We start from the raw sequence: 53,017 nt of genomic DNA, 5'->3' as shown, positions 1-53,017 counted from the left end.
GCCAGCTTTGCCGGGGCGTTGGAAACGCAGCGCGGCACGATTGACTGAAACCGTGATCACCTCGCGCATGGGCCTGTACCTGGCTGCAGGCGTGCCGCAGGACTCTACGGTCAAGGCCGCGCAGTTTGGGATACGCAAGGTGTGAAGGGTGGCATCTGCTCTGCCTGATACGCACTACAGTTATCAAAACGTATTTCAGCTCGTGCTGTCGTGCCATCGTTGAATAGGATCAAGGCTTTATCTTGCGTCCAGCCATATGGTGCAAATACGCTATCAGCATCTGCAAGTCAGCATCCGGCAATACCGCTTCCGAAAACGCGGGCATCTTCGCCTGAGGCCACTGACGCAAATCCTGAGGGTTTCGAATGTAGAGCTTGAGTAAATCCATTCCCAAATATTCGGTCGGGTTGTAGGGAATGTTTAGATCCGGCCCAAACTGCGCATCGCCCGCCCCGTTCAATCGATGACAAGCCAAACAGTTTTTCTGAAATAGCGCGAACCCTTTATTGACCGGGTCATCAGTCTTGAGCACAGGGTCTGGTAACAGAGCGGGGAAACGCTGGGCAACCGAAGTCATGCTCTTAATGCTGGCCACTTTAAACGGCCATTGCTCTGGGCTGATATTTCCAACCTGAGGGTCTGTCCATACTAGGTAGAAAGGCCCTGCACTGGGTTTGCCAGCGGCCAGCGGTGGCCATGGATGGGCAGGATCTTCAATCGCCAACCAAGCCCGTGCGCCTTTGTCGTTGAGTAACGGCGCCGCGGCCAGCTCTGCGGCAAACCCGTCCAGAGCGACTGCCTGCAGGTGGTCACTGGGTTTGATGCCTGTCAGTAGCGCACTCAAGGGCACGGCGTAATAAGTCATGTCCTTCTTGTAGGCCACATCACTTTTAACTGTAATGACTTGCAGTTGAGGATGGGTTAGTAAATCTTCTGTTTGCCAAGTGCGACTGATCTGCCCCAACTGCATGTCCAGTTGAGCCGCGGAAAGCTGCCCGCTCAGCAATAGAGCACCGAATAGAATAAGTGCTTTCAAAGGATCTCTCCCTTACCATCAACTACGGTAAGTCTGGCACAGCCAAACGGACGTGAATAGCTGGCTGACTCAGGATGGCTATTTTTTATGAGTTCAATAGACATCCGCTGTCGGCTTCCTGAACCGTGATCGCCTGTCCGAGGGGGGGCGCTCTACTATTTTTTCGGCGCGCTTCGCTGGCTGTTGAGCGACTGTGGCAGCTTATTCGCGCACTGCGGGTCTTCGGTAAAGCCTCATCCATCGCAGTGTGTGCAATCTTCACGCACTGCGAATCCATCCAGGCAGTGAAGGCATCTGATAAATATCGAGTCGCTATGACGCTTCCATAGCGAAACGTAAGCCTTGAAGTCGCCTTGGTCGAGAGCTATCGCTGAGGCGTCGACGAGCGCTCGATATTGATCCTCATCGCTCAGGCGTTGATAGCTCACGCCGTTCATCTGCCTGGGTTGCTCAACCAGCGTCAGCGTCTGCCCGGTTTCGGTATAGGTGTAGCGACCCTCGAGCACGCCGTACTTCTTGTAGTCCCTCATGATGAGGTCGTTTTTCTCATCGAGAAAAGCGAAGTGGGCGGCGTGATAGGGCGACTGGTCGGCCTCATGAAGCACGTATCGGGAGTTCAGCAGGCTGCCAACTACAATGCCGCCCTTGTTGTAGGCCAGATAGTCAGAGGCCTGATGCCTCCATTCGTGGTTGCCTTCTTCGGTGAAGTGGCAGAAGGCAGCGCTGGCCAGTTCGAATAGCTCAAAGCGCTCCAATGGATCGACCAGCCCGCCAGCCCGCATGTCTTCGGCCATGCGTGCCAGAAACCGGTAGGTGCCTGCAGGGTTCGTCCATTGCCTCCTGTCGTTGAGCCTTTTGTGCCATTCGGCCAAGGCTTCTGAGCTGTTGCTCTCGTTCATGGGGGTGATTCTCAATTGCTGTATGGACATACAATGGTTGAGTGTTTCAGATTTGGGGAGTGGTGTTCGTCGGCAGGACGCCGGGAGGGTAGGGTTTACGACGAGTTGCGGTGCAGCATTAATTATTGCGGAGCATGAAACTCAAGGGGTATGTGACTAAAGCCATGTAACCCCTTGATTTTAAATGGTGCCCCGAGCCGGGGTCGAACCGGCACGTCCAAAGGACGAGGGATTTTAAGTCCCCATAAAATCCTAATATATACAAAAGGTTACAGGAGCATTGATGCCTCAAAAAGTGCAATAACGCTCCGCTGTAAGCAAGACTCTGCGCGGGGCCTGCTTTTTTTGCGGCACGATTTTGCGGCGGGATTTACTTGGTAGAAGTGACCTTTTTGCCGATCCTGTTTCTGATGTATTGCTCCGTCATGGTCACAGTGGTGTGGCCGAGTTGATCCCTGGCTTTCAAGATATCGCCGCTGTCCTCGGCTTTGTCGGTGCCAGCCTTGGCGCGCAGATCCCGCATCTGGAAATCCTTCTTTGCAACACCCGCTTTCTCGCGTGCGTCATCAAAGCCATACCGAAGCATGCCGTAAGTGAACGCCTGGCCGTCCGCCGATACGATCAATTTTGTGGACCGAACGACGAGGGCGGCTTTGCGAGCCGCTATGCGTTCCAGTACGGTAAGCAACTCGGGGCCCATTTCGATCCGACGCTTGGCATCGGTCTTGTTCTGCCGAACATGGATCACCCCATCACGAATGTCGCGCTCGTCGATCTTCAGAGTGTCGGCAACGCGCTGGCCAGTGAGATAAGCGATGTCCATGGCATCCTGAACCGGTTCAGAGGCGTGTGCATAGACGTTCGCAAATACGTCATTTTCTATGTACACCTCACGACCTGATTCCTTGTTGCCCTTGATCCCCGCGCACGGATTAGCAAGGCTGGTGTAGCCGGACTCGCGAGCAAAATTCCAGATATGGCTCAGCAGTGCCTTTTCTCTGTTCGCCCGAACCTTGGCTTTCATACCCCGGATGCGTAGGTATTGGCGGACGTGTTGCGGCTGGATTTCTTCCAGCGGTGCTGGCGGATCGTTGAAGAACAGCATCAACTGTTTCAGTTCGCGGATGTTGTCCTTTTGCGTGGCCGGCCCTTTTGTTGGCACCACCTCAACCAGGTAGCGCTGCGCGACGTAGGCGAAAGTGACGACTGATTTAACGCGCTCGGTGGCGGCCCGGTCTTTCTCCAGCTTGGCGTATTCGATTATGGCCAGGCCATAATCCTTGCCCAGGTATATCTCCTTTCGCGGCTTGCCTCCGAGGTCGTAGGTGTAATAAATGAGACTGCCTCGCTTCCGCTTGCGAAGCCGGGTAATAGCACCCGGCTCGGATGGTCTTCGTCCCATTTATCCCGCCTTACGCGGCTGCCAGCCGGTGCTTTCTTTGCCAGCTTCTTTCCCGCCAACCAACGCCGCAGCCACCACGCAGGGCCAGCCTGTGCGCTTGATGGTGTGGCGTATTCCGTTGCGTGCCAAAACGGCTATTTGTCCTGCTTTAGTGCGCGCGCCGGTAAGCTCGCACACCTCTTGGTGACTCAAAAACTCGATAGTGTTCATTTATGCTCCGGGCCGCGCTCGGCGGGGAAGTAGTTGTAAGGCGGGTTGTGCGGATCACTGCTATGGTCCACGCAGCCAGCAGGAGCTGGGATGGCACCAAGGAGAGGTCATGGAATGCACCACAACGGCGGATGAGGTTTACGGTCCGCGCAATGCCAGGCTCGGCAGGCGGGCGGTGGACGGCAATATATGGTCGGAAACAACGATGATTTTCAGAATCATCGATGACCGGGTCTACTCAATGCACGAGCAGTACCTGGGCCGGCTCAAGTACGGCATGGCGATGACTGACAGGGGAGAGCTGATCTTCATGGTGCGGTAGGGTTGAGGCTATCGTTGGGCCAGGCGAGCGGCATCCCGTCAGCACGCATCAAGTGAGGCGGGAGGTCTTCGCGCAAACACATCGGCACTGTCCTAGGCACGCCGCAGGCGTGGCATCCGCTCGGCATGCCACGACATATCGAATGCAGCACAGGGAAGCCGCTTTTGCAGCGATCATTCGTTGCGTCGTACTCCGAGCAAGGAATTATTTCGGGCATGACTTCGTCCTTGCCGCACACGCGGCTGATAGATCAATAGGGAGTTGATACCGAGTTAAAAAAAGGATGTTATACAGATCAAAATACTGACGAAAGGATGCCGAAATGACCCTGTACACCTTTAAAAAACATATGGACACTGGTGAACACCATATCTTTAAGGGCGAATGGCTCCCCAGTACCGACCCTCGGCAATGTTCTGTAGCTCAGTGGTCCATCTGTCAAAAGGTCACGCAGTCCGCTGGCGAATACATTGGTAAAGGCTGTATGGAGGAGCTTCAGGCACGACGTGCTGCGGCGGAACTTGGGCGATCCCTATGTGGCGTGTGTATAAGCAGTCTATACGCAACCCCTTAGAACCCGACTACGCAGCTTTTACGTTAGCCTTATATCTGAAGGGGTCATTAGCGCGGGCAAGCGCAGCCATCGGCGGCGGGCTGACGCTGTTGCCACACATGTGAACCTGCTGAGTTTTGGTGAAGGGCTTGCCGTCGGCGCCGTGGCTGATGACGTAGTCGGCCGGGAAGCCCTGAGCCTTGTACAGCTCAGACGGCTTGAGCATCCGCAGGCAGATGTCGACGATTACGTAGGGCGTGCCCTTGACCATGACGGTGACCAGCGCCAAGCGATCCTTGGTCGTGATGGTTGGTGCTGGCTCACCTGCACCGCTCACGTTCTCGGTGCCGTAATAGCTGATCATGAACGCGGCGACACGCAGTGCGCCTTCCTCATGCTCTGGCGATAGCCTGAGAGATACGAGAGAGCTTTTACCGCCGCCACCGGCCGTAACGGTAGGCGCTGGCTCATTTAGAGGCTGGCCGACGCTGGCGCCGAACTGCCGCTCCATGAACGCTGTGACCAGCCCGTGGTGCTGGCCGCCGGCGCTGATCGTGTGCAGCGGATCAGTCACGTCCCGTGCATCACAGTTGCCGCGCAGGTGCACCAGGTTTGCGGCTACAATTGCGTGATGCTGCCCCGTAGTCAATGTGGGCACTGGATTGGCCAGGTCCGTCGGTCCGTGGCCGGTGGTGTTGGTTATCAGCGTCGCGGTCACCAACTGCTGCTGGCTTCCAGTATTGGTGATTGTCGTCATAGGCTCGTCAGCGCCTTTGGCGTGGGTGGTGTTGAAGCCGCCATTCATCTGGGCCATGAAGGCGGTGGCAACCGCGCGGTGGCTGCGAGTCATGAGCGTGCCGACCGGCTGATCTACGGTAACTGGGTTGCCCGCATAAACCGGCCCGCCAGCACCCACCAGAATCGAACTTGTCAGCGCGTGTTTAACTCCACCGGCAACGACCGTCCCTAATGGCTGTTCAATCTTCGGCACGCGGGGCTGCTGGCCTTCTCGCTCGCCGTAACCAGACTGGATCAGGGTAGGGCTGATCAGAGTCAGCTCGCCGCGGTTGGCGCACGTCACCGTTGGCAGCGGCTCAAGTGGATCGTTGATGCGATCGCTGCCTTGGTGAGTCGCCGGCGCGATGATTGGGCTGACGACCGAGAAAGCGCCGCCCTTTGGATATGACGTCACCGTGCGCAGCGGCTCGTTGGCCGATTGCACCGTCTCGCCCGACCAGTTCGCGATCGGGACGATGAAGGGGGTCGGGTTGTCGATGACGAACTTCTTCATGCCCTTGGCGACCCGGCGCAGGGTGGCCGGCGCCAGGTCTTTCTTGCGTCCGAATATGCTTTTGCCCAGGTCGGTGAAGTCGATGCACTCGGCGGCTGTCCTCCAAGGCTTCTGGCCTTTGGCGGGGCGCTTGGCGTGGGTCGGCTCTGGCCACACGATCGGCTGTCCGTCGCAGCGGGCAATCATGAACAGGCGTTCCCGGCTGGTCGGTGCGCCGAAGTCGCACGCTCGGATCACACGCCACTCGACGGCATAGCCCAGGCGCTCTAGCTCGGCCACGAACACGGCCCATGTCTTGCCACGCTTGTCCGGGTTTGGGACCAGAAACTGCTGATCGACCGGCACAACCTCACCAGGTGCGGCTATGCCGCCGCCCAGCTTTACGACCCGCCCGGTCGACTTGCAACGCTTTGCCACCAGCGGCCCCCATTGCAGGATTTGCTTTACGTTCTCCAGGCTGATGACGCGGGGTTTCTTCTTGCCTGCCCACTTCAAACCGATCCAAGAAAGGTTGCGGATCTCGCGCTTGCGCGGCTGCCCGCCAGCGGCCTGGCTGTGATGGGTACAATCAGGACTCATGTGGAACCAGCCCACGGCCTTGCCACCGCATTCGGTATCCGGATCGCCGTCGAATACATCGGTCGTGAAGTGCTTCGCGCCCGGGTGATTCACGGTGTGCATGCTGATCGCTGCCGGGCTGTGATTCTTGGCCACGCTGACGGTGCGCCCAAGGCCCATTTCCAGCCCGGTACCGGCGCCGCCGCCACCGCAGAAGAAGTCCACAACGATCTCATCGTCTTGCGGATTGAAGCCAAGGCCGTACTGGGTTTTGAAATCGAAGGGGTGTTTCTTCTGGTGAGCGGACATAGGTCATCCTTGCCGGGGTGGCGTGAGTCGTTGAAGTGGCGTATTGATAGCAGGGCCCGGCATTAGGCCGGGTGACACTGACTAGGATGGGAACGTGATGCGTGGGATGTTTAATGATTTCGCAAAGGACAGCATTTCGGTCCTAAAAACAAATGGCCAACGATTTGACGGATTGAAGGCCAGCGTGCAAAAGGGAAAAGTCTTTCTTTGGGACTCATCAATTTTCATTGAGCCCAAAGACCTTATAATCCGGCACATGTCCAACGGCGGAACTGAAACGCTCGAAGTCACAGAGCCAGGATTCCATGAGGCCGTGATGGATTTCGAGGCCCATTATCAAATGTCCGTGAGACGCATGGGAGAAGCAGAAGCCGAGCTAGTTAGCCATAGCACCATTTATAACTTCCATGGCGACAACGCCCGCGTCAACAACCAAAGCGTAGATAACTCCACAAACACAGTGAATTCAAATAGTGAAATCTCTGATCTAGTTGCGGCTCTGAGGGCCCAAGTTGAAACGCTTGACCTTGAGGGGCCTGAAAGACTTGAAGCGCTTGAGGTCGTTGACGAGATCAAGTCTCAGCTTGATTCACCCGCTCCCAAGAAGACCATAGTCAAGCGTCTTATAGCCTCACTGCCAAAAGTTGAGTCGCTTACTACGATTGGAGCTTCAATCATGACCATGTTGGGTGGTTGAGGGTTTATCTCAAACCCCCGGGCAGGCTAACCACCCGGGGCGTTTTTAACTCTATTTACTTCGGATCAAAGGCACCCAGCGCCAGCTGAGCTGCATCACCTACCTTCGCTTCAAGCACAGACTTGAACTCTTGCGCTATCTCTTCGCGCTGCACGTCCTCGCCCACCCAGCGCAGTTTCAGCACCGGTTGTGCGCCGCTGGTGATGACGGAGATTCTCAGGATGATTTCGCGCATCTGCAGGCCTTCAAACGGCACGGCCGAGAAGATCAGCGACGTGGGCAAGGTTTCCTTGCTGGTCGCCTCGATGGCATCCATTGCGCTGCGGCTGGCGCGTGTCTCGCTGACGGTGTGATCGCTTTCCGACGATGCCTTGACCGTGATCGTTCGCACGGCGGCGATGGCTTTGGCCAGTGGGATGTTCTGCAGCTCATCACCGACCGCCGACAGGGTGCTGTGCCAGTCTTCAATCCAGTCGCTCATATCCTTCTGCGACATGGCCCGGCCACTGATGGCCTGCACGGCCTGATAGGCAGCGGTGGGCTTGAGCTTCAGCACAGCGCGATCATCTGCGTGGCCTGGCACTTCTTCGTTGCCCAGGTTGAACAGAACCGAACAGGTCATTTCGTCCTGATTGATGAAGCCTTTTGCGTCGGCCACCTTGCGGTCGGACACGTATTTAGCGAAGTCCGCCAGGGAGTTGGTGGAGAACGTGCCACGGAAGCGGCTGCGACCTGCGCCGAATTGCTCAAGGTTCACGATCTTCGCGCCTTCGGGCAGCACGATGGTAGGCGTGACGGTGTTCAGCTCTTTGCCGTCTGCGATCAGCGCGGTATCGGTGATCAGTTGAATTGCTTCTTTCGTGAGGGACATATTTCAGGTCTCGCTTGGTGGGAGGATGATCAGTCGCGGCGTGGGATAGGTGCATCGTCACGCGTGAACAGCTGGTCGTGCTTTTCGGCGAACAGCGTGATATTGCCGCCGGAGCCAACGTGCATTGGCGTGTCGAGGCTGGTGTTCTCGCTGCGGGTGCCTCGCTTGGTCGGCACCTTGTAGTCGAGCTTGTGTTTGATCTTCACCTGGCTGGACTCGCCGATCTGGGAGAAGTCCAGGGTGATGACCACTTTCCCGGCTTTGCCGTGGTCGACGACACCGGCGGCAACTTCGGACAGAGCGTGGCCGATCTGGCTGGCGAAAGCCCCGCCATTCAGTTCGTTGAGGAATTCACTGGTGTCTGTCGGTTTCGACATGGTTGTTTCTCCGGGGGGGGATTCCATTGGATGGGATTTCGAGTTGAAGAGGACGACGGTGAACAGTGCGCGATCGCAAGCGCAATTGTTCGTGCCGGTAGTGGCAAATTGGTTAGGTGTGAGCTATAGATGATGACCGGCATGGAGCCGGATGGAGATTTCTATGCAGTCGGGATATAGATACTCAGGAAAGAAACACAACGACTCGTTATTGGCTCTAGGTGGCGTAAGAGTGGGCACTCTTCACGACTTTCGAAAAAATGAGCACAAATCTGGGATATCTGATCGAAACGAAGGAAGAAAAACAGTAAGTCATCATATCGATTATGCAAGAGATAGGGTGCAGCATGCTGAGCATTTTGAAGCTTTGAAGCATTTCAATGCAATAAGCTTTGATGAAAGCGTGGATATCCAAATTTCTGATTTTTCCATGATTCAAGAGCATGATCATCCCGATTGTTTTGTGCACTGCATTTCATCTGAATATTCTCAGCAAGTTCTAGAGCAGTTCGAGGGGGCAGATTCTTGCGTTGAGATTTTCGACGTATTGGGGTTTTATAAAAGGCTCACGTCTACGCTGAATATGCATGTTTCTGCACGACTCCTGACCATTGAAGAAGTGGTTTATAAGCCGCGTCATGAAGTATGGAACGGGAAGAACTGGGGTATACATCCGGCACTGATTAAAGAGTCAGACTTTGCCAGGCAGCATGAAATACGAGCGATCTGGATCAATAATTCTGGCAAGCCGATCAGTCCGGTACTTTTGAATGATGTAGGCCTTATCCCATTTTGTAGGTCAATCCAAACTCCCAGATAGAATTTGAGGATAATTTCTCTTCTGGTTGGTTTCAGCTAAAGATTAGATAAGTATTATTCGTAACTTTTACTCTGGGTAGAAATTTTATTAACTTTTGGCTTGAGTTTTAGCCGGTATGAAGCCGGATCAAAGGAGCAGTAATGGCTATCGATTTCAGCAGTGGTCGCTACAACGTTTTTCAAGGGCGCGTACCGGGCCAGCTTCCCATTGGCCGGATAGACCAGGACGAGTTTGTTCGCTCACCATCAAACGTGCTTATCTACCGTTTCGACGGCGACGAAATGTACGATATGAAAGGTCGCTATCTGGGGACCGCTAATGATTCGGGCGACGGTCGGTTCATGGTTACTGACGGGCAGCACAACTGCTTGTTCGTGGTCGCACCAGAGTAGCTAGTCCTCCCGGCTAATCCGCATTGCCCCCTCTGATATGCGAGTTCCAACTTCCGCGCCAAAACTGGCGACACTTTGATTTCGTGGCGCGCAACCCGAAGAAACCGCAGCGCTTCGACCGGGCCAAGCGCGTGAAGGTGGTGAATCATCAAGGTCATGGCCTCGGCCTGCTCTTCGATGCCAGCCCAGTCCATCAGCTCACTCAGCGCCTGCTTCGTGCCAGGCCGCACTCTGAGTCGCAATTCCTCTTCCCCGGCCTTCTGCCGCTTAAGCGCTGTCCTCTCGTCCCGCTGTTTCTGGGTCAGGGCCAGTTATCAGCTCCGTGTAGCCGCTGGGCGGCAAGTGAATGTGTTGCTGGCGTCTGCCGTGGCCGACGCGCATTTGCAGGCGCTTCATTTCGCCCGGCTGCTGCTGGGGTAGTCCAGGCTGTACTTCTGAACGATTCGCCTGATGACGGTGCGGTTGATGCCGGTCTGCTTCTCGGCTTGGAAGTGGCTGACGCCCAGGTCGCGCATCGCCTTGATTCGCTCAAGCAGTTTCAGGTCTTCCTCTTCCTCGACATATTTCCGGTGATCCGCGCCGTTGTAACGTGGCTGCCGGGGCTGCGGCTCTTTACGAGGTGGGCGGGGCGCAATCCTGCATGAGCCAAGATCGCATACCGTGCCACCGCTGCGCTGGAATTCTCTGACCGCGGCGGCCAGCTCGGATGATTTGGCACTGTTGCGCTGGATGGCGCTCAGTTCGGTAGTCATCATGCTGCCACCTGCGTGATGGTTACTCCGTCCATTTGGAAGTCAGCGCCTTGAATGTGGACAAGGTCGTCCAGCGCGCCCCAGTTCACTGTGAGGACCGATATCGGCGCACGACCTTCGTAGACGGCTTTTACCAGCGCATGAAGGTCGGTGACATTGGCTTCAAGCTTTGTCGGCTTGGGCGGTACCTTCGCGGATGGTGCGACGGCCGACATTCTCGGAGCTGGTTGTTCGACTGGTTTGGGTGCCTCAGCGGCTTGCGGCGCAGGCGCGTTGGCTTTCGCTTTTTCAGCTTCAGCGACTCGCTCTGCTTCTGCCGCAGCCGCAGCCGCAAGCTTCGCTGATTCTTCAGCACGAATACGTTCACGCTGCGCAAGCTCTTTCGCTTCCTCGGCCTGCTTGTGCTCGTTGATCCGCACCTTGATGAGGGCCACCAGGTCATCATTGTTCTTGAGCACGATCTGCTGAGCATCGTTGAACAGAAACGCATGATCCACGGCGAGCGAGCGCAAGCTTTCCAGGTTGGCGCGGATACCGTCGCCGATCTGGCTGGCCTCGATCTTGGCCCGGGCGAGTTCAGAGTCGGCGGCGTCACGCAGACTGGCGATATTTTTTTTGCCTTTGATCGCGCCGGCGAAGTCCGCGGGGATCTCCGGCAGCCGCACCTTGCCGCCGAACGAGGTGTTGATCTTGTCCAGATGATCACGCAGCGCTGCTTTCGCTTTCAGCACGATCTCTTCGCGAATGGCCACCTTGCGAGCTTTCACCAGCTTGTCCAACTCAAGGCGTTTGCGTCTGGCCTGCTCCGATATCTCGTCGATGGTGCGGAAGAGGGCGTCGATTGTCTCTGTCTGGCTCAGCGCGTGCTGCTTGGCCGCTTCCAGGCGCTCCTCGACCTCGCCGCACCACTTCACTGTTTTCTCTGCATCAGCGAAGTGCTGGTCGGTCTGTAGGTCAGTATTGATCGCCGAAAACACGGCCAGCGAATGCGCCTTGAACTGCTCCAGGTTGCTCGCAGTGACCATGCCGGTTACTTCGATGCGCAGCGCTGGCAGCGCGTCCGGAGTCTTCCCAACTGCCTCCACCACGGCCTCAGTTGGCTCATACGCTTCAAGATCGACTTCGAACTGTTTCCAGCCGGCGACCAGCTTCGCCGCCCGACCTTTCACCGGGAAGTACTCCATCGAGACGAAGTTGTCTTCGGTCCCGTCCGAGCAAACGAAAATCACTTTCTCGGCACCGGACACCAGCAGTTGCTGCTCCAGCTGCCAGTAGTAATGCGCATCCAGATCACCTGCGCGCACGTCGGCGGCGAGCTGCTCGTTCCACATTTTGTGCTCGAAAACGATCTCGCCCATCATTGTGCAGCCGTCGAGGGAGGCCAGCAGGTCGCCTTCGGTGCCCACAACCGGGAACAGGTCTTCGCCGATTCGACCTTCAAGAATCGGGCGGGCCAGCGCTTCGGCTTCGTGACCCTTGTCGAACAAGTACTTCTGGACCCACCACGAAATGTCCCGGTCGAGCCCGGTCTTCTTGGCATGAAGCAGCTCGGTGCGCTTCATCTGCTTGGACGCGCCCATCATCACCGGAGCTTCAGAGGCGGTGCGATAGTTGGCGCGGAGTGCGTGCCATTCGGCACTGCCTTGGGTGACTTTATGCGTCTTCATGCGGTTTCTCCGGCGATAGGAGCCATCTTGTTGATTCGGTCGATCTGATCGGCGCTGAGGGTGTACTTCGATTCCAAGAAGGCGATCAGGCTTTCGGTGTCGGTCTTTCCGGTGTCGATTCCCTCCTGCCATTTGGGAAACATCATTTTGAACTTGTCGTCCTCGTATGCGGGAAGCTCGGACCCTTGCTGCTCTGGCTGCGGGGAAACATCACGGTGCCGAGGGGCGCTTTCCTCCAGCTCATCTGGGCTGTAAACGCCCAGAATCACGTCCGGGCAGTAGAGGCGGGACCAGCGTTTGGTTGCCAGGTACGCAAGCTGCTGGCGAGGATCGTCGGCCCAGAGCGTGCTGTTGCGTGTGCGCGCCTGGGCCAGCAGCAGCTCCAGTACCCTCGGTTCGTCTTCACCGCGGAACGTTGCCCAAACCTTCACGCCCAGGCCTTCCTCGTCGGCAAGCTTCCAGCCTGGCTGCCGGTACTCACCCTTGTCGCCGTTTTTGATCACAAACTTGCCGATGACCTTTTCCCAGTTGCCGTACCACTCGTAGTGCAAGCGATCCACCACAGGTGCGCAGGTTGTGATGACGGCGTTGACCAGTTGCGCCTCGTAACCCAGCACGCCGTTCACCAGATGGGTTTTCTGTGCGACGGCGAAGGGGTTCATCCTCCACTGCATGGCCTGCATGACGACGGCCAGGCAATCGGCGGAATTGCCGTTGAAGTGCTTCGGTAGAGTTGCTCGCCCGGTCGCCATGACCTCGGCCAGGCGCATCATCTTGTCCAGGCTGTCGCCGTCGAGGACCAAGGCGCTGGTCGAAGTGGCGGCATGCGGAAGCACATGCAAATTCTGCTCGTGCGATACGGACGCAACGTTTCTTGCGGACATAGGAAATCCTCGCGCTCCATGCGGGCGCAGCGATTGAATAGGGAAGGGGTTACTGCTGAGGCTGTAGCTTTGCCTGCCGGGCTTTGATCGCACACTCGGCGTGATGCGTTGCCCACTTGCCGCCGTGCTTATGGAAGTGGCCAGCGCCGACGGCTACTGGCTGATTGCAGCGGTAGCAGATGCCGGGATACTTGTTCCGCATGGTCGCCTCATGATGTCAGGTGCGATGCGTAGGCGCTGGCGAGCATCCAGGCTGTTGCGAGGGACAGCACGACGAATGAGCCTCGCCAGGTGTAGATACGCAACTGACGTTGTTTGCGGGTCATGACCGTCCACCCACCGGCCGACGCTTGAGCCAGTCAGCTTTGATCGGGTAGGGCAGGTCAGCAACTCGCATGCCGACGGGGTAGGTGATCGTTCCGCGTACTTGGGCGCGGGCTTTCACCTCGTCAAGTTGCTCATCGATGAGGGATTTAACGATTGGCTGGCTCATGCCGCCTCCTTGCGCTGTTGGCAGTGCCTCAGCAGGCGACTGCAATAGTGGGAAAACTCTTCAAGGGTGATGAGCTCGTCGGTCATCATCTTAGTGATCATCTGCTGGACCAAAACAACCTCGCCGCGTGTGCTGGCGGGGTGCTTGAGGGTTTCGAGCGCCTCGTCGATCAGGATGTGCGGGCTCAAAGGTCTTCATCCTCGCGCTGAGCGATCACACCGTCTGCCGCCAAAGGCCGCAAAAGTCCCTCTGCGATTTCGAACAGGGTGTCTTTAGGGTTGGGGCAGCTCAACACGGCGTCTGCCGCCTCTCTGGCGCAGGCGGGTGAACCGAACTTGGCCATGTAGACCAGACGCCCCAGCGCTGACTGGCTCGCACCAGAGGCGCCGAGCTTCTCCATGGCGAACTCATCGACCGCGATCAGGAAGCGTTCGAACGTGACGCCTTGGGGCTCCTGCAGGCGGCGTTTGAACTTGATGTCGTCGCCGTGCACCAGAGCGTGCGCACTGTTTGCAACCCAAAGTCGTTCGGCGGGCGTCAGTTGCTTTACTGACGCGCCCGCAAGAGGCAACACCTTTGCTGCTGCGTTCATGGTCGTCTCCAGGGGCTGGATTATGCGGTTAGCAAGGTAAGTGCCGTCTGATGGTCAGCGACGTCTTTCTGATGAGCTTTGCGCCAAGCGATCTGCAATTTCAGAAGATGAATTTCGCCTGACTTGGTGGTTTTGAAATACTCGCCAGAGTCGTCTGTCCCACACAGGTGAATGTCGCCTTTCTCTACGAGAGCCTGAACCGTCCTGTGCAGGTCTGAATCGATCTTCTCTTCGTTCGGGCCTACGTGGAGCGCGCTTTTCTGGTTGGCGAAATACAGGACCTTTTCAACTGTGTATTTGGTTCGAGCCATGAGCTTCATGCTCCTTGATCAGTGAACCCCTTCGACTGAACACTCAAGAACGGCTAGAGGCCATACAGGCACCGGAGAGGGTTCAGTCGGAGAGGTTCGGGGTTTGGGAGGCGGGGGCAGATGGCCGGGCGCGAATCCGGCGAGAGCGGAGCCTTTCGGCACGACCGCTCGGAGGAGCAACCAGCCAAAGCTGGTGCCTTTTAACCGCGTTTCTCCAGGGCCGCCGAAGCGTTCAACCCAGCTTTCAACGCCGCATCTGCTTTGCTGGTTACGTCTCCAGCGCGGACTTCCACCGCCGTGTTGATTCCCAAGGGTTGACGCAGGGGGCCGCTTTCGCGGTGTGTACTCATCCGCATCGGGGTGTGATCTGAGCGCCGAGAAGGGTCTTGCACCCTCAACTCCCGTGCACTGGGCTTTACTTTTAAGCTACCCGGCTCATACCCATTCACGATGCCTCGCTATTGAATATGCAGATCACACTCCGATGCAGCCTGGCGCTATGACAGGGATCGGGCAGTTTTCGTCAGGCTGACGCTGGCGCTGGTTGTTCAGTCGTCGAATCCATACGAGAAATCGCTTTCCTCGCAATCGATCAACAGGACGGCGTCGCCAAAATAAAGCGAGGCGAGAATTCGCTCCCATTTCGTGCGCAGTTCCATCTTCACCGAGATTTTTTTATCGTCGAGCTGGGCGCTGTAGACCTTCCCGAATTCAACCTTCGGCCTCCAGCGGTCGCCAGTCTCCCGCTCGCCCTCAACCATCACATGCAGGTTGTGTTTCAGGCCGTAGTCGCTGCGGCGTTCATTGTTAAAGCTGTACCGATTTTCACCTTCGGGCTGCGCGTCGAAGTAGATGTGGTAGAACTTGCGAGAATGGCTGTCATCCTCGGTGATGCGAATCTCAGGCGCGCTCCACCTCTCTTCAGCTGCCTCTTCCTTGTGTTCCTCAATAAACGCTTCGAGCAAATCCTTCAGCGAAATCTCACCTGTGAGCAGGCCCTCACCGGTCAATACCTCGGTGATGGATGCATCGGCCTGTTTCATGATCGCCGATTCCATGCCGGCAGCCTCCCAGCGCTCACGCAATGCATTGGCGATCAACGCGTTGTAGCGCTGAAGCTCAAACATGTCCGTGACATTTGCCGGAAAGGCTTCTTTTACCGCTGCTTTGATTGACTCACCTATGGTGCCGTAGGACCTGAAAGCATCCTCGACGACACTTTTAAACATCTTGTCGATGCCCTCATCGATCAGCTCGCGAGGGCGATCTGATAGGGCGTAGGTGCTGACGCGCTCGGCCAGCAGTTGCTGAAGGGTTTGCTCGGTCATTTGATGCTCCATGCTGGATATGGTGATTTCCCATCTGGCCCTGTCGCCAAGGCCAATCGGTGAAATCCCGGCCTCGCTACTGGCGACAGGCCGGGGTACTACGTCAGCGGTGTGGTTGCTTCTGGTTCCTAATCCCCGCTCACTGATTGCAGGTTTCGGCATCGTGGCGTGGCTGCGGGCTTCCCTGTTCACATCAGCTCGATCAGCGTTGCTGTTGTGGTCGTCGGGCATATGCAACATGCGACGTGCAGCCCTGTGCCTGGTTGAGTTTTAAGGCACATCGCATGAGGTCCGGCGCTCCTCATAGCCGAAGCTCGGAGCGCTAATTCAAATCGGTGTCTCTCCCTTCTGCCGCTGGGATTCGCGGGGCGCATTGCTTGCCGGGTCATTCACTCGGTCAAGGCGTTTCACCATCGTCAGCCGTACAGGGTTCTCCCTGTCGTGGGCAGCCTTTCGGGGCTGTCTGATCGCCGGTCGCCGGTAGAGGCAATGCGGTCTGTTGCTTGTTGCGCGGGCTGTTAAAGAGCGGATCGATCCGCTGGGCCTGTTGAGGGGCTGTTTCGCGTCTCGATGAGCAAAATATAAGCCCACTTATCTTTCTGGTCAATAAGCATGCTTATATTATTTTTCTAGTCTATAAAAAACCCCGCTCAGTGGCGGGTCAGGTCGGATCAGAAAGGGCGGGCTGCGCGAGGGCCAGAGGTCATTTAGGGTGGATCGGGCATAACCCCAGCACTATCCAATATCCCAACTACACTCGGCGCAACGTAGGCCTCAGGAATTCTCCTGGCTTGCAACCAGGATGGACCGAATGAATTCCCCAATGGATCTGAGGCCTTGCATAGAGGCAGCGTTTTTGCCAATGAAGTGCGTATGCGTGATAGCTCCTGACGCGTCAATGACGATCCAGGTGTTCGATACGAGCAGCGAGGCGGAGGAGTTCACCGTCACAGGCATCGATACTGCGGCGCTGGTGACGATCCGGGATATCGTCGGGCTCGTAATTGAGGTGAAAGGGGATATGAGGCTGAGGAGGCTTGCGTCTGACCGGCAGCAGAGGGCGTGGGAGGGGTAAAACGAAAGTAAGCGTCTGCTCAACACATCTTGTGATGTTAAACAGGCACCCATCCATGCTGCCCCGGAAGCTTTGCAATTTTTGCTCGCCTGATGCATCGGTAGGCGCAGAGCCCCCCTTAAAGCCATACTCTAAAGCTTGCTTTCCGATTGCGTCGGCAGGGACATTTAGGTATTCAAAAACTTGCCGATAACGGTTTGATATCTGAACCAAGGAGTTGTTTTTGAACATCCGATTGCTGACCCTTTTTTCTGCGCTGTTGCTTAGTGGCTGCGGTTCTACTAATTATGAGCAGCCTATACAAGAGCAGCCCTACGATCAGGCAACCTCTGCAAGGATCCGTCTTTTCGGAAACAACGGTTTGCCCGTCGCAATCAATCCTGGGCAAGGCTGCGCTTCGAGCAAAGAACCTCTTTTTGCCTACGGCTATACCGTTGCAGATAAGGTCAATTCCACCATAGGACAACACACCAAACGAAGCATAGGAATGCCTGCGTCATGGAGGAGCGATCATCTGAGCTATGGCGAGTCGTACTCAGAGTTTGTTATCCCCGCAGGAGCCCCTTCTGTAGTCTTGATGAAAATGGTCACCGACCAAGCGTTTTGTGTGCCACCTACCCGAGTATTTACTCCTGAGGCAGGTAAAGATTATGAGGCGTATCTTGACCGACATGACGGGAGATGCGGCGGAGTGATTCGACTGCTCTCCGCTTTAGAGACGCCCGGCCCTATCGCTGAAGTCCCGTCGAGTAGTTGCGAAAAAAAATAGATTTCCTCATACGGAGCCTTTACATCTTAGGGACCTGCCAGCTTTGTCAGAGGCGAGGGCTGGCATGGCTGCCACCGCTAGAATTACCAACATCCTGTTTCTCATAAAGACTCCTGAATGGGTGCTACTAACGGACCGCCATACCAGATTACCCGGCCTACCCAGGCCGCACACGCACTATCTGCCGTATCTTCACCGCACTCGCATACCATAGAAGTGATCCAGCGCTATCAGCTCAACCACAGCCACGAAAACGCACAATACGACGAAGCCCGAACTGAAGACCCGCTTGCGGCCGGATAATCCTCCGCCCAACCAGGCCGAGTCGGAAGCGCCAGGAATCATCATGAGTAACGCCAGCCAGGCGATGGCCCCGGCCTTGCTCCAGAAACCCTGTTCTCGCCATGCGCTCACCACTTTAGAAAATTAAAGCTAGGGCAATTCATTGCATGATGGCGTCGCATAAGCGCTGGATATACAGACTCATCGTAAATCGGGAGGCCAGGGCCGGGGTCTGTGCGCTGGGCGCGGTGAAGCGCGTCGTCCACAAAAGCCGATCTTGCGAGATCCTGAACTGCCCGACATTGCTCAGCTCTCTCGGCTTCCGTCGCTGGCATTGGGATCGCTTCGATTTTTTTTTCGTATTCAGTTTTTGGCTTGCTGGCGCAGCTTGAGACAATAAGGGAAACGACTATCAGGACCGCGACTTTAAAGACATTCATTTCACATTCCATAATGATAGACCAGATGACCCGGCTACTCAGATCGTTCCCGTACAATCCGTCCTTGCCTAACCTCATCTACATACCCAGCCAGCTTGTCCTCGTCGGCCTGGAACAGAATTATCATCTTCAGGATGGCCTGGGCATCAGGCTCGTTACCCGCAAGGCTCAATCGCTCGACGATCCGCAGCAACTCCACGGCCGACCACTTCAAGTCAGAGGCGAGGCCCTGTAGGTCGCGTGCCAATTGTTGATTCGGCTTCGTCAATCCCATGACTGGTACTCCTACGAATTCCCGCCGGGCCATATGACTCGGGTTTCATGCAAATTTCGTTAGCGACCTGACCACCACGCCGATGATCCTGCAGTCCTCGGCGCACTGCACTGTAGGGTAGGCAGAGTTCAGGGGCTTCAGGTATCTGACGCCGCCATCTTCTACCAGCTTCTTGAACGTCGCCTCGTTGCTGCCTGCCAGCTTCGCGATCACCAGCTTGCCTGGGAGTACTTCTGCCCGGGTGTCTACGAGTATCTGTGAGCCCTCTGGAATCGAAGGGGCAGTAGGGGCCGTCATCGAGTCCCCTTTAACCACCAGCCAAAACGCCGGGCCCTTGGCCCTGTAGTCAGACACGTCGTATTCATCAGCAGCACCTGGCGCATAAGGCTCAACCGCTTCCGACCACTCGCCGGCTGCGACCCAGCTCACTACAGGGTAGCGGTACATGCGCGAGGGCTGTTCGACTATCTCCACGTTTGACGGCTCGCTGGCCATTTGACCAGTACCGGTGGCAAGCCAGTCAGCATTCACGCCGCAAGCCTTGGCCAGCGCGACGAGATGCGCGGACTTGAGCGTCTTTCCGCTTTCCATTTGGGATATAGCGGGCTGCTCTACGCCCGCGAGCTCCGCCAGCTTTCGCTGGGTGATCTTGGCGTGCGCTCGAGCGAGTTTCAGTCTTTGGGCAAGTGTAGTCATGCAGAGCAACTTATAAGGTCCCTTATATGCTTGCAAATAAGCCTTCTTATCAATAAGATATAAGCATGCTTATCAGGAGTTGACGCTATGACCCCCATTGAAAAGCTCGTCGAGTTCTTTGGCGGGCAAGCAAAGACCGCCGCAGCACTGGGCGTATCCCAAGCCGCCGTTTCCTATTGGTTCAACGGCACGCACGCCATGGGTGCGAACAAAGCATTTTTGGCTGAAGAGCTCACCGGCGGACAGATAACTGCGCGCCAGCTCTGTGCTGTTCAGCCTAGAAAATCAGCCGCGTAACCCAAGTCAACCAATGGCTGAGTCGTGACCAGAGCGTGAGTCGGATTCTGCTGTACCACGCAGTTCGCCACCACTGAAACAAATCTGAGGTTTTACGAATGGAAAATTTCTTGCGGTCCTGCCAGAGCGCAGTGCTCGAAAACGAGGCCAAGAGCCTGGCAGCGAAAATGGGAGTCGCTCACGTGAGCCTGCTTCAGCGCGCCAACCCAGACAACGATGCTCATCACCTGACGATCGAGCACCTGTTCGGGATTCTGCTGCACACGAATGACTTGCGTCCGCTGAAGGCCCTTGCTGACGAGTTCGGTTGCGATGTCGTTGCGCGTCACCGGCCTGTGCCGAAACCACTGCTCGCGGCCTTAGCACATCTCGCCGCCGAGTCGGGTGACGTAAAGCGCCTGGTCTACGACGCCACCATCGACAACCACATCAGCCAGCACGAAAAAGCCCAGGGTGACAAAGCCATTCAAGAAGCGATCGACGCGCTTCAGGTGCTTCGCGAATCTCTGAAGGCTGCCTGATGAGCCGGACCAAAAAGGTCGGGAAGTCCTGATATGCAGTACACCGTCACGATCAATCAGGTGAAGGCGTTGGAGTGGGGGCTGAATTCTCAGCAGGCCCTACTGTTTGCCTTCGTCTACGGTTGCCCCAGTTGGACCAAGCCTATCAAGACCGATGGCGGGATTTTCTTTGCGCTGAGCAAAGCGAAGATCATCGAGGAGCTTCCGCTGCTCACTGACAAGCCTGATACCGCTTACCGCATGTTGAAGGCTCTGGAAGAGGCGGGTTTGATTGAGCTTTCCAGCACTTCAAATATTACGCTTTTTCGTCTGACAGCAAAGGCCGTCGAGTGGAATCAGAAGCTCGACGGGTCGGAAAAATATCCGACCCTACCAGACGGCAAGGCTCGGAAAAAAATCCGAGCTACCTCGGAGAAAAATCCGATCAAGGTCGGAAAAAAATCCGGGCAAGGGTCGGAAAAATCTCCGACAAATCAGGATACAAGTAATCAGGATACCAATCAGGGTACAAGTCAGGACTTGCAAGACCCTCCCGGCGAGCCGGGTCAGTCCTGCGGTTTGGCTGTGGTTGACGATCGCGCCGACACGCCACGGGTTGAGATTCCCACCGATATGCCTGGGCCGAAAGATCGAACCTGCAAAACCTTCAAGGTCTGGGCGAATTACGCCATGGCCTACCGCAAGCGTTACAGCGCCTGGCCGGTGTGGAACGCCAAGGTCGGCGGTCAGCTCGGCCAACTGGTCGACCGTCTTGGCGCTGATGTCGCTCACCACGTCGCTGCCCACTTCCTGAAAACCAGCGATGCCGCCGTTCTGCGCAAATGCCACAGCCTCAACGAGCTGCTGGCAAACGCTGAGAGTTATCACACCCAGTGGGTAACCGGTCAGCGCGTCAACGGCACAACTGCGCGCCAGATGGAAAGGACTGAGGCGAATCTATCCGCAGCGGAGCAGGCCGCCCAGATGGTTCTGGCCAAACGCCAAGCAGGTGACCGCAATGAATACCTCTGAAATGAACGATCAGCAGGTCGCAGGACTGGCGGCCGCCATCTGCGCAACTGCTGAAGCCATGGGTCAGGAAATGAATCCCGGCACGGCAGCGATCATGGCTGAAGACCTGTGTGCTTACTCGGTGCCGGTAGTCAAAGCCGCGCTGAAGGCCTGCCGTTTCGAAGTGAAGGGAAAGCTGGCCATGGCCGACATCCTCCAGCGCGTCCAGTCTTCCGACGGTCGCCCGGGCAAGGACGAGGCATGGGCCATCGCCATGACGACCAACGACGAATACGAGACGGTCGTGCTTACCGACGAGATCCAGGTCGCTCTGGCCGCAGCGAAGCCTGTTCTCGATGCAGGTGACAAGATCGGCGCACGCATGGCGTTCATCAGCGCCTACGAGCGACTTGTGGCTCAGGCCCGCAATGACCAGAAGGGCGTCAACTGGCGCGTTTCAGTCGGCTTCGACGCCAATCGCCGTGTCGAGGCGATCACCAAGGCCGTGCAGATGCAGCGCATCCCGCAAGCGCGTGGGCAGGTGTATCTGGCTGATCTGAACGTGGTGCCCGTCACGCAGGACGGCCAGGCCATTGCTGGCTTGATCACCGGGCAGGTTGCCAACCCAAGCCCGGACGTTCGCGAAAAGCTTCAGGCGGTGAGAGACAGCATGCGCGAAATGAGCAAGGCCTCGGCCAGGCGCAGGCACGAATTGAAGATCAAGGCCGCCAATGATTTGGCCGAACGCCTCGCGCTGCTCCAGCGGCAGGCCGAGGAATTGCAATCGAAGAGGGCGGAGTTATGACCGACAAAATCAGCGTGAACTGTCAATCCAAGCTCACCGAAGCCGTCACACGCATGACGGCGATGTTCCGCGACAAGAAGTTCGTCGTGGTGTCGCTCCGCCCGGGCAAGGACCGCACGCTCGACCAGAACGCCCTGTGGTTCGCCTTCTACAAGCGCATATCCGAGATGACCCAGATCGGCGACGCCAGCGAGGCGCGCAAGTACTGCAAATTGCACCATGGCATTCAGATTCTGATCAATGAGGACGAGGACTACCGCGCGGCCTGGTACCGGACCACCAAACACCTGAGCTACGAGGAAAAGCTCGACCTGATGGGCGACAACAAGCTGTTGGGGCCAGACGGTTTCCCGGTCACCAGCCTGTTCAATCGCGCTCAGGGCATCGCGTACACCGACCGCATCCTGACCGAGTTCACGGCGCTGGGCGTCTTTTTCGGTGACCTGATCGGTGAGGCAGCTGCATGAAGCGCACCTCACTGCAACGCAAGGTACCACTCAAGGCCAGTGGCATTCCCCAGCGCACTCCACGTGCCAAGAAGTGCGCCCACTGCTCCGAAGTTTTCCTGCCTTTGCGCCCGATGCAAAAGGTCTGCGGACCAGCCTGCGCCATTGCCATGCCCGCCGAGAACCTTCCGCAGGCTCGCAAGGCGCTGGCTGATATCGAGCGCAAAGAAATCAAGGCCCGCAAGGAGAAACTGAAGTCCCGCAGCGACCACATGAAGGACACCCAGCAGGCGTTCAACGAGTGGGTCCGTCATCGCGACATGGGCGAGCCATGCGTGAGCTGCGGACGGCATCACAACGGCCAGTGGCACGCCGGGCACTACCGGTCCGTCGGCGGTCACCCGGCCCTGAGATTCGAACCGCTCAACGTATGGAGGCAATGCGCGCCGTGCAACACGCACAAGTCTGGCGATCTGGTGAATTACCGGGCTGGGCTGGTTCGCCGCATCGGCATTGTCAACGTGGAATGGCTCGAAGGCCCTCATGAGCCCCAGAAGTACACCATCGAAGAATTGAAAGCCCTGACAGCCAAGTACCGGGCACTGACCAGAGAATTGAAGAAAGGAGAAGCGGCATGATGTATCGGAACGTTGTAGCGGCAGTGGTCCGGGCTCTGGCCGCGGAAACCATCAACTCGGCTGGAGGGTGTGATTTCGAGCCGAAGGTCCAATGCGCAAAACAAAAGGGTGAGATTGTCGGTAAGGAGGCTGCGTTCCTGACCGACTGCTGGGTGTTCGGACGCCTGCACAAGGCACTGAGCCCAGAACACTGGCGAGCGCTGGTGGCGAAATTCTCAACTCACACTGACCGCAAGCACGCGGCGATCACGGAAATCACTAAACAGTACCGGTCGCCGGCGCCTGAGAGGTTTCGTCACTGCGCGATCGTCACCTGGGCCATGCCAAAGCTGCCTGGCGTTGAAGGTAAGCGCAGCACAAATGTGCTTCCAGCCACCTGGTACGAGATGGACAACTGGAGCGACGACCCGCACCCGATCAAAACGCAGGAGCGGTGGAGGCGTGATATTCGCAAGGGGCTGGAGAGCATGGTTGACATGGCTCTGACCGAGGCTCAGCACATTTTGGAGGCTGAAGGCATTTTGATTGCAGATTGCGCTTGACGGTGATTGATCCAGTGAGCCATTATTCACCCAATCCTGTCATTCCTGCGCAAGTAGGGGATTGACGACAAAGAAGCCCGGCCACTGAGTCGGGTTTTTTATGTCTCGAATTTACCTGTATCTACGGCAGCTCTCGCGAAGGCTTAGTTACCTGCTTTTAGCTTTAGTCGCTCTATAGCGCGAGTGCATCCGTATTCGGCAGATTTTTGAAGGTATCGCATTTGTTCTTGCTTAAGGTTCTGCGTCGACATTTGAGTCGAGAGGCTCATGTAGAGATCGGCGCGAACTGCTTTTTCATCAAGTGAACCGATTGTATTTTCACCATTGGAGGCGCGCTTACCGTCGCATCTCGGCATAAGTACTGGCTGCGGATAGTACTTACTGTACGGGCTTGGAGGTTCAGGCAAGGCATCAATCAGCGATCGAAACTCGGCTGTTTTCACATCATCGAAGCAGTAGCTGATCATCTGTAGACCAGCCGGAGCGAACCCTTTTGTCAGGCTTGATTTCAACAAAGAGCAAACCTGATCTACAACCTGCTCTCTGGGATCGAATTCTATGGCAAGCCAAGCCAGTCGGTATTGTGCGGCGGGATTACCTTCATCAGATGAGCGCCTGAGTAGCGGGGTTGCCTCCATCAGTAGTGTACTTATTTTGTTTTTGAGTGTTTCTTTTTTCCCCTCTGGTACTTTTTCTTTATTGGGTAGCTGATGCTGAAGGCTGAATAGTTCGTTATTTAATTCGTCAATTTCATCCAGGTAAGGTAACGCGTTGAAGTACAGCGCTTCAGCTCCGGGTGAAACATCACGCGGCACCGCATTTGCGAGATCAGTGAGGCACGCCAAAAAGGCGAGCGAAAGATGTCCGATATTGCTTTTGGCCACTGCGCCATCCTCGTAATGATCTGCTTTGATAGAGATTATTCAACGCATAGTATGCCCACTGACGCGCTACTTTTTCCATATTCAAAGCCTCGGCACTTGCTGGGGCCTTTTCTTTTTCGGCGCCACCACACCCATCGCCTCAAGCTGGGAGTGCTGTTGGTGTCGAGCCAAATCATGGCCTGAAGCAGACCTCGCCACTAGTGGAGTAATGATGGACCCAACCGATCTCGGCCCAGGCACAGCTACCTGGCTGGGCGGTACGGGCACAATCCTGCTGGGTGGCTTCCTGTGGTTGAGGAAATTCCTCTCCCGGGATGCGACCGACCGCGCCATGGACAACGCCGATATCGGCACCGTCCGCAGGCTCAACGAACTGCTCGACTCGGAACGCCTGGCGCGCAAAGAGGCCGAGGCTCGGGCTGACCAATTCGCCAAAGAACGCAATGAACTGGCTGCCGCTGTCGGCCGGATGGAAGGGAAGATCGAAGCCCTGACCAGCCAGGTGGCCCAGCTCACTGACAAGGTCACTACCCAAAGCGCTGAGATCGCTCGTCTGCGTGCACAGCTCGGAGGTATCAACTGATGGAAAGGTGCGTCAGAGATTTCATCGCCCGGCGCTGGTGGCGTCGCCTTGAAGTGTGGGTGATCGCCTCGCTGCTGGTCACTGGGTCGTTCGCGCTGGGCTTCGGTGCTTCGCAATGGTCGCTTGCCAGTTGGTATAGCGCCCAGGTCGCCGAAGTGCGCCGCGGTTACGACGAGGCCACCGTTCAGCGCGACATGCGCCTCAACAAGTTGGCCAAGACCGCGACCGATGCAGCAGGGAAGGTTGAGGACGCAGCCGGCAAGGCCACCAAGGCGGCAGAGACAGCCAGCAAGGCCGCCGACAAGGTGAACGAGGCGGTAGAGCGGCAGACGCCGTAACGCGCCATCAATGCGGGCACTGTGATTTTTCGTAGCCCATCGATATTGAGCGATCTGGGTGGTGAACTATCTGCGGGATGACTGACACACATCGAGAGAATTGTACTTTTTCTCAAGACTGGATTGCGCTTGGGTTCTCTGGAGATCGTTAAGGCTGGCCGACGAGTAGCTTGGACGCTGCAGTTCTTCTTCGAGGGCACCGATATCTTTCCTCAAAATCGCGCAAGGATCGGAATTCCTTAATGACGTACCGAGTTGCGTTACTTGGGTCTCAAGCTGTTGCGTCCTAAGGTTACTTTCGGTGAGAAGCTTTTTATCGTATTTATTGTTTATCTGCTCTGTTAACAGCTCTTGCCGCAGATTATCGATCTGCTGCTGAAGGTTTGCCCTCTCTACTTTCAGCTTCTCATTTTCAGTTTTGGTCTCTATAAGCTGGCCATTTGCGAACCCGAGTGCTGCCTCGTTCTTGCCGAATGCAGCAGATTTTTCGGTAGAGTCGTGCCACATCGTGTACGCGATAGTGACGAGTGCTGCCACACCAGCTCCGCCGAAGATTAATTGGGCAGCGGCTTTGACAATTCCGGATGCATTTCGAGTCATTTACATTCCCTAGAGTCACAGATTGGTCGAAATGGACATAATATCAGGCAAGAGCTTTATTATGGGTAGGCCATACCCACCAGCATCGTTGACTCAACTATCCGACTCTTCCGACTTTGGTTTACGTCTGACACCCGCCTTGAACGTATGGGAATGGATACAAGCCGAGATCCTTGCCGACACCGGCAGCATTCATAACGAAGACCACGCCCATCTGATCGACGCCGACATCCGTGTGATGTGGGCATCATCCAGTTTCGAGAAGCAGGGCCGCCGAGTACTGGGCCAGGCCGAACAGGTCGCCTTCCGAGCTGGCGGGTGGCAGAAGGCCCGTATGGAACAGCAGATGCGTGACTGGTTCGGTGACACCCCTGACTTCATTATCACGTTGGCCGCCGATTACTGCGCAACCTGCAGCGATGCCGACTTCTGTGCACTGGTCGAGCATGAGCTTTACCACTTGGCGCAAGCGACGGACCAATACGGTCAGCCTGCCTTCACCAAAGAGGGCGCACCCAAGCTGAAGCTGCAGGGCCATGACGTCGAAGAGTTCGTCGGTGTGGTCCGTCGCTATGGGGCAAGCCCAGACGTTCAGCGACTGGTTGACGCTGCAAACAAGCCTGCTGAGGTAGGTAAATTGAATATATCGAGGGCCTGCGGAACCTGTCTGCTCAAGTCGGCCTGAAATTTGACAGGCATTAGACGGAATCCAACCTATGGCAGCCCTGAAGCATGAGGTGAAGAGCTTCATCGTTCAGGCGTTGGCTTGCTTCGACACTCCCTCGCAAGTCGTAGAGCAGGTCAAGCAAGAATTCAGCATTGAGATATCCCGCCAACAGTGTGAGTCGCACGACCCAACCAAGCGCGCTGGGGTGAACCTTGCGGCCAGGTGGGTGACCCTATTTCACGACACACGCAAGCGTTTCCGTGAAGACACGGCGGAGATTCCGATCGCCAACCGGGCATATCGGCTGCGTGCCCTCGGTAGGATTGTTGAGAAGGCCGAAGGTATGCGCAACCTGGCGCTGGCCCTACAGGTACTTGAACAGGCGGCCAAAGAATCCGGCGATATGTACGTCAACCGCCATCGCAAGGATGAGGCGGGAGACGAGCCAGCAATTCCGACTCGCATCCAGGTCGATGTAGTGGATGCGAGGAAGCCTGATGCCCAGCCTTAACGTCCCGCAATCGAAATTCCTGCTGCTGCCCCACAAGTTTCGCGCATTCGTGGCCGGGTTCGGCTCTGGGAAGACCTGGGTCGGCTGCTCGGCGCTGAGCAAGCACTTCATGGAGTGGCCGGGTGTCAACGCCGGTTACTTCGCACCGACGTACCCGCAGATTCGGGACATCTTCTATCCAACGATGGAAGAGGTGGCCTATGAGTGGGGCCTGAAGACAAAGATCAATCAGGCGAACCATGAGGTTCACATCTATAGCGGTCGGCAGTATCGCGGCACCGTGATCTGTCGCTCGATGGAGAAGCCACAAACCATTGTCGGCTTCAAGGTCGGACACGCTCTGGTCGATGAACTGGACGTTCTGACCTCGATCAAGGCGCAGCAAGCCTGGCGCAAGATCATCGCGCGAATGCGTTACAACCTGCCCGGTCTGAAGAACGGCGTGGACGTCACCACGACACCGGAAGGCTTCAAGTTCGTCTTCCTGCAGTTCGTGAAGCAGCTGCGCGACAAGCCAGCGCTCAAGGAGATGTATGGGCTCATCCAGGCCAGCACCTTCGACAACGAGCTGAACCTGCCGGACGACTACATCCCGTCGCTGATGGAGTCATACCCCGAGCAACTGATCAGGGCGTACCTGAACGGCCAATTCGTCAACCTGACGTCTGGGTCGATCTACCACGCTTATGACCGCAAGCTGAACCAGTGTTTCGACACGGTGCAGGCCGGTGAGCCTTTGTTCATCGGCATGGACTTCAACGTCGGCAAGATGGCAGCGATCACGCATGTGAAGCGGGAAAAGGGCCTGCCCCGAGCCGTGGACGAGTTCATGGATGGCTACGACACGCCCGACATGATCCGACGCATCAAGGAACGCTACTGGCGCCACGATGGCGACAAGTACATCAAGTCCTGCGAAATCCGTATCTACCCAGACGCATCGGGCGACTCGCGCAAGTCAGTCAATGCCAGCGTCACAGATATAGCCATGCTCAAGCAGGCAGGCTTCACAGTGATCGCACCTGCGGCCAACCCTCCGGTGAAGGATCGAATCAACGCCATGAACGCGATGTTTTGCAACGCGCAGGGCGAGCGCCGATACCTGGTCAACCCTTTCACCTGCCCGACATATGCCGATGGCCTTGAGCAGCAGGTCTGGGCGGCCAACGGTGAACCCGACAAATCACAAGGCAATGACCACGCGAACGATGGCGGCGGTTATTTCATCCACCGCGAGTACCCGATCATAAAACCGGTCACCTCTCTAGCCCTGGGATACGCCCGATGAACAACGACGTTTCCTTCAAACGGCCCGAATACATCGAGGCCTTGGATCGCTGGCTGACTGTGCGCGACGTCTGTGCTGGCCAGCATCGCGTTGTTGACCGGCTGCCTTACATCAACCGGCATGACAAGTCAGAAGAGAACGTCGAACGCAACAACGCGTACCGCGAGCGCGCGGTGTTCAAGAACGCCACCGGTCACACCCGAAACGGGCTGATTGGTTTGGCGTTCCACAAAGACCCCACGCTGACGGTCCCCAAGAACCTTGAATACCTGCAGGACAATGCCAACGGCGCAGGCGTGAGCATCTATCAGCAGTCGCAAGGCTCGCTTGAGAAGGTCTTAGAAGCCGGTCGTCATGGTCTTTTCGTGGACTTCCACGAAGACGGCGGCATCGGCGGGCATTCGGTCATCCTCACTTACACGGCTGAAGACGTCATCAACTGGCGCACCGGCATGGTGGACGGCCACAACGTCCTGATCATGGTTGTGCTGCGTGAGATGAACGAAGAGCCGGATGGGTTTGGGCTGAAGCGCACCGAGCAGTTTCGCGAGCTGGCCTTGGACGAGGCTGGACTGTACGTCTGTCGCGTATGGCGTCGCAAAGGCCCGCGCGGCGGCGGTCCTCTTGAGGCGGTTGAGGAGTACATGCCGAAGGGGAAGGGCGGACGTCTCAAGGAGATCCCTTTCACGTTCATCGGCGCGCAGAACAACGACCCAAGCATTGACGAGTCACCGCTTTACGACATCGCGATGATCAACCTCGGCCATTACCGGAACAGCGCGGACTACGAGGACAGCGTGTTCTGGTGTGGCCAGGCTCAGCCGTGGATCAGCGGCGTTGACGAACAATGGCTTGAGATGGCGCGCAAAGAGGGCGTTTACGTAGGCTCCCGCGCTCCGATCCCTGTGCCAGCTGGCGAAACCTTCGCCTTTGCCCAGCCCCAGCCAAACACACTGGTGAAAGAGGCGATGGCCGACAAGAACCAGATGATGATCGAGCTGGGCGCGCGCATGGTTGTGTCGTCCATAACGGCCAAAACAGCTACCGAGTCGAGAGGCGACCAGTCGGCGTCCACGTCGGTGCTCGCAATCTGCGTATCCAACGTCAACGAGGCCTATACCCGGGCGCTGGGTTGGTGCGCTCAGTTCCTGGGTGTCACCGGCAAGACGGCTTATCTGGTGAATCAAGAGTTCGTCGAACTCAGCGCTGACCCGCAGATGATCACCGCGCTTGTGCAGCTATGGCAGAGCGGTGGGTTTGCCAAAGCCGATCTGCGCGGCTACCTGCGCAAGTTGGGGCTGATCGCACCTGAGCGAACCGACAAGCAGATAGACGGAGAGCTTCAGGAGCAGACCGACAACCTCGGCCTGGATGATGACGAGGACTTAAACGATGGCCGTCAACCAAGCGGTACTTGATGCCACGATTCGGCACTCGGTGTTCCTGGAGCAACTGAAGGCTGGTGAGGTCGAGAAATTCGCTCCTTTCCTCAAAGAGATCGACCGGGCGGTGCGCGAGCAGCTCACCAACGCCGACTTGAGCGAGTACAACATCAAGCGGCTGAACCAACTGCTCGACGAGGTCGACAGCCTGCTACTCGGCATTTTCGACCGCTATACCACGACGCTGAATCTTGATCTGATCGACCTGGCCAACTACGAGGCTCAATTCGAAGCGACGGCGCTATCCCGGTCCGCGCCTGTGGGTGTCACCTTTGATGCAGTGGTCCCGCCAGCACGCGCTATCCGCTCGGCAGTGCTTAACAACCCGCTCAGCGTGCGCGACAACTGCGGCGGCAAGCTGCTAGAGCCGTTCATCAAGGACTGGGCATCTACCGAGCGTGAGCGCGTCAGTGGTGCCATCAGGCAAGGATTCTTTGAAGGGCAGACGAACTTTCAGGTCATCCGCAAGATTCGCGGCACCAAGGCTGCGGGGTACAGCGACGGGATATTGGCAACGACCAAGCGCAATGCCAGTGCGGTCGTGCACACGGCTGTGCAGCACGTCGCCTCGCAGGCTCGGATGGAGACCATCAAGGCCAATCCTGATGTAGTCGCCGAGATTGAGATCGTCGCGACCCTCGACAGCAAGACAACCCAGACCTGCAGGTCATTGGATAAACGCCGCTTCCCAGTCGATTCCGGGCCGCGTCCACCGTTTCACATCAGGTGCCGGACGACCTTCGTGCCCGTGACCAAATGGACCAAGTTCCTCAGCAAGGATGCTACCCGCGCCTCGGTAGGGCCGAACGGTGGAGGCCAGGTGGCGGCCGATCTGAGCTATTACGATTGGCTCAAGCTCCAACCTTCGGCGTTTCAGGATCAGGCGCTTGGCCCGACTCGCGCCAAGCTGTTCCGTGATGGCGGACTGACGCTTGAGCGCTTCTCTGAGCTGCAACTCGACCGCAACTTCAAGCCGCTGATGTTGGAGCAAATGAAAAAGCTCGAGCCGCTAGCCTTCGAGCGCGCCGGAATTTAACCGAACACTTTCAATCAGCCGCCTCCGGGCGGTTTTTTACGCCCGTAAGGCGGGCCGACAAAACCCAAGGGGTGCATCACCGTGGCAGAAGAAAACGAAATCGACCTGGAAAACCCAGCCATCAAAGCCGCTATTGAGGCTGCTGTCAGAACCTCTGAGGCCGGTCTGAAAAATAAAAACAGTGAGTTGCTGGGTAAGCTCAAGGATGCCACCGGCAAGCTGACTCAGTTTGAAACCCAGTTCGAGGGCATCGACATCGACGCCGTCAAAGGCCTGCTGAGCCGCGCCGGTCAGGACGAGGAAACCAAGCTGCTTACAGAGGGCAAGGTGGACGAGGTGTTCAACAAGCGCACCGAGCGCCTGCGCGGCGACTATGACAAGCAGTTGAAGGCAATCAGTGAGCGCGCGACGAAGGCTGAAACATTCGCCGCCAAGTTTCAGGGCAAGGTCCTGGGCGACTCGGTGCGCGGAGCGGCCCTAAAAGCCGGCGCGCTGCCTGAAGCAACTGACGACATCATCCTGCGCGCCAAAGGCGTGTTCTCACTGAACGAAGAGGGCGAAGCGGTCGCCGTTGATGAGTCTGGTCAGACCATTCTCGGCAAAGACGGCAAGACCCCTCTGACCCCGCTCGAATGGGCGGAATCCTTGCGCGAAAGCGCTCCTCACCTGTGGCCAAGGGCCTCGGGTACGAATGCCCCGGGCGGGGGTGGCGGCCAGGCTGCACTGAAGCGCTCCGAAATGACAGCCACGCAAAAGCGCGACTACCAGCGCAAGCACGGCCAAACCGCATACCTCAATTTGCCCAAGTAAGGGGATTCACCCATGGCAACAACTGTGAACAGCGATCTGATCATCTACAACGATGAAGCTCAGACCGCGTACCTGGAACGTGTTCAGGACAACCTGGACATCTTCAACGCGTCCTCCAACGGCGCAATCATCCTCGACAACGAGCTGATCGAAGGCGACTTCCGCAAACGTGCCTTCTACAAGCTGGCAGGTTCGCTGGATCACCGTGACGTTAACTCCGAAGCCAAAGTCGTCGCCAAGAAAATCGGCGCCGGTGAGGCAGTCGGCGTCAAGGCTCCGTGGAAGTACGGCCCTTACCAGACGACCGAAGAGGCGTTCAAGCGTCGTGGTCGCCCGGTAGACGAGTTCTCCCAGATCATCGGCCAGGACGTTGCAGACGCAACCCTTGAAGGCTTCGTGCAGTACGCAACTGCCGCGCTGCGCGCGTCGATCGGCTCCAACCCTGCAATGGTCGTTGAGGCCAGCATCGAGACGGACGGCAAGAAGACGCTGACTCGCGGCATGCGCAAGTTCGGTGACAAATTCGGCCGTATCGCGCTGTGGGTCATGCACTCGTCGGCTTACTTCGACATCGTCGATGAAGCCATCACCAACAAGCTGTACGAAGAGGCGGGTGTCGTGATCTACGGCGGCCTGCCAGGAACTCTGGGCAAGCCGGTACTGGTTACCGATACCGCTCCGGTTGACGTGATCTTCGGCCTGCTGCCAAGCGCAGTGACCATCACCGAATCCCAGGCTCCTGGCTTCCGCTCCTATGAAGTCAACGACGAAGAAAACCTCGGCATCGGCTACCGCGCTGAAGGCGTCGTGAACATCGATGTTCTGGGTTACAGCTGGAAGGAAACTGCCGGTGGTGCGAACCCATCGCTCGCCGCTGTCGGCTCGTCCGCCAACTGGGTCAAGCACTCTGCCAGCGATAAGGTCACTGCTGGCGTGATGATCGAACTCACTCAGGCCGCATAAGCCATTCGATACGCGCGGTCAGAAATGGCCGCCAGGGAGAACATCATGGAACTCGTTTACAGCAACCAGCGCGGCGACTTCGATCCCAACAAGCGCTATCGCAACCCGGATCTGTTCCGGAACGTCGAACGCGGCGTGACCAAGGTCACCGTGGTTGGCGATTACCCGGAAATCGTCGATGCCTACAAGGCCGTCGAGATTGAGGTGGAGATCGAGACACGCAAGACGCCGGTGAAAGGCAAGGCCAAGGCTGCTGACAAAACTCCTGCAAAGCAGGGCAAAGGCCCAACCAAGCCTGAATCCAATGGCACCCAGAAGGATGGCACCAAGGAAGAACCGGTCTACATCCCCAAGCTGGAAGCAGATAACCAGTGGATCATCATCACCCGCGACGGTGTACGATTCAGCGACTTTGCTGGTGATGAAGCTCAGGCCAAGGCCGAAGCAGATCGCCTGAACGAAACCAAGGAATAAGTCATGCTCATCATCGAGGACGGCACCGGCGTACCGGATGCTGAAAGCTACGCCACTGCCGCTGAACTGGTCATCTATGCCGGGAAATTCGGTGCGGCCATTCCGGCTGAAGAGGCTGCGCAAGAGGCTGTTTTGCGCCGGGCCGCCTTGGTGATGGACGGCATGACCTGGAAGGGACGCAAATCCACCGGCGATCAGGTACTTTCCTGGCCTCGCCGGGAGATTCGCCTGGATGGCGAGAACAAGCCGGAGCGGTACCTCCCGGCACGTATTCAGTACGGTCAGATGGCTCTGGCCGCAGAGATTCATGCCGACGACATTGATCCTATCGACAAGCGCCAGGGCGCGGTCACGAAGGAAAAGGTCGACGGCGCGGTAGAGCGTGAATACGCGACCATCAGCAACACGAGTAAGCGATTGCTGCCTGCTGCTCCGGATCGACCGAGTGCCACGCAGTTCGCTGACTACCTATTAAAGCGCGGCCTATTCGCTGTAAGGGCTTAGTGGTAGCTTGTGACCTCCATTGTTAGGAGGTTGCTATGACTCAGGAAGAAAAAAACGTGTGGGATGGATATTTTGCCGCAGCGCTCACTGGCCTGCTCGCAAAGCCTGGGAATGATGCAGGCGGCGGCCCTCTTGCCGCCTTATCAGCAACCCCTCAGGCAAAAGTTGGGAGCGCAGCAAATTTTGCCGACCTAATGCTCGCAGAGCGTAAAAAACGATAAATACAAAGCGGAGCCACCATGGCCTTCTACGAAGAGATGGCCGTGATGGCCCTTGATCTGATCACTAAATACGGCCAGACAGTCACCATCCGCGACTCGGTAAAAGGCGGTTACAACCCGGGCTCCGGCACCACATCACCAGATACGGTCACAGAGCGAACTGCTCAAGGCATCCTGCTCGACTTCACTGGGCAGGAGTTCCAGACCAATACCCTGATCAAGGTAGGCGACAAAAAGCTGAAGATTGCCGCTCGAGGCTTGAGTGAGCCACCGACGCTGCTCAGCAAAGTGGTGGTCCAAGGTCGTACCTGGTCAATCATTCCTCCGCTGAAAGAGATCAACCCGGCAGGCACACCACTGCTCTACGAGCTGCAGGTGCGCTCATGAGCCGCGCAGGTGCTGGTCAGTCCGGTAGCTTCGCCCTCGACCTCGCCAAATTTGCCGAGCAGGCGAAGGAAGCGGTCGATGTCAGTCTTCGCGAGATAATCATCGAGATCGGCAGCAGCGTCATCCGGATGTCTCCAGTGGGCAATCCTGAGATATGGGCGGCCAACCTGGCGTTTCGTGATGCCAACACCCGCGCAGCCGACGAGTACGAGTTCAAGGTTTCCCTGAGAAATACGGTCATCAACCTGACAGAGTCGAACTTCACGAAGTCCGGCAAGCTGAAGCGAGGCGTGAAATACGCCAAGCCGTTGACCAAGACCGAGCGTGTCCAGAACTTCAACGTCAACGGACTCGTAGCTGGCCAGGATTACGTCGGTGGCCGGTTCCGTGGCAACTGGATGTTCGGGATTGGCGCACCAGATGGCACGACTACAGAAGAGGTCGATCCCACTGGCAGCAAGTCCACGGCGCGCATCGTCAACGGTGTGCTGGAATTCCACGCCGGCGACGTCGCGTACATCACCAACAGCCTGCCGTACGCCATCCCGCTGGAATTTGGGCATTCGACCCAGGCGCCGTGCGGCATGGTCCGAATCACCGTGGCGCGTTTCCAGCAGATCGTTGAGGCGGCCATCAGGAATCATCAGGTATGAGCCACAAAATAATCCGCTCACTGTTTGAGCAGAGACTCGCGGTGTGGGCGGGTGGGCGCAACCTGAGGATCGCCTACCAGGGTGTCAGTTTCACGCCAGAGACAGACGAGACGTATCTGGCGGCGTTCATGCTTCCAGCCGGGACCGGTACCGACACCTTGTCGGGTGATCACCGCGTCTATACAGGCGTGTTTCAGGTCAACGTTGTCACCCCAGCAGGCAATGGGACTGGCGAAGCTGAAGGCCTTGTAGACGATATTGCCGCTCTGTTCCCGGCCTATCTCAGGCTCAATCAAGACGCGTTCGAGGTGCTGGTGCTCACGCCGGTAGAACCTGGGCCGCCGATCACCGGTGACAGCACACTGACAGTCTCCGCTTCGTTTCAGTACCGCGCCGACACCAACTAATTCGCCCATTGGGCAAACCCAGAACCCGCCATTGAGCGGGTTTTGTCATTTCTGCACAGAGGAAAACCAACATGGGCTTCAGACTCCCCAACGGCGCAACCCTTCAGATCGCCTCCGCATATGGCGCGGCAGTCCCGGTAACTGCGCTGAACAATGCAAATCCGGCTGTTGCCACTGCCGCTGCGCACGGCCTGGCTGACGGTGACATCATCGCCGTAACGTCGGGCTGGACTCGCTTGAATGATCGCGCCACTCGCGTTTCCAAAAGCCTGAGCGGTACGTTTGCGCTGGAAAACATCAACACCACCAATCTGCAGCCATACCCGGCTGGTTCAGGCACCGGCTCAGTGCGCAAGGTGACCAGCTTTGTCGAGGTGCCCCAGATCACCGAGGTAAACACCAGTGGTGGTGACCAGCAGTTTCTGACCTTTGGCTTCCTCGCCGACGACGATGATCGTCAGATGCCAACCACCAAAAACCCGATCAGCATGTCGTTTACCGTGGCGGATGATCCAGACCTTCCCTATGTGGCTGTGGTGGAGGCTGCCGACGACGACAAGCAGACGCGTGTGCTTCGTTTGAATCTGCCGGGCGGTAGCAGCATCGTTTACAACGCTTATGTGTCCATCACCACGACGCCGACGTTGGGCCGAAACAACCTCATGACCCGCGTTATGACTCTGTCACTGGCCGGCCGTCCAACCCGTTACTCCGCAGTGGTGGCGTAACCCATGGCCAAGATCAAGATCGCTCAAAACCCGACCTTCAAAGCGCCGGTGATGATTCCTCGCATCGGCGAAGCGCCGGTGAAGGTGGAATTTGAATTCAAGTACATGGACCGTAAGGCGCTTGCCGAGATGTTCGAGCGCTGGAACACGGCCCGCTCCGATCTGAACGCCAAGCGCATCGACGACGGCATCACCTGGCAGGAAGTGACGGCCTCAGAGATCGCTCTGCAGGTCGAGCAGATCAAGGACGTTGTGACTGACTGGTCCTTCGACGACAAGTTCACTGACGAAGCCGTAGCCGCGCTGGTTACCACTTGCGTCGGTGCGCCCCAGGCAGTTATCGATGCGTACCAATCGGCCTACGACCCGGCACGCCTGGGAAACTGAAGGCGGCGGCCCGTGCGCTGTATGAGCACGGGCCGTCGGAGCATGAACTCGCCGCCTTCGGTATGACCTTGGCTGACATTCCCGTCGAAGAGGTCGAGGTCTGGCCGGACTCGTGGAAGGCATTCCGTCTGTTCGAATCGCTCTCCACTCAGTGGCGGACCGGGCCGGGCGGCGCATCCGGTCTCGACTATGCAGCCATCCCTGCCACGGCTCACATGGCGGGCATCAAACGGCAAGAACTGCCTGGCATCTTTTCCGACCTCCGTACGCTGGAAGTCGAAGCATTGCTCGTGATGAGCGAATCGAAATAACGGAGCGCTCATGACGACCATTGCAGAACTCGGGATCAAGGTTGATTCCGGCGATGCCGCGCAGGCCGCTACCGATCTGGACAAACTGGCCGCCGCTGGTGCGCGGGCAGAGAAGGCTGCTGATGGGGTTTCCTCGGGCTTTGACAAAGCGACGTCAGCAGCATCGGGCCTGTCAACGGCTGAGGGAAAGCTCAACGAAACAACGGACCAGGCGATCGCTCGCCTCACAGCGATGGCCAAGGCCTCGCTGGATTCGAGCGAGTACTACCAGCGCCTGACAACCAGTGTCACCGGAAACACGGCGGCTGTGGACGCCTCAAGCTCTTCTGCCAGCAGCCTGGCAGCGCTTCGGCGTCGATTGCAGGCTGATTCTGATGCCTTGGTGGGGTCGACCGACCAACTTGCTGAATCGACGAAGAAGGCAGCGGCCGCTACTGGCATTGAGGCTGAAGGGCTACAGGTGCTTCTGGGTAAAATCAACCCGACGCTTACAGCGCTCGGCAAACTTGATGAGCAGCAGGCACAGCTCCAGCAATACAAGAACGCCGGGCTTATCGATGCCGATACGTTCAAGGAGTACTCCACCCGGATTGACGCGTCCCGTCAGAAGCTTGGTGAGTTCGGTGAAAGCGTCAAAAGCGCGGGCGTATCAGCTGCACAGACTCAGGCTGCGTTGCGTCAGTTGCCCAGTCAGTTCAGCGATATCTTCACAAGCCTCATCGGAGGGCAAAATCCGCTGCAGGTTTTCCTCCAGCAAGGCATGCAGATCAAAGACTCGTTCGGTGGTATTGGACCGACGATTGATGTCCTCGGCGGAAAGATCAAATCCATTCTCGGTATAGGCGGTGGGATCGGTTCGATTGGTGACGCCTTGGAGGCAGTTGGTAGCGGCGGTAAGGCTGCTGCAGAAGGTGCCGAGGCTGCGGGCGCTGGTATAGGAAGCCTTGCGGAAGGGGCGAACACGGCAGCTGACGCTGGCAAGAACGCTAAGGAGGCAGCTGATGCGCTCAGGGCGGCAGGGGGTGGTCTTAGCGTAGGTATGGGCGCAGTCCTTGTAGGTGCCGTAGCTGCCGCTGCCGCGCTCGTCGCATTGGGGATTGCATATAAGCAGGGGAGCAGCGAGGCAACCGCGTATACCACTGCCTTGATCATGACCGGCAATACCGCGGGAACGAGTGCCGGACAGCTAAGCGACATGGCCAGGGCTGTTTCCGACGCAAACGGTACTGTTAATGAGGCCGCGCAGACGCTTGCGTTGCTTGCTGGGTCAACCCGCATTTCAGCATCATCTTTTCAGATGATTGCTACTGCCGCTGCCAACATGGACGACGCGACAGGCAAGTCGACTGCGGAGACCGTAAAGAACTTTGAGAGGCTCGCAAAGGAGCCCCTGAAAGCATCGCTGGAGTTCACGGAGTCACTGAACTATCTGACCGCCGCAACGTTCTCGCAGATCGCTGCACTTGAACGCCAAGGTGAAACCCAGGCTGCGGCAGAGGTAGCTTTTAAGTCGTATGCGGATTCTTTAAATAGTAGAAGCGCTCAAATAACGGCCAACCTTGGCGTACTTGAAAAGGCTTGGAAGGGGGTATCAGATACCGCAAAAAATGCCTGGGATGCTATGCGAGATGTTGGTCGAGACCAAAGCCTTGACGAGCAAATCAATAACACCAAGGAGATGATCGAAAAACGGAAGAGCGGTTGGCTTTCGGGAATGTTTGAGGGAAGTGATTCGACCAAGTTTCTGGAAGATCGGCTAAAGCTTCTCGAAAAAGCTCGTGACGCGCAGGCTGAAAGCTCCAAGGAAGAAGGGCGATTAGGCGAAATTCGTCGCAAGGGAAACGAGGCCTACACGAAGTATCAGCAGGATGAGCTGGCCGGGCGCTCAAAAGCCGAGAAGATGAATGACGCGCTTGAGGCTAAACAGCGTCAGATCACTGCTTCCCGTGCTGCGGGCTTCAAGATAACTGCCGAACAGGAAGAGGCAGCCTACAAAACCATACGTGATAGCTCGGCCTACAAGGAGACTCCCAAGGCTGCGTCAGCGGTAGACCTGAGTGCATTCAACGATGCACAGAATCAGCTTAAGTCGATCACGGGCTATTACGACGGTATTCAGAAAGAGCTGGACGCATCGCAGAAAGCTGGACTGGTGTCTGCTGAGTCCTATGCCAGCCAGCGCGCGGCCATCGTCGAGAAGCAGAAGGATGACGTGACATCGGCCTATGAGGCAGAGATAGCGGCACTTGAGGCAGCCAAGGGCAGGGCCTCCACCAGCGCTGAGCAGCGCATCCAGCTTGATCAGAAGATCGCCGACGCTCGAACCTCGATGGTGGAGGCGCAGAAGAAAGCTGACAGCGAACTGTCTGTACTCGCTACCAGTGAAATAGGTAGGCTAAAAAAGCAAGAGCTGGCTGTTTCGACCTACACCAGCGCTTTGGAGCAGCAGGTCAAAACGCTGCGCCAACAGGGGCAGCGCTCTGCTGCGACGCTCGGCATGGGCGATCGCCAGCGTGGATTGGTGGACCAGCAGAACTCTGTAGATGACCGGGCCAACCAGCAGAAGGTCGAGCTTGCCATCCAGTATGGTGACGGCTCGCGGGGCATGAGTCTCGACGAGTACAACCTGAAGCTGGCAGCGCTCAACAAGAACCAGCAGGAGCTGCGCGACACGGTTCAGGCCAACTACGAAGATATGACCGTTGCTCAGGGCAGCTGGAGTGCTGGTGCATCGTCCGCCTTCCAGAACTACCTGGAGTCGGCGAGGGACGTCGCCGGGCAGACCAAAAGTCTATTCACCAGCGCGTTCAGCAGCATGGAGGATTCGGTCGCCAACTTCGCGATAACTGGCAAGGGGTCGTTTTCAGACTTCACCAAATCGATCTTGGTCGATATGGCCAAGATCGCTACACGCCAAGCCAGCTCTGCGTTGCTGGGCAGCTTGTTCGGCGCGGCTACCAGTTACCTGAGCGGCGGGGCATCTACAGCAGCGTCGGCGGGTTCAACGGCTGCGGGATACAGCGACGCAGCACTGAGCGGCTGGTCTGGGGTCGCCCAGGCCAAAGGTGGTGCATGGTCCAACGGCGTGCAGATGTTCGCCAATGGCGCTGCGTTCACCAATAGCGTCGTCAGCAAGCCGACGGCGTTCGGTATCGCTGGAGGAGGTGTGGGAGTGATGGGCGAGGCCGGTGACGAGGCGATCATGCCACTCACCCGCACGGCCGGCGGCCAGCTGGGCGTTCGCGCGCTGGGAGGAGGCGGGAGCAGCGGAAGCAACACCTACAACTTCCCTGTCTCGGTATCTGTCCAGACGTCTGGCGACTCAGGCAGCTCAAGCACGCAGGAAGCATCCACTCAGCTCGGCAAAGGCATTCAGCAGGCAGCAAAAGCCGAGGCCGAGACTGCAATCGCTCGCGCTCTCCAACCTGGTGGTTCTATCTGGAGGCTCACAAATGGCAGGTAGTTATGGCGATTGAAACCTTTACCTGGCCAACCCAGCACGGAGACGCGCCCGATATCACCTATCGGGTGCGCACCTCTCAGTTCGGCAACGGCTACAAGCAGGACGTCGGCGACGGGCCGAATAACAAGGAGGACTCATACCCGATCACCTTCACGGGCACGAAGGATAGGGTCCTGAAGATCATGGAGTTCCTCGACAAGCACGCCGGAGCGAAAGCGTTCCTCTGGACCACGCCGCTCGGCCAGCTGGGGCTGTTCACCTGCAAAAATCCAGTGCCCACCCCAATGGGTGGCAACGTATTCAAATTGACGGCCACGTTCGACCGGGCCTTCCACCCTTAAGGACATCTCATGCCGTTGATTGCTGACATCCAGGCGCTTGAGCCAGGCAGCGAAGTATTGTTGTTTGAGCTTGATGGCTCTGATTACGGAGCAGACATTTTGCGCTTCCATGGTCATGCCATTCCGCACACTCCCGCTGAACTGATAGCGGTCGGCCTTGAAGCTGACCAGTTACCCGCGAAATCGATCTGGTGGCAAGGCAACGAGTACGGTGCCTGGCCCATGCAGATTGACGGCATTGAGGCCAATGGAGACGGCACGGCAGTTAGGCCCACGCTTTCGGTGGGTAACGTCAACGGACGTATCACGGCGCTCTGCTTGGCATTCGAAGATCTGCTCGAGTTCAAGCTTACGATGAGGCATACGCTCGGCAGGTATCTGGACGCCGAGAACTTCCCTGGCGGCAACCCCGACGCTGATCCGACTCAAGAATCTATCGAGGTCTGGTATCTCGATCAGAAAACTAATGAGGACGGTGAAACGGTCAGTTGGGAGCTGGCCAGCCCGGGCGACGTCGGCGGCGAATCGATTGGCCGGCAGATGACCACGCTTTGTCACTGGTGCCTCACTGGTGGATACCGCGGGCCGAACTGCGGCTACACCGGGCCATACGTCGACAAGGACGGGCAGCCCACCGATAACCCTGAACTTGATGTCTGCGATGCTACGTTGACGCGCGGCTGCACGCCGCGCTTCGGGGCTGGCAACGAAGTACCCTTTGGCGGTTTCCCCGCCGTATCCCTGATCGCGCGGAGCTGACCATGCTGAAATACATCCTGGCGTCCGTGCAGGCGCATGCGGCGGCTGAGTACCCGCGCGAGTGCTGCGGGTTGCTCCTGAGCGTGGGGCGAAAGCAGCAGTACTTTCCTTGCTCCAACTCGGCGACCGATCCAAACGAAGAGTTCCGCATCAGCCCCGAGGATTACGCAGCGGCGGAAGAACTGGGCGCCATCATCGGAGTTGTCCACTCGCACCCCGACGCGACCAGCAGGCCGTCACCTCGTGACCTGGCGATGTGCGAAGCTACGGAACTGCCCTGGCATATCCTCAGCTGGCCCGAGGGCGACCTGCGCACCATCGTGCCGACTGGCAACACGCCGCTTCTGAAACGCCCGTTCGTGCACGGCGCCTGGGACTGCTGGCAGGTCTGCGCCGATTGGTACAAGTGCGAGTTCGGCCTGGAGTTCGAAGCATTCGAGCGCGCAGACGGATGGTGGGAAAGTGCGGATGCGGAAAGCCTGTATGAAACCAATTACAAGGAGGCCGGGTTCGTCAGGGTTGATCAGCTGCAGCGCGGCGACATGATCGTTATGGAGGTAGGGCGGACCAAGCACCCGAACCACGCCGGCATCTATCTCGGCGCGGACGCTTCGCTGACCGGTGAAGAAAGCGGGGTATTCGGCCCCGGTCCTTTCCTGCTACACCACCTGTACGGCAGACCGTCGGAGATCATCGTTTTCGGTGGTCCGTGGCTGGACAGAACCCGCCTGATTCTCAGGCACAAAGAAGCACAATCGACCACATAACGCGGCAGGGCCGCAGGAGAAATGATGAGCGATTTTAAGGCTGAGCTACTTGCATGCCTTGATGATCTGACGGTCGCCCTTGCGAAGCACGACCGCCAGTGGGCGCAAGAAGATATATTTAGAGCATTGTTATAGATCTAGTGAAGTCGATTTTCTGACCTGCCGGTCTCATAGTCATCATGTTTTTAAAAGCTAAAACATGCTTTGCTGGTATCACATACCCAAGATTTATCATGTGATCTACCTGTGCAAAGTTTTCGGTAGATCCGGGAATGTTTCTGATCACAATTTTACCTTTACTGGTGTGCGTAGGGCCAGCGTACAAGATTCCGATTAGTCTGTTAGGGCGGTGCTTGAATATTAAATTTCCTTGGTCGTTTTGAATGAGCTGACTTTCTTTCAAAACAACAGGGCTTCCGCTTGAGCCAGGAAAGCATGCGCAATCAATTACGAAATGCCGGCGCCCATCAAAGTCAATTTTTGGATCACTAGCCAGTGTTCCCTGGCGGATAATTGGCAGGTTGTGTTTTTCGTCGGAGAGCCCTGTTGGATACCCTATCATGACAACATCTTCGGCTAATCCGAGGGTATCTAAGGTTTCTTGTTCCACGATGTCACTCTCAGCGAACATGTTGCCGTGGCCCGAGTAACCTGAGTCCTCTAGGTCCTGCAGCAAGGCGGCGATGTTAATCGATGCAAGATCTATATCGCTGTCAGGGTGCTCGAAAACTATAGTGCTCAAACCGTCTTTTAATACGTATTCGGCAATGCCTATTTTTTTCGTGTAGTCAGATGGCGAGGAGAGAGAAAATTTTATCGATAGTGCTATTGCGCTTTTAAGTACATGCTTGTTCGTGATAAGCAATGGTGCTACTTCATTTTGTCCCATGTTTATCGCGAACATGAAGCCGGTCCCTCGTGACGTACCGTTTGCTTCGGTTGTTTCAATAAGGGCAGTAGTTGTAGCTAAAATATTTTTTGCTTTGGTGATTCCATTCATTTATAAAGCCTCTTGGAGGATTCTATGGTAGAGGTACTTGTGGTGAAAAGCCTTACCAGACCTAAATCTTATGATCGGCGCGGAAGAATTTTCGTAGACGGGCATTTTGTAGATTTCGAAACGGAGTTAGAAACCTTTCTCGCCTTAGCTGTGAAATACTTAAAGGGAAATATCAAAGAGGTTTTACTGTCTGACGCTGAGCACCCTTTGTTCACGTTGGACGCTCCTCATTATGAAGAAGCCTCTAGATTTGATGGCTGGCCTAAAAACACGGTACTGCTACCGGCTAGAAAGCCTGACCCTTAGCGTCACGCTACTACGCCCTTGCCGATGTCCGCCACTGTCATTCCATCCACGCTGGATGGGTGGACAGGTAGGCCGTGGTTTTTAGAGATGGTGTTCCAACGGCGAGTCCCTATATTCCGAACAATCAGCTTCGACAGGCGCTTTAAGAATCCTGCTCCGAAAGTCGAGAGCCTGCTCCTGTACCTCTGTTGTATGCAGGAGCTAAGTCGATTTCTTAATAACTTTTACAAGGGACAGCGTTGCATCGCCGATTTCCTGTATTTCTCTATCCGTAATCCCAAGCAGATGCTGGATTCTCTCAGAGCGGTCGTTCAGTCCATTGATGTGTCTTTCCATTTCGATTGGAGTAAAGCTCTGACTAACACTTGCGCCTCCATCGTATTTAATAAAGGTTAGCTGCTCAGGTTTTCCGACAACAATTAGTCCGTGTACAATTGTGTTTCGGTGCGCAAAACCTTCCATTTTTTGCATTGCTTTAATCGCTTCTTGGTTCTGAGGTATGTTTTGCTTGAGTAAACCTATTAAAAGCTGTATCCGGGGTTGAAATTGTAGTTTTCCTGTGATGATTACAGCTTTTATAGGTGATACGTCTAGCTCCTTCATTATTGCGGCTTGTATTACACTCTCAAGTGCTGACCAGGCAACCATAAAAAAACCATAAAGCTGAATAAGTCTTAATTGAGCACTAGATACCGCTGGGGGCGTTTTTGCATTCTGCATTTGGTTGACTCTCGTTGGTGTTATTAATTTAAGTCTTAGTGGTTGCTCACTACACGGTATCGCGCACGAACCGTCGTGTAGGATCGCCACCTTCATGGCGCTTCTGGCTTTTTGAATATTCAAAGGTGGCGGCGTCGCCAAAGCCAGATTTACGGATTAGCAGATCCGCCGACCACGCCGCTTTATGCGACTTCGGTACTTCAGCATCTCATTCACGCGTGTGGAGGTGACTAGCCATGCGAATTCGAAGATTAGCAATGGTATTCCGGTCATGGAGGCGTACAGGAACCCTAGAATGGGGCTACTGCGAGCGTCAGGCGGTATGAAGGCAAAGCTGATCACACATAATGCGGCCATAGCAATAAACAACGTCAGCATTACGTAGCTCAGCGCAATCTCCCGGTTTATTCTCACCGAGTCGAACCGCGCAGCTTTGACCCGCCTCAAATCTTTCAGTTTACGACCCCTGAAAAATGATCGAACCTGACCTTTGGCTCCAGTGAGCAGAGGTTGAATTTTGCTGTGCCCGAGTTTGTACAAATATTGGAGAAGGAAGCCCGTGATGGCTGATACAGCGCTGCTGATCCAGAATTGAGGGTTGGTAGTCCAGTCATCCATGAAGCGACCTTTTTTCCATTAGAAGTGATTTGCGCCCTGACGTCATTTCTTCGGGTAGCGCTTGCGGGGCGGGCTGCTTAGCTTTGACTCTTTGTCGGCCGCATCCCAAACAACGGACCGAGGTTGTTCGTTGGAGGCGCAAAGCTACTATGCCGATGGCGAGCCGCGTTACTGGTCATTCAGCCACGCTGGATGGGCGACCAGCTCCGTGGTGGCCCTCACCTTTACTCAAGAGAGGGCACCACGTGAATTCTGGAGCACGGTTAAGCCCGCAAAATTAAAATACGAAGCCGCCTCCGGGCGGTTTTTTACGCCTCGGAGAAACGCATGACAGCCATTCACTACTCACCCATGACCACGATCAAGCTATCTGGATCACTGGCCCGCAAGTACGGCAGGGTACACCGCAGGCAGATCGACTCAGGCCAGACCTGGGAGGTGTTCAAAGCCCTGAAAGCGACACTGGAGGGATTCACTGACGAGATCCGACGCCTTGATCGACTCGGCATGCGCTTCGTGATATTCCGCAACGGCAAGAACGTCGGAGAGGACGGTTTTGGCCTTGGCGGATCACGTGAGGTGCGTGTAGTGCCCGTTATTCATGGCAGCAAGCGAGCCGGTGTGCTCCAGACCGTTTTGGGTGTGGCACTGATCATTGCGTCGTTTTTCGTCGCGCCCGGCTCTCAGCCTGCGCTCTTGGCGGCAGGTATCGGCTCAGCTGCTGGCGGCGTAATCCAGATGCTCAGCCCCCAGGCCTCCGGACTGAAACAGAGCGCATCACCGGAAAACTCCCCGTCCTACGCATTCGGCAGCGCCAAGAACACCACGGCCAGCGGCAACCCGGTCCCGATCTGCATCGGCGAGAGGCGTTGGGGCGGGGCGATCATCTCGGCCTCAATCTACGCCGAAGACAAAGCGTAGCCATATTCGCGAAACCACACCGCCCGAGAGGCGGTTTTTTTATGCCTGGAGAAAAGCATGGGCGCAGCACTGAAGATCGATATCCACGGTGAAAAAGGCGGCAGCAGCAGTCCGAAGTCGCCGACCGAGGCTTCCGACAGCCTGCGCTCTACCAACCTGGCAAAGCTGCTCATCGCGGTAGGCGAGGGCGAGTTTGAAGGCACCCCGACGGCAGCTGATATCTACCTCGACAACACGCCGATCAACGATGCCAGCGGCAACGTCAATTTCCAAAACGTGAAATGGGAATGGCGCACCGGTTCAGTTGATCAGTCGTACATTCCTGGCATTCCGTCGATCGACAACGAGACGACAGTCAACGTCGAGCTGCGCAACGACTCGCCCTGGGTTCGCTCGATCACCAATACTCAGTTGTCAGCTGTACGCGTGCGCCTTGCATGGCCCGCGCTCCAGAAGCAGGACGACGAAGGGAATGTCGGCGGCTACCGCATTGAATACGCCATCGACGTGGCCACTGACGGCGGCAGCTACAAGGAGGCACTGCTGGAGGCCGTGGACGGCAAAACCACCACGCGCTACGAGCGTTCGCGCCGCATCGATTTGCCCGCCGCGACTTCAGGCTGGCAGATCCGCGTCCGCCGCCTGACCGCCAACCAGAACACCAACAAGATCGCCGACACCATGCTGGTGGCCGGGCTCACAGAGGTCATCGACGCAAAGCTGCGCTACCCGAACACGGCGCTGCTCTACATCGAGTTCGATGCCGAGCAGTTCACCAACATTCCCGCAGTGACGGTCAAGTGCAAAGCACGGAAATGGCAGGTGCCGAGCAATTACGATCCGTTCAACCGCACCTATTCGGGCGTGTGGGACGGCTCCATGAAAGAGGCATGGACCAACAACCCTGCCTGGGTGACATATGGCGTATGCACTCAAGACCGGTTTGGCCTCGGTAAACGCATCAAGCCGTGGATGGTCGATAAGTGGGAGTTGTACCGCATCGCGCAGTACTGCGACCAGGATGTCCCAAATGGCGTGGGCGGCGTAGAGCCCCGTTACCTATGTGATATGAACCTGCAGGGCAAGGTCAATGCCTGGTCCCTGCTGCGCGATATCTCCGGCATTTATCGGAGCATGACCTACTGGGCTCAAGGTCAGTTGGTTACCCAGGCTGATATGCCGCGCGCTCAAGACTTCGATTATGTCTTCACTCGCGCCAACGTCATCGGCGGTAAATTCACCTACGGCAGCGCTTCGGCGAAGACGCGCTATACCCGTGCAATCGTTGGCTACGACAACCCGGACAACAACTACGACACCGACGTTATTACGTTCGCCGACCCTGTGCTGCAGCGTCGTTTCGGCGACAAACCGACCGAGCTGACAGCGATCGGCTGCACGCGCGCTTCCGAGGGTCAGCGCCGCGGCAAATGGGTAGTGATGAGCAACAATCAAGACCGTACTGTGAGCTTCAGCACCGGTATGGAAGGCGCTATTCCGCTTCCTGGCTACATCATCCCAGTCGCTGATTCGCTGCTGGCCGGCAGCGAGATCGGCGGACGTATTGCGGGCGCTGCTGGAAAGGTAGTAACCCTTGATCGGGATACGCTCGCAAAGCCGGGCGATCGTCTGATCGTCAACCTGCCGAGCGGCCAGGCCGAAGGCCGGACCGTGCAGTCGGTGGCAGGTCGTGAGATCACCATCACCGTCGCGTACAGCGAGACGCCGACCACGCAGCTGCAATGGGCGCTGGACGCCGACGACTTGGCTATCCCCTTGTACCGAGTGCTGAGCGTCAAGCGCAGTGCGGAAGGCGAGTACGCAATTACCGCTCTTCAGTACGAGCCGAGCAAGTTTGCCTACATCGATACCGGTGCCCGGCTGGAAGAGCGTCCGATCAGCGTTATTCCGATCACCGTAGTAGCAGCGCCCGCCAGTGTATCGATCACTAGCACCACGGCGATCTCTCAAGGCATTGCGGTCACCACCATGACCATAAACTGGCCGGCTGTTTCTGGCGCGGTCGCTTATGACGTGGAGTGGCGCAAGGACAGCGGCAACTGGATCAAGGTGCAGCGCACCGGGACAACCAGCGTTGAGATCAATGGCGTCTATTCGGGCTCGTACCTGGCTCGTGTCCGCGCAGTGAGCGCCTACGACATTTCGTCTATCTGGCGGAATTCGATCCTCACTCAGTTGAACGGAAAAGAAGGTCTGCCGCCGGCGGTGACCAGCTTGACCGCTGAAAGCCTGCTGTTCGGCATTGGCCTTAAGTGGGGCTTCCCTTCGGGTGCTGAAGACAGCCAGCGGACTGAGCTCTGGTATGCACTGGCGAACGATCTGAAAGCAGCCACGAAACTGGCCGACCTGGCTTACCCGCAGGGTGATTACGTCATGCAGGGGCTGCGCGCCGGGCAGACGTTCTTTTTCTGGGCGCGCCTGGTTGATCGCACCGGCAACATCGGTCCGTGGTTCCCTCTGGTCGATGGCGTCATGGGGTCCGCCAGCGCCGATGCGACTGCAATTCTTGAGCAGATCGCCGGTGAAATCACTGAAAGCGCGTTCGGCAAAGATCTGCTTTCCAAGCTGGAAAAAATCGAGGGTAACGGACCTGGCTCGGTTAACGAGCGCCTAGCGATCATCAGAACAGCGCTGAACGAGCAGATCGCTGATGTAGACGGCAATCTGGCGGATGTCCGGGCAGAGCTGCAACAGCAGATCGACAACATAGCCGACCTTGCCGACTCCATGCCATACAAGCCAGACGGGACTTACAAGGCCGGGCAGGGCGTGCTGGGCTCGGACGGCATCATCTACCAGGCCACGCAGAACGTACCGGTCAACACTCCGCCGCCGAACACCACCTACTGGCTGAACGTTGGCCAGGCGGTGGCCACGGCTGCGGGGTTGGCGTCTCGGGTGCAGACCGTCGAAACAAAGGTCACGTCCATTGAGGGCGTCAACACCGCGCAGGCGCAACAGCTCACCGGCCTGCAGACGTCTCTGGATGGCAAGGCCTCGGCCAGCAACGTGCAGTCCATCGGCAACCGGGTTACCGATGCTGAGGGGAAACTCACCAGCCAGGGCTCGGCCATCACCGGACTGAACAATGCGCTGCCAGGCAAAGCTAACGTTTCGACCGTCGATGCGCTGACCAACACGGTGAACCAGCAGGGAGGCGCGATCACCTCGCAAGGTCTGTCGCTGACAAATATCGCGGCCTCGATCGCTATGGTGGGCGGGCAGAACCTCGTCTACAACCCCTCGTTCGAGAAGCGCGGCACCATCGGTGCAGGTCTTATCGGTGACGGCTGGCAGATCGGCGGACCAGCCACCATTACCAGCACCAGCTATGTGCAATCGGGCATTGATTCGAAAGGCATAGCGCAGCGGGCTGACGTGACGAATCTGGACCCTTCTCGCTACATCGATGTGGTTCCAGCGCCTGAAAAGCGGCCATCTGCCGGGCCAGGTCAGCCGTTCACCTTCTCCTGCTATGTGCGGGCAACGCCGGGACTGGGCATTCAGATATTTCTGCAGCCGCTCAACTCCGGCAGTGCAGTAGTTGTGACGGTGAATTCAAGCACCCTCATTGCTACCGGGGAATGGCAGCGCCACACGCTGACCATTCCGTCGCTGCCAGCCAATACCGCAACCGTTCACTGCATCACCCGATTGGTCACCGTGAACTCGGCTACTGCCGGCTTCATTGAGGTTGATCGTGTCCAGGCGCAGTTGGCCGCCGTGGTCAGTGGCTGGCAGGACAATGCCGACACGGTCAAGACTGATCTTGCCGGACAAGCCGAGGCCACCAGCGCGCTCACCGCCCGCGTTACGCAGAACGAGACCAGCATCACCAGCACCAGCAGCCAGCTGTTTTCGCTGAGCAACAGCGTGGGTACATCGGGCGGGCAGAATCTGTTCTTCAACCCGACGTTCAGCAAGGAAAGCGCGTCCGCCGGCACTGCCGAGGGTTGGATCACGGATTCAGGTGCGTCAGGCGGCACCAGTGTGCCTTCGATCGTGCCGTCCTGGCTGGTCAGCTCCGAGAAGGCCCAGCGCCTTGACGTTACCGGCCTGAACCTCTCAAACAGTTATCGCGGCATCAGAGTCTCACCTGCGAACTACCGGCCAAAGGTCACGGCAGGTAGCTCAGTGGTTGCGTCGTGCTACGTGCGCGCCACTGCAGGATTGGTGTTCAAGATATTCATCCAAGGCGTTGACGCTGCGGGCACCGACGCTGTAACCGTTTCGGGTCCTCTAATTGTGGCCACTGGCGGCACTCAGCGAATCGTCTATGACTACCCGAACCTGCCGGCCGGGACTGCCTCTGTGCAGGTTTATTTCCGGCTTTATGGCTCGGATACTGTTGGGGCCGGGTTCGTTGAGTACACCAGAGCTCAGCTTGAGGTGGGCACCACCGTTACCGGCTGGAGGGACAATAACGGGCTTCTGGCGGCAGAGCAGGCTGCTACATCGTCTGCTGTTGCAGGCCTCAACTCCAGCGTGATCCAACAGGGCGCCACGCTTACAGCTGTGAGCGGGCAAGTCAGCTCCCTGAAAGCTTCGTTGGCAGGCGAGGGCTCCAACTTCGCCGCATCACCCGCGTCTTGGGAGTTCTTGAACACCCTGAACGGATTCACGCTCGGGACACTGAGTGGAAGCCCTAGTTTGGTGGCCAACCCGGCATTTGTCCGGATGACCGGCTCAGCGTTACTGCTTAAAAACCAAGCGCCCAATGTGAGTGGTACCGCGTTTCCCTATCTCAGGGTGTGGCTGAGAAGAAGCAACAACACTCGAAGCGCAGGCCGTCTTTACTGGGCCAATGAAAATGGGGGGTGGTCCGAGGATCGCGTACAGCCATTCACGATTGACGTCTCCACCACTGATTGGCAGGTCATCGAGATCAACCTGTCGGGGAATACTGCATGGGTAGGCAAGACAATCACCGATGTCCGTCTCGATCTGGTTGCAATAGGTGAGAATGCTTCAGTCATTGACATTGCTTACATCTCTATCGGCAACAAGATGCCCAGCGCTTCGGCGGCGGCACTCTCGTCGACCACGGCCACGGTGACGCAACAGGGGTTGGCGATTACAGCGCAGACGTCAAGGGTGGATGGTCTGAACTCGGCTGTAGGGGCGGCTAACGCGGCGATCCAGAGTGAGGCCAGCACTAGGGCGAATGCTGTCAGCGCGGTGTCGAGCAGGTTGGACGGGCTCAACTCAACGGTGGGCAACGTAAACGCCGCCATTCAAAGCGAGGTCAACACAAGGGCAAATGCTGATAGCGCGTTGTCGCGGCGGGTAGACGATGTGCAAGCGACGGCGGGTAACGCCAATGCTTATGCGCAGCAGGCGTTTAACACGGCAGCATCGGTCGACGGCAAAGTATCCAGCTCAATCGTCAACAAGGTTCAAATAACTGCAAATGGGATTAGATATAACGCAGGGTTCGCACTGGGTCTGGACTACAGCGGCGGTACTGTTCAATCGGTTTATGCAGTAACCGCAGGTTCGTTTGTGGTGCTTAACGACGATCCCAACAACGGGGCAGTCTTCTCACCATTTGCGGTAGAAAACGGGCAGGTCTTCATTGCTGATGCGGTAATTAAAAAAGCCACAATCACTAATGCGCTAGTAGGGCAAAGCATCTACTCGTCTACTTTCAATAACTTCGGACAGCCGTTAATGACCGCTGACTTCAATGTCGGGCAGCTGATCATTCAAAATAAGACTAAAAGCGGAAGTTACTGCATCTTGAGAGAGGATGGTTTGTTTGCCGTGTCCGGTGGCGTCGTTCTTATGGAGTTAACATGGTAGAGGTTTAGTATGGCTGGCATGATCCTTCGCAACAAGCAAGGCCAAACAATAATGGACCTGACCATGAGTATCAGTCAGAACATGGGGTGGGTTGATACTGGGGGTGCCAATGGATCGGCATCGTTACCTTCTGCTCCAGACGGTAAGGCGATGTACTATCACGTTGTACCTCTGGTCGATCTTCAGAGGGAGAAGGGTAAGCGTCCGGGGGTTACCTTATCGGGTAACTCCTTGGCGTGGAACTACTCCTTTGCTCCGGGCTGGGGATATTTCGCCGCGAATTGTCGAATATTTTTCGGATACTTCTAATGCCGCTTATTTTCAGAAGACCCAACGGCTCGCTTGTGTTCAACAGTGATTACGTGGCGTATGGTTTGGTTAAAAGCGCCTACCTCGCTGCAGATGAGACATGGCCGAGGAAATACCTCAGAGGGTCTAACGTAGATCCTAACGACCCTAATAGTTATCAGGACTCGTTTCGGTCGGGTGATCAAATGTTTAGCGTCACGGTTAATGATGCTCAGTCACCCATGTGCTTTCTAACCGGAAAAGGAACGCTGCAGGGTAGCTACCGAAACGGAGATACCATGAAGTTCTTTTTCAGTTGTGCAGACTCCAATACCAAAGTTTATGTCTTTGATCTGATGCGTGACACTGCGGGTAGTCCACCATTTTTTAAAACTAGAAATGCTTCAGGTAAGATAACCTTTAACTCTCTTCAGACGCCTTTGAATGTTGCATATTCTATTCAGGCTCCCCAGCCGAGTCCTAAGGATAGGTATGACAAATATCCATCGCCCTACAACGGGGGGAGTTGGCAGAGCATAAGAGCGCAAACCGCAAACGTCGATCCTATCGCACACTTTGTGGTTGACGTGAATTTGCCAGCAGGGGAGTACGCAGCATATTTAAACTTTGCACGAAACTGCCTAGGTGTATGGGGTAGCCCGCTTACCAATGTAAACGGACAATACGTAGGTATGTCAGAAGGTGCCTACGGCAGGTCTGGAGGCATCAGCTTTATGTTCGGCCCTGCTGGCGCAACAACAGATATCACGGTGGGTTCTACCTCAGCCTACACGTTGCCTGGCAGCGTTGATCAGTTACCGCTGGACAGAATGCCGACTGCATTGGTCGTCAATACCGCAGTTCTACCGTTTCCATTCAATTGATTCACAACGCCGGAGATTCACCATGCCTTTCATCGCAATCAACAGTAGCAACAGCTTCGACGCTACCAACAGCACGCGCTACGCCACCGAGGCCGAGGCTGACAGCCGCGCGCGCGAAATCCTGAGCCAGTTTCCAACCGCCCAGGTGTTCACCGCTCAGTTGCTCAAGGACTACAGCGCCAAAGTCACAGTAAGTGTAAAGGCTGCGGAGGTCTAGCTGTACATTCCTGAGTCTCGCAACGTCGATAAATGTCAGGTCGTCGAGGATATAAAAATGATGAGCCAGCTTTTGTAGAAAAGCTGGCTCATCCAGTAATAAGTTTTACAGTGAAATAACTATGGTATTACCATTTCAATGTTAAGTGTTTTAGTTTGGCCAGAAGCATTGTATCCT

Annotated in this window: 65 protein-coding genes, 1 tRNA gene and 2 pseudogenes (2 of these 68 only partly in view); 42 read left to right on the top strand and 26 right to left on the bottom strand. The window is 56.7% G+C overall.

Features of this window, described 5'->3' with window-relative positions; translation table 11 throughout:
* Window positions 1-145, top strand: a pseudogene (locus tag JOE39_RS08030) (SGNH/GDSL hydrolase family protein) (its annotated part extends 846 nt beyond the left edge of the window); the annotation flags it as partial.
* An 84-nt stretch (window positions 146-229) separates the two neighbouring features.
* Here JOE39_RS08030 and JOE39_RS08025 read toward each other — a convergent pair.
* The 5 genes from JOE39_RS08025 to JOE39_RS08005 all read right to left on the bottom strand — a co-directional run bounded on the left by JOE39_RS08025 (window position 230) and on the right by JOE39_RS08005 (window position 3,547).
* The gene (locus JOE39_RS08025; protein WP_210077504.1) at window positions 230-1,036 is read right to left on the bottom strand and encodes a cytochrome c; all 807 of its coding nucleotides are present in this window, start codon (window positions 1,034-1,036) and stop codon (window positions 230-232) included.
* Between the two features lie 233 nt (window positions 1,037-1,269).
* Window positions 1,270-1,935 carry a hypothetical protein gene (locus tag JOE39_RS08020; RefSeq protein ID WP_229636578.1) on the bottom strand — a complete coding sequence of 222 codons (666 nt, stop codon included), beginning with the start codon at window positions 1,933-1,935 and terminating at the stop codon, window positions 1,270-1,272.
* Window positions 1,936-2,120: 185 nt separating this feature from the next.
* Window positions 2,121-2,214, bottom strand: a tRNA-OTHER gene (locus JOE39_RS08015).
* A gap of 91 nt (window positions 2,215-2,305) precedes the next feature.
* Window positions 2,306-3,337: a tyrosine-type recombinase/integrase gene (locus JOE39_RS08010; protein ID WP_210077506.1), complete on the bottom strand. Its 1,032-nt coding sequence runs from the start codon at window positions 3,335-3,337 to the stop codon at window positions 2,306-2,308.
* A complete protein-coding gene (locus JOE39_RS08005) occupies window positions 3,338-3,547 on the bottom strand; it encodes a DUF4224 domain-containing protein (RefSeq protein ID WP_029572587.1) in 210 nt (69 codons plus the stop codon). It abuts the gene before it with no gap.
* Between the two features lie 109 nt (window positions 3,548-3,656).
* Between JOE39_RS08005 and JOE39_RS08000 the strand changes: the two genes are divergently transcribed.
* A complete protein-coding gene (locus JOE39_RS08000) occupies window positions 3,657-3,869 on the top strand; it encodes a hypothetical protein (RefSeq protein ID WP_016567822.1) in 213 nt (70 codons plus the stop codon).
* Window positions 3,870-4,450: 581 nt separating this feature from the next.
* Here the strand turns inward: JOE39_RS08000 and JOE39_RS07995 are convergent.
* Window positions 4,451-6,580, bottom strand: a complete 2,130-nt coding sequence (locus tag JOE39_RS07995; protein ID WP_210077507.1) for a DNA cytosine methyltransferase — start codon at window positions 6,578-6,580, stop codon at window positions 4,451-4,453.
* Between the two features lie 97 nt (window positions 6,581-6,677).
* Here JOE39_RS07995 and JOE39_RS07990 point away from each other — a divergent pair, with 97 nt between their 5' ends.
* Window positions 6,678-7,277 (top strand): hypothetical protein, encoded by a 600-nt coding sequence (locus JOE39_RS07990; protein ID WP_210080209.1) that lies wholly within the window; start codon window positions 6,678-6,680, stop codon window positions 7,275-7,277.
* Window positions 7,278-7,332: 55 nt separating this feature from the next.
* On the opposite strand, the gene JOE39_RS07985 is transcribed toward JOE39_RS07990, so the two are convergent.
* Together JOE39_RS07985 and JOE39_RS07980 are read right to left on the bottom strand one after the other, a co-directional pair.
* Complete coding sequence (locus tag JOE39_RS07985) at window positions 7,333-8,148, bottom strand: DUF2303 family protein (protein WP_210077511.1); 816 nt, start codon at window positions 8,146-8,148, stop codon at window positions 7,333-7,335.
* Between the two features lie 29 nt (window positions 8,149-8,177).
* Window positions 8,178-8,525, bottom strand: coding sequence for a hypothetical protein (locus JOE39_RS07980; RefSeq protein WP_002553171.1), 348 nt, complete (start codon window positions 8,523-8,525; stop codon window positions 8,178-8,180).
* 151 nt (window positions 8,526-8,676) lie between these two features.
* Here JOE39_RS07980 and JOE39_RS07975 point away from each other — a divergent pair, with 151 nt between their 5' ends.
* Together JOE39_RS07975 and JOE39_RS07970 are read left to right on the top strand one after the other, a co-directional pair.
* Window positions 8,677-9,345 carry a hypothetical protein gene (locus JOE39_RS07975; RefSeq protein WP_210077513.1) on the top strand — a complete coding sequence of 223 codons (669 nt, stop codon included), beginning with the start codon at window positions 8,677-8,679 and terminating at the stop codon, window positions 9,343-9,345.
* Between the two features lie 140 nt (window positions 9,346-9,485).
* Complete coding sequence (locus JOE39_RS07970; protein WP_024683690.1) at window positions 9,486-9,737, top strand: hypothetical protein; 252 nt, start codon at window positions 9,486-9,488, stop codon at window positions 9,735-9,737.
* Here JOE39_RS07970 and JOE39_RS26300 read toward each other — a convergent pair.
* The 9 genes from JOE39_RS26300 to JOE39_RS07930 form a co-directional block, all read right to left on the bottom strand.
* On the bottom strand, window positions 9,647-10,048 hold the full coding sequence (locus JOE39_RS26300; protein ID WP_245227531.1) for a hypothetical protein: 402 nt from the start codon (window positions 10,046-10,048) through the stop codon (window positions 9,647-9,649). The two genes, JOE39_RS07970 and JOE39_RS26300, sit on opposite strands and share 91 nt — an antisense overlap.
* 81 nt (window positions 10,049-10,129) lie before the next feature.
* A complete protein-coding gene (locus JOE39_RS07965; RefSeq protein ID WP_210077514.1) occupies window positions 10,130-10,492 on the bottom strand; it encodes a hypothetical protein in 363 nt (120 codons plus the stop codon).
* Window positions 10,489-12,156, bottom strand: coding sequence for a YqaJ viral recombinase family protein (locus tag JOE39_RS07960; RefSeq protein ID WP_210078649.1), 1,668 nt, complete (start codon window positions 12,154-12,156; stop codon window positions 10,489-10,491). The genes JOE39_RS07965 and JOE39_RS07960 overlap by 4 nt, the downstream gene beginning before the upstream one ends.
* Complete coding sequence (recT, locus tag JOE39_RS07955; RefSeq protein ID WP_210077515.1) at window positions 12,153-13,040, bottom strand: RecT family recombinase; 888 nt, start codon at window positions 13,038-13,040, stop codon at window positions 12,153-12,155. Before recT ends, JOE39_RS07960 begins: the two co-directional genes overlap by 4 nt.
* 322 nt (window positions 13,041-13,362) lie before the next feature.
* Window positions 13,363-13,533 carry a hypothetical protein gene (locus JOE39_RS07950; protein ID WP_210077516.1) on the bottom strand — a complete coding sequence of 57 codons (171 nt, stop codon included), beginning with the start codon at window positions 13,531-13,533 and terminating at the stop codon, window positions 13,363-13,365.
* Complete coding sequence (locus tag JOE39_RS07945) at window positions 13,530-13,721, bottom strand: hypothetical protein (protein ID WP_016567834.1); 192 nt, start codon at window positions 13,719-13,721, stop codon at window positions 13,530-13,532. The genes JOE39_RS07950 and JOE39_RS07945 overlap by 4 nt, the downstream gene beginning before the upstream one ends.
* Window positions 13,718-14,125: a hypothetical protein gene (locus JOE39_RS07940; protein ID WP_210077518.1), complete on the bottom strand. Its 408-nt coding sequence runs from the start codon at window positions 14,123-14,125 to the stop codon at window positions 13,718-13,720. The genes JOE39_RS07945 and JOE39_RS07940 overlap by 4 nt, the downstream gene beginning before the upstream one ends.
* A 20-nt stretch (window positions 14,126-14,145) precedes the next feature.
* A complete protein-coding gene (locus JOE39_RS07935) occupies window positions 14,146-14,436 on the bottom strand; it encodes a hypothetical protein (RefSeq protein ID WP_162868490.1) in 291 nt (96 codons plus the stop codon).
* Between the two features lie 548 nt (window positions 14,437-14,984).
* Complete coding sequence (locus JOE39_RS07930) at window positions 14,985-15,764, bottom strand: hypothetical protein (RefSeq protein ID WP_099266020.1); 780 nt, start codon at window positions 15,762-15,764, stop codon at window positions 14,985-14,987.
* Window positions 15,765-16,575: 811 nt separating this feature from the next.
* Between JOE39_RS07930 and JOE39_RS07925 the strand changes: the two genes are divergently transcribed.
* Together JOE39_RS07925 and JOE39_RS07920 are read left to right on the top strand one after the other, a co-directional pair.
* The gene (locus tag JOE39_RS07925; protein ID WP_210077520.1) at window positions 16,576-16,839 is read left to right on the top strand and encodes a DUF1652 domain-containing protein; all 264 of its coding nucleotides are present in this window, start codon (window positions 16,576-16,578) and stop codon (window positions 16,837-16,839) included.
* A gap of 223 nt (window positions 16,840-17,062) precedes the next feature.
* Window positions 17,063-17,608 (top strand): hypothetical protein, encoded by a 546-nt coding sequence (locus JOE39_RS07920; RefSeq protein WP_129112388.1) that lies wholly within the window; start codon window positions 17,063-17,065, stop codon window positions 17,606-17,608.
* A gap of 192 nt (window positions 17,609-17,800) precedes the next feature.
* Here JOE39_RS07920 and JOE39_RS26530 read toward each other — a convergent pair whose 3' ends face one another.
* Genes JOE39_RS26530 through JOE39_RS07910 form a run of 4 tightly spaced genes read right to left on the bottom strand, consistent with a single transcriptional unit; the run spans window position 17,801 to window position 19,300 of the window.
* Complete coding sequence (locus tag JOE39_RS26530; RefSeq protein ID WP_065087853.1) at window positions 17,801-18,022, bottom strand: hypothetical protein; 222 nt, start codon at window positions 18,020-18,022, stop codon at window positions 17,801-17,803.
* Window positions 18,019-18,330, bottom strand: coding sequence for a hypothetical protein (locus JOE39_RS26525; protein ID WP_065087805.1), 312 nt, complete (start codon window positions 18,328-18,330; stop codon window positions 18,019-18,021). Before JOE39_RS26525 ends, JOE39_RS26530 begins: the two co-directional genes overlap by 4 nt.
* 34 nt (window positions 18,331-18,364) lie before the next feature.
* Complete coding sequence (locus tag JOE39_RS07915; RefSeq protein WP_016567843.1) at window positions 18,365-18,604, bottom strand: hypothetical protein; 240 nt, start codon at window positions 18,602-18,604, stop codon at window positions 18,365-18,367.
* Window positions 18,605-18,649: 45 nt separating this feature from the next.
* Window positions 18,650-19,300, bottom strand: coding sequence for an XRE family transcriptional regulator (locus JOE39_RS07910; protein WP_065087804.1), 651 nt, complete (start codon window positions 19,298-19,300; stop codon window positions 18,650-18,652).
* 87 nt (window positions 19,301-19,387) lie between these two features.
* Here JOE39_RS07910 and JOE39_RS07905 point away from each other — a divergent pair, with 87 nt between their 5' ends.
* From JOE39_RS07905 to JOE39_RS07875, 7 genes are all read left to right on the top strand, one after another.
* The gene (locus JOE39_RS07905) at window positions 19,388-19,597 is read left to right on the top strand and encodes a Cro/CI family transcriptional regulator (RefSeq protein ID WP_003393103.1); all 210 of its coding nucleotides are present in this window, start codon (window positions 19,388-19,390) and stop codon (window positions 19,595-19,597) included.
* 98 nt (window positions 19,598-19,695) lie between these two features.
* Window positions 19,696-20,118 carry a phage regulatory CII family protein gene (locus JOE39_RS07900; RefSeq protein ID WP_210077522.1) on the top strand — a complete coding sequence of 141 codons (423 nt, stop codon included), beginning with the start codon at window positions 19,696-19,698 and terminating at the stop codon, window positions 20,116-20,118.
* A gap of 33 nt (window positions 20,119-20,151) precedes the next feature.
* A complete protein-coding gene (locus JOE39_RS07895) occupies window positions 20,152-21,129 on the top strand; it encodes a phage replication protein (protein WP_210077523.1) in 978 nt (325 codons plus the stop codon).
* On the top strand, window positions 21,116-21,913 hold the full coding sequence (locus JOE39_RS07890) for a hypothetical protein (RefSeq protein WP_210077525.1): 798 nt from the start codon (window positions 21,116-21,118) through the stop codon (window positions 21,911-21,913). Before JOE39_RS07895 ends, JOE39_RS07890 begins: the two co-directional genes overlap by 14 nt.
* Window positions 21,910-22,380 (top strand): hypothetical protein, encoded by a 471-nt coding sequence (locus tag JOE39_RS07885; protein ID WP_210077527.1) that lies wholly within the window; start codon window positions 21,910-21,912, stop codon window positions 22,378-22,380. Before JOE39_RS07890 ends, JOE39_RS07885 begins: the two co-directional genes overlap by 4 nt.
* Entirely contained in the window at window positions 22,377-22,997 is a 621-nt protein-coding gene (locus tag JOE39_RS07880; protein WP_210077529.1) for a recombination protein NinG, read from the top strand. The genes JOE39_RS07885 and JOE39_RS07880 overlap by 4 nt, the downstream gene beginning before the upstream one ends.
* Entirely contained in the window at window positions 22,994-23,539 is a 546-nt protein-coding gene (locus JOE39_RS07875; RefSeq protein WP_210077530.1) for a hypothetical protein, read from the top strand. Before JOE39_RS07880 ends, JOE39_RS07875 begins: the two co-directional genes overlap by 4 nt.
* Before the next feature lie 143 nt (window positions 23,540-23,682).
* Here the strand turns inward: JOE39_RS07875 and JOE39_RS07870 are convergent, their stop codons facing one another.
* Complete coding sequence (locus tag JOE39_RS07870; protein WP_210077531.1) at window positions 23,683-24,423, bottom strand: hypothetical protein; 741 nt, start codon at window positions 24,421-24,423, stop codon at window positions 23,683-23,685.
* A gap of 211 nt (window positions 24,424-24,634) precedes the next feature.
* Between JOE39_RS07870 and JOE39_RS07865 the strand changes: the two genes are divergently transcribed.
* The gene (locus JOE39_RS07865; protein ID WP_058446667.1) at window positions 24,635-25,006 is read left to right on the top strand and encodes a hypothetical protein; all 372 of its coding nucleotides are present in this window, start codon (window positions 24,635-24,637) and stop codon (window positions 25,004-25,006) included.
* Window positions 25,006-25,344: a hypothetical protein gene (locus JOE39_RS07860; RefSeq protein ID WP_016567852.1), complete on the top strand. Its 339-nt coding sequence runs from the start codon at window positions 25,006-25,008 to the stop codon at window positions 25,342-25,344. The genes JOE39_RS07865 and JOE39_RS07860 overlap by 1 nt, the downstream gene beginning before the upstream one ends.
* A gap of 66 nt (window positions 25,345-25,410) precedes the next feature.
* Here the strand turns inward: JOE39_RS07860 and JOE39_RS07855 are convergent, their stop codons facing one another.
* Window positions 25,411-25,944: a hypothetical protein gene (locus tag JOE39_RS07855; protein ID WP_210077532.1), complete on the bottom strand. Its 534-nt coding sequence runs from the start codon at window positions 25,942-25,944 to the stop codon at window positions 25,411-25,413.
* Window positions 25,945-26,005: 61 nt separating this feature from the next.
* On the opposite strand from JOE39_RS07855, the gene JOE39_RS07850 reads away from it, so the two are divergent.
* From JOE39_RS07850 to JOE39_RS07755, 20 genes are all read left to right on the top strand, one after another.
* Window positions 26,006-26,629 carry a putative metallopeptidase gene (locus tag JOE39_RS07850; RefSeq protein WP_210077533.1) on the top strand — a complete coding sequence of 208 codons (624 nt, stop codon included), beginning with the start codon at window positions 26,006-26,008 and terminating at the stop codon, window positions 26,627-26,629.
* Between the two features lie 31 nt (window positions 26,630-26,660).
* Window positions 26,661-27,122, top strand: coding sequence for a DUF2280 domain-containing protein (locus tag JOE39_RS07845; protein WP_010430521.1), 462 nt, complete (start codon window positions 26,661-26,663; stop codon window positions 27,120-27,122).
* The gene (locus JOE39_RS07840) at window positions 27,109-28,410 is read left to right on the top strand and encodes a terminase family protein (protein ID WP_122257642.1); all 1,302 of its coding nucleotides are present in this window, start codon (window positions 27,109-27,111) and stop codon (window positions 28,408-28,410) included. The genes JOE39_RS07845 and JOE39_RS07840 overlap by 14 nt, the downstream gene beginning before the upstream one ends.
* Complete coding sequence (locus JOE39_RS07835) at window positions 28,407-29,828, top strand: DUF4055 domain-containing protein (protein ID WP_003393122.1); 1,422 nt, start codon at window positions 28,407-28,409, stop codon at window positions 29,826-29,828. The genes JOE39_RS07840 and JOE39_RS07835 overlap by 4 nt, the downstream gene beginning before the upstream one ends.
* Entirely contained in the window at window positions 29,803-30,888 is a 1,086-nt protein-coding gene (locus JOE39_RS07830; RefSeq protein ID WP_210077534.1) for a minor capsid protein, read from the top strand. Before JOE39_RS07835 ends, JOE39_RS07830 begins: the two co-directional genes overlap by 26 nt.
* Window positions 30,889-30,969: 81 nt before the next feature.
* A complete protein-coding gene (locus tag JOE39_RS07825; protein ID WP_210077535.1) occupies window positions 30,970-31,698 on the top strand; it encodes a hypothetical protein in 729 nt (242 codons plus the stop codon).
* A gap of 12 nt (window positions 31,699-31,710) precedes the next feature.
* Window positions 31,711-32,661, top strand: a complete 951-nt coding sequence (locus tag JOE39_RS07820; RefSeq protein WP_058401785.1) for a major capsid protein — start codon at window positions 31,711-31,713, stop codon at window positions 32,659-32,661.
* Between the two features lie 45 nt (window positions 32,662-32,706).
* Complete coding sequence (locus JOE39_RS07815) at window positions 32,707-33,135, top strand: CTP synthase (protein WP_245227476.1); 429 nt, start codon at window positions 32,707-32,709, stop codon at window positions 33,133-33,135.
* Window positions 33,136-33,138: 3 nt separating this feature from the next.
* Entirely contained in the window at window positions 33,139-33,639 is a 501-nt protein-coding gene (locus JOE39_RS07810) for a DnaT-like ssDNA-binding protein (RefSeq protein ID WP_210077538.1), read from the top strand.
* A gap of 35 nt (window positions 33,640-33,674) precedes the next feature.
* Complete coding sequence (locus JOE39_RS07805; RefSeq protein WP_141249890.1) at window positions 33,675-33,860, top strand: hypothetical protein; 186 nt, start codon at window positions 33,675-33,677, stop codon at window positions 33,858-33,860.
* A gap of 18 nt (window positions 33,861-33,878) precedes the next feature.
* Window positions 33,879-34,247: a hypothetical protein gene (locus JOE39_RS07800; protein WP_210077540.1), complete on the top strand. Its 369-nt coding sequence runs from the start codon at window positions 33,879-33,881 to the stop codon at window positions 34,245-34,247.
* Window positions 34,244-34,900, top strand: a complete 657-nt coding sequence (locus JOE39_RS07795; protein ID WP_210077541.1) for a hypothetical protein — start codon at window positions 34,244-34,246, stop codon at window positions 34,898-34,900. The genes JOE39_RS07800 and JOE39_RS07795 overlap by 4 nt, the downstream gene beginning before the upstream one ends.
* On the top strand, window positions 34,897-35,307 hold the full coding sequence (locus JOE39_RS07790) for a phage tail terminator-like protein (protein WP_210077543.1): 411 nt from the start codon (window positions 34,897-34,899) through the stop codon (window positions 35,305-35,307). Before JOE39_RS07795 ends, JOE39_RS07790 begins: the two co-directional genes overlap by 4 nt.
* Window positions 35,308-35,378: 71 nt before the next feature.
* Window positions 35,379-36,035 (top strand): phage tail protein, encoded by a 657-nt coding sequence (locus tag JOE39_RS07785; RefSeq protein ID WP_210077545.1) that lies wholly within the window; start codon window positions 35,379-35,381, stop codon window positions 36,033-36,035.
* A 3-nt stretch (window positions 36,036-36,038) separates the two neighbouring features.
* Window positions 36,039-36,422, top strand: coding sequence for a phage tail assembly chaperone (locus JOE39_RS07780; protein WP_210077547.1), 384 nt, complete (start codon window positions 36,039-36,041; stop codon window positions 36,420-36,422).
* Window positions 36,423-36,484: 62 nt separating this feature from the next.
* Window positions 36,485-36,733 carry a DUF1799 domain-containing protein gene (locus JOE39_RS07775; protein ID WP_210077549.1) on the top strand — a complete coding sequence of 83 codons (249 nt, stop codon included), beginning with the start codon at window positions 36,485-36,487 and terminating at the stop codon, window positions 36,731-36,733.
* A gap of 10 nt (window positions 36,734-36,743) precedes the next feature.
* Window positions 36,744-40,196: a phage tail tape measure protein gene (locus JOE39_RS07770; protein ID WP_210077551.1), complete on the top strand. Its 3,453-nt coding sequence runs from the start codon at window positions 36,744-36,746 to the stop codon at window positions 40,194-40,196.
* Between the two features lie 2 nt (window positions 40,197-40,198).
* Entirely contained in the window at window positions 40,199-40,537 is a 339-nt protein-coding gene (locus tag JOE39_RS07765) for a phage tail protein (RefSeq protein ID WP_002553413.1), read from the top strand.
* A 9-nt stretch (window positions 40,538-40,546) separates the two neighbouring features.
* Complete coding sequence (locus JOE39_RS07760; protein WP_024961008.1) at window positions 40,547-41,296, top strand: phage minor tail protein L; 750 nt, start codon at window positions 40,547-40,549, stop codon at window positions 41,294-41,296.
* A 2-nt stretch (window positions 41,297-41,298) separates the two neighbouring features.
* Window positions 41,299-42,063 carry a C40 family peptidase gene (locus JOE39_RS07755; RefSeq protein WP_210077553.1) on the top strand — a complete coding sequence of 255 codons (765 nt, stop codon included), beginning with the start codon at window positions 41,299-41,301 and terminating at the stop codon, window positions 42,061-42,063.
* Window positions 42,064-42,181: 118 nt separating this feature from the next.
* Here the strand turns inward: JOE39_RS07755 and JOE39_RS07750 are convergent, their stop codons facing one another.
* Window positions 42,182-43,063: a serine protease gene (locus tag JOE39_RS07750; RefSeq protein WP_210077555.1), complete on the bottom strand. Its 882-nt coding sequence runs from the start codon at window positions 43,061-43,063 to the stop codon at window positions 42,182-42,184.
* Between the two features lie 24 nt (window positions 43,064-43,087).
* On the opposite strand from JOE39_RS07750, the gene JOE39_RS07745 reads away from it, so the two are divergent.
* Entirely contained in the window at window positions 43,088-43,369 is a 282-nt protein-coding gene (locus JOE39_RS07745; RefSeq protein ID WP_210077557.1) for a hypothetical protein, read from the top strand.
* 201 nt (window positions 43,370-43,570) lie between these two features.
* On the opposite strand, the gene JOE39_RS07740 is transcribed toward JOE39_RS07745, so the two are convergent.
* Entirely contained in the window at window positions 43,571-44,089 is a 519-nt protein-coding gene (locus JOE39_RS07740; RefSeq protein ID WP_210077559.1) for a hypothetical protein, read from the bottom strand.
* A gap of 945 nt (window positions 44,090-45,034) precedes the next feature.
* Here JOE39_RS07740 and JOE39_RS07735 point away from each other — a divergent pair.
* The 5 genes and pseudogenes from JOE39_RS07735 (at window position 45,035) to JOE39_RS07715 (ending at window position 52,840) form a co-directional block, all read left to right on the top strand.
* Window positions 45,035-45,628 (top strand): tail assembly protein, encoded by a 594-nt coding sequence (locus JOE39_RS07735; protein WP_210077561.1) that lies wholly within the window; start codon window positions 45,035-45,037, stop codon window positions 45,626-45,628.
* 57 nt (window positions 45,629-45,685) lie between these two features.
* A pseudogene (locus tag JOE39_RS07730) lies at window positions 45,686-48,622 on the top strand (host specificity protein J); the annotation flags it as partial.
* Window positions 48,623-48,859: 237 nt separating this feature from the next.
* Window positions 48,860-51,451 carry a DUF1983 domain-containing protein gene (locus JOE39_RS26520; RefSeq protein ID WP_348635359.1) on the top strand — a complete coding sequence of 864 codons (2,592 nt, stop codon included), beginning with the start codon at window positions 48,860-48,862 and terminating at the stop codon, window positions 51,449-51,451.
* Window positions 51,452-52,038: 587 nt separating this feature from the next.
* Window positions 52,039-52,623, top strand: a complete 585-nt coding sequence (locus tag JOE39_RS07720) for a hypothetical protein (protein ID WP_245227475.1) — start codon at window positions 52,039-52,041, stop codon at window positions 52,621-52,623.
* 22 nt (window positions 52,624-52,645) lie between these two features.
* On the top strand, window positions 52,646-52,840 hold the full coding sequence (locus tag JOE39_RS07715) for a hypothetical protein (RefSeq protein WP_210077565.1): 195 nt from the start codon (window positions 52,646-52,648) through the stop codon (window positions 52,838-52,840).
* A gap of 127 nt (window positions 52,841-52,967) precedes the next feature.
* Here the strand turns inward: JOE39_RS07715 and JOE39_RS07710 are convergent, their stop codons facing one another.
* Window positions 52,968-53,017 carry the 3' end of a hypothetical protein gene (locus tag JOE39_RS07710; RefSeq protein WP_210077567.1) on the bottom strand. The gene runs 616 nt beyond the window's last position, so 50 of the gene's 666 nt are visible here — the last part of the coding sequence; the start codon falls outside the window, past its right edge; its stop codon occupies window positions 52,968-52,970.

Source organism: Pseudomonas sp. PvP100 (assembly GCF_017833055.1).
Taxonomy (GTDB): Bacteria; Pseudomonadota; Gammaproteobacteria; order Pseudomonadales; family Pseudomonadaceae; genus Aquipseudomonas; species Aquipseudomonas syringae.
The sequence above is the reverse complement of the archived record's forward strand: the minus strand, read 5'-3'. Positions and strand labels throughout refer to the sequence as shown.

What these genes read in the sequence shown, in the direction of transcription:
- JOE39_RS08020 (WP_229636578.1), bottom strand. Translation starts at nt 1,935, where the DNA reads ATGAACGAGAGCAACAGCTCAGAAGCCTTGGCCGAATGGCACAAAAGG.
- JOE39_RS08010 (WP_210077506.1), bottom strand. Translation starts at nt 3,337, where the DNA reads ATGGGACGAAGACCATCCGAGCCGGGTGCTATTACCCGGCTTCGCAAG.
- JOE39_RS08005 (WP_029572587.1), bottom strand. Translation starts at nt 3,547, where the DNA reads ATGAACACTATCGAGTTTTTGAGTCACCAAGAGGTGTGCGAGCTTACC.
- JOE39_RS08000 (WP_016567822.1), top strand. Translation starts at nt 3,657, where the DNA reads ATGGAATGCACCACAACGGCGGATGAGGTTTACGGTCCGCGCAATGCC.
- JOE39_RS07995 (WP_210077507.1), bottom strand. Translation starts at nt 6,580, where the DNA reads ATGTCCGCTCACCAGAAGAAACACCCCTTCGATTTCAAAACCCAGTAC.
- JOE39_RS07990 (WP_210080209.1), top strand. Translation starts at nt 6,678, where the DNA reads ATGCGTGGGATGTTTAATGATTTCGCAAAGGACAGCATTTCGGTCCTA.
- JOE39_RS07985 (WP_210077511.1), bottom strand. Translation starts at nt 8,148, where the DNA reads ATGTCCCTCACGAAAGAAGCAATTCAACTGATCACCGATACCGCGCTG.
- JOE39_RS07980 (WP_002553171.1), bottom strand. Translation starts at nt 8,525, where the DNA reads ATGTCGAAACCGACAGACACCAGTGAATTCCTCAACGAACTGAATGGC.
- JOE39_RS07975 (WP_210077513.1), top strand. Translation starts at nt 8,677, where the DNA reads ATGGAGATTTCTATGCAGTCGGGATATAGATACTCAGGAAAGAAACAC.
- JOE39_RS07970 (WP_024683690.1), top strand. Translation starts at nt 9,486, where the DNA reads ATGGCTATCGATTTCAGCAGTGGTCGCTACAACGTTTTTCAAGGGCGC.
- JOE39_RS07965 (WP_210077514.1), bottom strand. Translation starts at nt 10,492, where the DNA reads ATGATGACTACCGAACTGAGCGCCATCCAGCGCAACAGTGCCAAATCA.
- JOE39_RS07960 (WP_210078649.1), bottom strand. Translation starts at nt 12,156, where the DNA reads ATGAAGACGCATAAAGTCACCCAAGGCAGTGCCGAATGGCACGCACTC.
- recT (WP_210077515.1), bottom strand. Translation starts at nt 13,040, where the DNA reads ATGTCCGCAAGAAACGTTGCGTCCGTATCGCACGAGCAGAATTTGCAT.
- JOE39_RS07950 (WP_210077516.1), bottom strand. Translation starts at nt 13,533, where the DNA reads ATGAGCCAGCCAATCGTTAAATCCCTCATCGATGAGCAACTTGACGAG.
- JOE39_RS07940 (WP_210077518.1), bottom strand. Translation starts at nt 14,125, where the DNA reads ATGAACGCAGCAGCAAAGGTGTTGCCTCTTGCGGGCGCGTCAGTAAAG.
- JOE39_RS07935 (WP_162868490.1), bottom strand. Translation starts at nt 14,436, where the DNA reads ATGGCTCGAACCAAATACACAGTTGAAAAGGTCCTGTATTTCGCCAAC.
- JOE39_RS07930 (WP_099266020.1), bottom strand. Translation starts at nt 15,764, where the DNA reads ATGACCGAGCAAACCCTTCAGCAACTGCTGGCCGAGCGCGTCAGCACC.
- JOE39_RS07925 (WP_210077520.1), top strand. Translation starts at nt 16,576, where the DNA reads ATGAATTCCCCAATGGATCTGAGGCCTTGCATAGAGGCAGCGTTTTTG.
- JOE39_RS26525 (WP_065087805.1), bottom strand. Translation starts at nt 18,330, where the DNA reads ATGAATGTCTTTAAAGTCGCGGTCCTGATAGTCGTTTCCCTTATTGTC.
- JOE39_RS07915 (WP_016567843.1), bottom strand. Translation starts at nt 18,604, where the DNA reads ATGGGATTGACGAAGCCGAATCAACAATTGGCACGCGACCTACAGGGC.
- JOE39_RS07910 (WP_065087804.1), bottom strand. Translation starts at nt 19,300, where the DNA reads ATGACTACACTTGCCCAAAGACTGAAACTCGCTCGAGCGCACGCCAAG.
- JOE39_RS07905 (WP_003393103.1), top strand. Translation starts at nt 19,388, where the DNA reads ATGACCCCCATTGAAAAGCTCGTCGAGTTCTTTGGCGGGCAAGCAAAG.
- JOE39_RS07900 (WP_210077522.1), top strand. Translation starts at nt 19,696, where the DNA reads ATGGAAAATTTCTTGCGGTCCTGCCAGAGCGCAGTGCTCGAAAACGAG.
- JOE39_RS07895 (WP_210077523.1), top strand. Translation starts at nt 20,152, where the DNA reads ATGCAGTACACCGTCACGATCAATCAGGTGAAGGCGTTGGAGTGGGGG.
- JOE39_RS07890 (WP_210077525.1), top strand. Translation starts at nt 21,116, where the DNA reads ATGAATACCTCTGAAATGAACGATCAGCAGGTCGCAGGACTGGCGGCC.
- JOE39_RS07885 (WP_210077527.1), top strand. Translation starts at nt 21,910, where the DNA reads ATGACCGACAAAATCAGCGTGAACTGTCAATCCAAGCTCACCGAAGCC.
- JOE39_RS07880 (WP_210077529.1), top strand. Translation starts at nt 22,377, where the DNA reads ATGAAGCGCACCTCACTGCAACGCAAGGTACCACTCAAGGCCAGTGGC.
- JOE39_RS07875 (WP_210077530.1), top strand. Translation starts at nt 22,994, where the DNA reads ATGATGTATCGGAACGTTGTAGCGGCAGTGGTCCGGGCTCTGGCCGCG.
- JOE39_RS07865 (WP_058446667.1), top strand. Translation starts at nt 24,635, where the DNA reads ATGGACCCAACCGATCTCGGCCCAGGCACAGCTACCTGGCTGGGCGGT.
- JOE39_RS07860 (WP_016567852.1), top strand. Translation starts at nt 25,006, where the DNA reads ATGGAAAGGTGCGTCAGAGATTTCATCGCCCGGCGCTGGTGGCGTCGC.
- JOE39_RS07855 (WP_210077532.1), bottom strand. Translation starts at nt 25,944, where the DNA reads ATGACTCGAAATGCATCCGGAATTGTCAAAGCCGCTGCCCAATTAATC.
- JOE39_RS07850 (WP_210077533.1), top strand. Translation starts at nt 26,006, where the DNA reads ATGGGTAGGCCATACCCACCAGCATCGTTGACTCAACTATCCGACTCT.
- JOE39_RS07845 (WP_010430521.1), top strand. Translation starts at nt 26,661, where the DNA reads ATGGCAGCCCTGAAGCATGAGGTGAAGAGCTTCATCGTTCAGGCGTTG.
- JOE39_RS07840 (WP_122257642.1), top strand. Translation starts at nt 27,109, where the DNA reads ATGCCCAGCCTTAACGTCCCGCAATCGAAATTCCTGCTGCTGCCCCAC.
- JOE39_RS07835 (WP_003393122.1), top strand. Translation starts at nt 28,407, where the DNA reads ATGAACAACGACGTTTCCTTCAAACGGCCCGAATACATCGAGGCCTTG.
- JOE39_RS07830 (WP_210077534.1), top strand. Translation starts at nt 29,803, where the DNA reads ATGGCCGTCAACCAAGCGGTACTTGATGCCACGATTCGGCACTCGGTG.
- JOE39_RS07820 (WP_058401785.1), top strand. Translation starts at nt 31,711, where the DNA reads ATGGCAACAACTGTGAACAGCGATCTGATCATCTACAACGATGAAGCT.
- JOE39_RS07815 (WP_245227476.1), top strand. Translation starts at nt 32,707, where the DNA reads ATGGAACTCGTTTACAGCAACCAGCGCGGCGACTTCGATCCCAACAAG.
- JOE39_RS07810 (WP_210077538.1), top strand. Translation starts at nt 33,139, where the DNA reads ATGCTCATCATCGAGGACGGCACCGGCGTACCGGATGCTGAAAGCTAC.
- JOE39_RS07805 (WP_141249890.1), top strand. Translation starts at nt 33,675, where the DNA reads ATGACTCAGGAAGAAAAAAACGTGTGGGATGGATATTTTGCCGCAGCG.
- JOE39_RS07800 (WP_210077540.1), top strand. Translation starts at nt 33,879, where the DNA reads ATGGCCTTCTACGAAGAGATGGCCGTGATGGCCCTTGATCTGATCACT.
- JOE39_RS07795 (WP_210077541.1), top strand. Translation starts at nt 34,244, where the DNA reads ATGAGCCGCGCAGGTGCTGGTCAGTCCGGTAGCTTCGCCCTCGACCTC.
- JOE39_RS07790 (WP_210077543.1), top strand. Translation starts at nt 34,897, where the DNA reads ATGAGCCACAAAATAATCCGCTCACTGTTTGAGCAGAGACTCGCGGTG.
- JOE39_RS07785 (WP_210077545.1), top strand. Translation starts at nt 35,379, where the DNA reads ATGGGCTTCAGACTCCCCAACGGCGCAACCCTTCAGATCGCCTCCGCA.
- JOE39_RS07780 (WP_210077547.1), top strand. Translation starts at nt 36,039, where the DNA reads ATGGCCAAGATCAAGATCGCTCAAAACCCGACCTTCAAAGCGCCGGTG.
- JOE39_RS07775 (WP_210077549.1), top strand. Translation starts at nt 36,485, where the DNA reads ATGACCTTGGCTGACATTCCCGTCGAAGAGGTCGAGGTCTGGCCGGAC.
- JOE39_RS07770 (WP_210077551.1), top strand. Translation starts at nt 36,744, where the DNA reads ATGACGACCATTGCAGAACTCGGGATCAAGGTTGATTCCGGCGATGCC.
- JOE39_RS07765 (WP_002553413.1), top strand. Translation starts at nt 40,199, where the DNA reads ATGGCGATTGAAACCTTTACCTGGCCAACCCAGCACGGAGACGCGCCC.
- JOE39_RS07760 (WP_024961008.1), top strand. Translation starts at nt 40,547, where the DNA reads ATGCCGTTGATTGCTGACATCCAGGCGCTTGAGCCAGGCAGCGAAGTA.
- JOE39_RS07755 (WP_210077553.1), top strand. Translation starts at nt 41,299, where the DNA reads ATGCTGAAATACATCCTGGCGTCCGTGCAGGCGCATGCGGCGGCTGAG.
- JOE39_RS07750 (WP_210077555.1), bottom strand. Translation starts at nt 43,063, where the DNA reads ATGAATGGAATCACCAAAGCAAAAAATATTTTAGCTACAACTACTGCC.
- JOE39_RS07745 (WP_210077557.1), top strand. Translation starts at nt 43,088, where the DNA reads ATGGTAGAGGTACTTGTGGTGAAAAGCCTTACCAGACCTAAATCTTAT.
- JOE39_RS07740 (WP_210077559.1), bottom strand. Translation starts at nt 44,089, where the DNA reads ATGCAGAATGCAAAAACGCCCCCAGCGGTATCTAGTGCTCAATTAAGA.
- JOE39_RS07735 (WP_210077561.1), top strand. Translation starts at nt 45,035, where the DNA reads ATGACAGCCATTCACTACTCACCCATGACCACGATCAAGCTATCTGGA.
- JOE39_RS26520 (WP_348635359.1), top strand. Translation starts at nt 48,860, where the DNA reads ATGGTGGGCGGGCAGAACCTCGTCTACAACCCCTCGTTCGAGAAGCGC.
- JOE39_RS07720 (WP_245227475.1), top strand. Translation starts at nt 52,039, where the DNA reads ATGAAGTTCTTTTTCAGTTGTGCAGACTCCAATACCAAAGTTTATGTC.
- JOE39_RS07715 (WP_210077565.1), top strand. Translation starts at nt 52,646, where the DNA reads ATGCCTTTCATCGCAATCAACAGTAGCAACAGCTTCGACGCTACCAAC.